The sequence below is a fragment of the Kordiimonas pumila genome (assembly GCF_015240255.1).
Classification (GTDB): domain Bacteria; phylum Pseudomonadota; class Alphaproteobacteria; order Sphingomonadales; family Kordiimonadaceae; genus Kordiimonas; species Kordiimonas pumila.
This window is the reverse complement of record NZ_CP061205.1, coordinates 3,883,922-3,941,592: the sequence shown is the minus strand read 5'-3', so window position 1 is coordinate 3,941,592 and position 57,671 is coordinate 3,883,922. Positions and strand designations below refer to the sequence as shown.

The window sequence follows — 57,671 nt, the reverse complement described above, 5'->3', positions numbered from 1 at the left end:
GACCTTAGAGATCAGGTGAAGGTTCATGCTTTCATGGCTCAAGAGAAGCCTGATGTAGTGATTCTGGCGGCTGCTAAAGTTGGAGGTATTCATGCTAACAATACGTATCCAGCTGATTTTATTTATGATAATCTGATTATAGAGTGCAATGTCATCCACGCGGCATATAAAGCGGGAGTGAAAAAGTTACTTCAGTTGGGCTCTTCTTGTATTTATCCTAAGCAGGCAAGCCAGCCTATGAGTGAAGATGTGCTTCTGACCGGTATCTTGGAACCAACGAATGAACCATATGCAATAGCTAAAATTGCAGGCATTAAACTTGGTGAGAGCTATAATAGGCAACATGGAACAGACTTCCGTTCGGTTATGCCGACCAACCTTTATGGTCCGGGCGACAATTTTCACTCTGAGAACTCACATGTTCTTCCGGCGTTGATCCGGCGTTTTCATGAAGCAGTACAGGAAGGGCGAGATGAGGTAATTATCTGGGGCTCAGGGAAACCAAAGCGAGAGTTTTTACATGTGGACGACATGGCAGCCGCATCACTATTTGTGCTCGACTTGGACTATGAGGCCTATTCAAGAGAAACCAAACCAATGTGTAGCCATATAAATGTGGGTAGTGGAACAGATGTGACTATTCGGGAACTCGCTGAAACTGTGGCTCGTGTTACCAACTTTAAAGGTAATTTGAAGTTTGATACATCTAAGCCAGATGGTACGATGCGAAAGCTGATGGATGTCAGTCGATTAGCGCGGTTGGGCTGGGCGGCATCTATTGAGTTGGAGGAGGGCATTAAAAGTGTCTACAATTGGTTTCTTTCTCAAAAGCTTTCTAGTTTAAGAGATTATTAACATACTGATAATGGCCTGATTTTTGTGTATATAGATGTAAATTGCATAAAGTTTAGAGATATTCTATGAGCCTGATTATAGCTTACTCGGTATTATGACGGTACTAGCCATTGCGCTAAATGCTCGTTATTTCGGTGAACTTCTTGGCGTTATGGACGACCCTGATAAAGAGGGTCATAAAATCCATAAGTTACCAGCGCCGCTCGTTGGGGCGCTCATGCTTGGTGTCCTTTCTGTATTCATGCTCCTGAATCACTATTTATTTGATGCCAGTTCACGCATGGTTGGGGTGAGTGTCTGTACCATCATGGCAGCCATGCTTGGTCTTGTAGATGATAAATTGCAGCTTAGCTGGCAGGTTTGCCTTGTTGCGATAGCGGCTTGTTGCGCGGTGGGTGCCCGATTGCGTCTTGATGGTCTGGTAATACCCCCATTTATAGAGGGTTTCAAAAGTAGTGCCGTTTATAGTGGGCGTTTAGAGCGTTCCCGAGCCAGTATAAATGCGCAGGCTGCCAGTATGCTGGTGAAGAAGTAGGAAATAGCTGGCATTTGGAGAGGAAAATCCACAAGGGAGTGAAGGCCCATCTGAATCGATACTGTACCCCCAAGGAATAGGAAAATTTTATGCTCTACACTTTTAAAGGCACTGTAAAACATCCATATCGTAATGAATAGGAAAGACAGGATAAAAAGTCCTCCTGCAAAAAGTCCTGCGGTCATGATAATTTCAAGAACATCATTATGGCCCTTATTGAAATACCGAGGCATCTCTTCGGGCCGGTATTGAGAGAAATACTCAACAAAAGTGCCGATGCCAATGCCTTTTATGGGGTTTTCTGCAATGGTGTCCATCATAATAGGATACGCTAGGAACCGCATATCATTATAATTCAATGTGTTCATTCTGTTACTGAAAAGTTCGCCGCTTAGATTAAAAGTGAGGAGCGCAAGGGCTGTCAGGCTAGCTATAAAAAAGTAATGCTTATTGCGTTTTGTGACATCGGAGGGGTTAGGTGTGGCTTTTAAGGTTGAAAGCATAATTAAGAGTAAAGAACCAGCCAGACTGGTCATAATTCCTGCACGCGAGGCTGTCAGAAAAAGGCCAGACAGAAGTATAATGAGCGAAAGTGCAATCATAACATTTTTTGTTAGGTCTTGGGTGAGAAACTGAATGATTTTGTCTTTTATAGTTACATGCATTTCTGTCTTGTGTGTGTATGTCCAGAGCATATAGGCCAGCATGCATTGAACACCAATACCGGCATATGCGGCAAAACTGTTTCTGTTTACAAAAGTAGATGTTAATGCTCCAAAAGATGCCTGCCTCTCGTACCATAACACATAGCCATTCCCCGAAAAATACACAATGAGGCCATACACACAGTAAGCTGTTACAATCAAACTAATCATCAGTATGAACTTTGGCACATCGGATTGCCGTTTGAAGTTTTTGAAAATTAGGAAAAACCACACTAAGTGTGAGGAGAAATAAAGTATTGTTGTGATTGTATGTTGAGGTGTTACTGACCACCTAAGTTGAACTTGTAGAATACCCCAAGAAATAAGGAATAGTGTTGCGCCGACCGGAAAGTAAAAAACTTTGGGAAGCTTGACGCCATTCAGTGACTTCCAGCGTATCGCATAGATAATTCCAGAAAACCCGATAAAGACAACCCAGAAATATTGCCACACAGGACGAGCACTTGCAAAGGGCAGGGGTGATATTAAAAGTAGTAAATAGATAAATCGCACGGCACCAGACCCTTCAAAGTAGCTCCCAAAAATATGATAGCGCAATGCTAGGCATAAAACAATGTGCGGATTGATCCAGTACATCTCTCGGGGGCTAGCAATTATGCCTGTAGTTGGGCGAATCATTGAGATGGTGCGTAGCGAGGCTTACAGTGCGTTTTACTTTAAAGTGTGAAAGCTCTAAGTGTACACATTTTTATACACATACACAGAATTATTTTAAGAATATATTTTTATTTCAATAAGTTATAATCTTGATTATCATACTACGAATCTGGGGGCCGAGGGTTCGAATCCTTCCCGGTGCACCACTTTTCCTCCTTTATATATTTATAAGGCATTGATTTACAAGGGTTATGTGAAATCGTGGCTTTGCCTCTTCTTGACTTTTCTCAAAATTGGTACACAATATGGGACACATTTGGGACACAAATGAGAGTGATACCATGGCTAAGCCAGATAGGTATTTGATGCTTCGAGGTGACCGCTGGTACTATAAAAGAAGGGTGCCAGAGAAATACCGCGCTTATGATGAGCGGGATATCATCAAGCAGTCCTTAGGCACAGATTCGCGTGAGATTGCTCGCTTGCGAAGGGATGCCCTGGAGCAGGCGGACAATGATTATTGGGCCGCGGTGGCTTTTAATAACGATGAGACTGCGAGTGCCGAGCAGTTAGCACAGGTCAGAGGGGTGCTGGATCGGAAATATCAGGCGGCATGCTCGCGTGCCCTCGCACACGGGTTTATCTATAGCCCTGCTATGCAACTGGTTCAGACGGCTGATGTGGGTGAACTGGTGGACCGTGTGAAGGTGGTGACGCAGGCGAGTGGTATCCAGCCTGGTCGGGTCCATCAGGCGGAAGCGGATGCGCTCTTGGGCGGTATTGATGAACCTACGCTAACAGTGCTGGAGGCCTTTGATCTATACTGTGATACCATTGCTGTTGGTGATCTTCTGAACAAATCTCCCAAGCAGAAGAAAAGTTGGAAAAAAAGCAAGCAGCGAGCGATTAATTATTTTGTGGGTCTATGTGGTAACAAGCCAATTCTGGAAATTACTAGAAGTGATGCACAAGCCTATTATAATTGGTGGGCAGAAAGATTGCTACCCACAGACGGACAAAAGCCCTTAAAGGCGAACACAGCTAACCGTGATCTTGGGAATATGAGAACCCTGTGTCGGGAATATTTTAACTATATTGGCCAGGAAACACGGGACAACCCTTTCCGTCTTCTATCCTTCAAGAACACAAGCCCGACAGAGGTTCCCCCTTTTGAAGATGATTGGGTGCGCAGCAAAATACTTAAGCGTGGTGCACTTGGTGACCTCAATAAGGAAGCGCTTTATATTGTCTATACACTCATAGAGACAGGGTGCCGCCCTTCTGAGGTAGCAAACCTATTACCTGAAAATATTATCCTGGATGCAGAGGTCCCATACCTTGATATCCGTCCGCGTGCTGGTGTGGAGATCAAAACACAGTCCTCTACCCGTAAAATCCCGCTGGTGGGGGTTTCCCTTGAGGCCATGAAGCGGGCACCTCATGGCTTCCCCAGATACAGAGACAAGGGAGATGCCTTGTCACAGTTGCTTATGAAAGAGTTTCGTATCCATAAGCTCTTTCCGACAGATAGCCATATTATCTATTCCTTCAGGCATTCGTTTGAAAAGCGGATGCTGGAGGCGGGGTTAGATTATGACTTCCGGTGTTTGATGATGGGGCATAAGAACACGCGGCCCAAGTATGGTGATGGCGGCTCCATGAAGTTCAGGCAGGAGCAACTGTTGAAGATTGTTCACCCATATCCAAAGGATATTTTTGGTTGAGGGGTAAATCATTGTATGTCACCAAATTGCTCAGTTTGTTAGAGCAGTGGAATCATAATCCATGTGCCGGGGGTTCGAATCCCTCCTCCGCTACCAAAGATTCAACAAAATTAATACCTTACGTGCTCTCTACTTTACTGGCGACGCTCTACTGCTTAGTCAGGCGAAGCGCAATATGCCCCTTAGATGCGTAGATTTTTTAATGTCCCATATTGGGACGTTAACCACTCAAGACATCTATTAAGACATCAAAACAGTAGAATCATTTAAAATTACAAGCTCAAGATGCGGTTCTTCAGTGACTGGTGCTAGCTCGACCTTGTTCTGCGTCTCTGTGTGGTATGGCTTGCCACGGGTGTGCTCAATGTCGTACTCTTCCAGTAAGCCTGCAAAGCTGGAGGATACATAACTCGAACCATTGTCGCTGGGCAGCCTTGGTCTCTACTTCAGCCTGATCCAGCCCTGTATTTTCTGCAGTGTATCGGCAGCGTCCTTTGAGGATATGTTGATGCAAAGCTTCCAGCAAACGATATAGCGACTGTAGTCATCCGTCACAGTCGATAGATAGAACCAGTCCCACCCAATCACCTTCTGGTAAGTAAAGTCTGCCCGTGATAGTTCCAGTTTTATACGCCTCCTGAGGATATGTTCCCCAATTGTCGTGGGGCGTATAGGATAAAGCTCTGCTGCTGTTGCGCGCCGGATTCAGGTCTCGCGGAAGAGGCAAGGCGCACGGTCGGCAGCCAAACCAAAATGCTAGCACGCTGAATGCACAAGCGGTGGGTCATTACCGGTTGTCAGCACCATCGCAGACCTTGCAGGCAGCGACACCGTTGACACACCCGAAGCCCTCGCTTACAGGCGCATGGGACCGCAAGTGGGTGTAAGGGCGGTGGGATAGGGTTTGTCGGTACTATATTGGGGCCGAAGCCTGATATCCGCCATTAAACTGGCCATTCTTATATGTAGCAAATAGTACTTATAACCGAGCAACACCAATCGTAGGGGTGTCTGATAAGGGTTGATACGTCCTTCCGGGCGCGATTGAGGCTACGTCTATGCCAAAATCTAGCAGTTCAGAATCAAGCGGGTTACCTTGTGCAAGCGATGCGGCAACTTTACTGAGTGCGGGTGCTGTTTGAACCCCAAAGCCACCAAGTGCTGCCAGCCAAAAGAAGCCGGGCTGGATAGGGTCAAACCCAACCACTGGCGATGAATCAGCAACAAATGAACGTAAACCAGCCCATTTATGCGCGATCCGCCGTATTTGTAGGGTGGTTACTTGCTCAATCCGATCAATAGCGATTGCAATATCTAATTCATCTGGTTGTGCATCACATGGTTTGGTTAAGGTTTCATCGGAAGGTGAAATCAACAACATACCTGCGTCAGGCTTAATGTAGAATTCTTCTTCTACGTCCGCTACCATGGGCCATGCATTTATGTCGAACCCGGTTGGGGCGTTCACAAGACATGCACTGCGCTTTAATGGGTGAAGGCCAATATCAAAAGCGCCCACCTTCATGCCAAGCTCGCCAGCCCACGCACCCGCCGCATTAATGACCATGCTCGTGCGGATAACCTCATTGGTGGGCATGGTTATAGCCCATCCACCTTGATCACGCTGAATATCCAAAATGTGGCTTTGCAGTGAGATAACCCCGTCATTTTTTTTCAATATTCGCAGATAAGCTTGCTGCAGTTCATGCACTTCTATATCCGCAGGTGTGCTGTTTAAGAGGGCCCCTGCAAATTTTTCAGCTTTTAGGATAGGGCAAAGAGCAGCGGCTTCTTCAGGTGATTTATATTCGACTATATCATCTGCTTCTAATGTCTCTTTAAACGTGTCTAATAATTCTGCTTTTCCCGGACTGGCGGTGATTAAAATTTGACGCGGTTTTACCAACTGAACGGCAGTAAAGTTTTCCGGTGGATTATAAAAAGCCTTACGGCTGGCTCTTGTCAGGGCCCGCACCATGTTGTTGCCATAGGATTCAATAAAGAGAGCGGCAGAGCGCCCTGTTGAATGGTATCCGGGTTGATCTTCCATCTCTAGTAACCTGACTGAGCTTTTCTCAGACAGCTGTGCTGCAACAGAAACACCGGCAATTCCACCACCGATAACCACAAAATCATACTCAGAAATCATAACGCATCCTAATAAATCACAAAATTCAAACCATAGACTGTCAACATCACACCTAGCGGGGGCATTGCAGGCTTTGGAGCTTTTCATTTAACTTGATCAAGAGAGCTTCTGCATGTGGCTTTTTCACATGACCAAACCCTCTCACATTCATTGGCGCGCGCGCCATATCAAGTGCATCTTCCGGTTTTTCGTTTGCAAGGCTTGGCAACAGGGCTTCGATCGTACGGATATAAGTATCACGTAGCGCACGCTCTAGGCGTCGTTCACTTGAAAGCGAGAAAATATCAAAGGGCCCTTCACGCAGGCCGCGTAATTTTGCCAAACATCGAAATACAGGTAAAATCCATCCGCCCACAGCAATTTTGCGGGGGTGCCCAGTTGCTGGGTTAATGCGGGCCAAGAGCGGCGGGGAAAGGTGGAGCTTGATGCTTTTTATAGTGTCAAACTGTTGATTTAAATCAGCCAAAAACCGCTTATCAGTATATAGCCGCGCAACTTCATACTCGTCTTTGTAAGCCATTAATTTATAGGCTGAGCGGGCGACTGCCCATCTAAAGTCACCACCTTCGGCACCCTCGGTCGCGCTAAGGACGGTTGCCATTAAGGAGGCGTAGCGCTCGGCATAGGCTTCATTCCAAAAGGCAGTGAGATCATTAACCCTGTTGGCAATGAATTCATTCAGTGCCAGGGGAAGCGGCTCATCGGTTACTACTGCGTTAAAGGCCCCTCGTCCTGCATTGAATGCTCTTTGATTAGCTTCGACTGACCGGCCGTTTAATTTGATTGCTTCATTGATTGATGCCAGGGAAAGCGGGATTTTTCCTGACTGCCAAGCAACCCCAAGGGCAACAATATTTGCAAAAATTGTATCGCCACATGCATCTAGAGCGATTTTGTTTGCAGGGATCATGAATGGTTTTGTACCCGCCGCCTGAGAAAGGTTTTCTTCAAGCATTGTAGGTGAGACACTTTGATCCCGATTTTGCTGAAAATTGGCTGTTGCTGCTATATTGTTATTCCCAACAACCAGTGTTTTCTTTGAAACTGTAGATAGAACTTCTGGGTGCACGGCAGCGACCATGTCACACGCAAGGATCATGTCCGCATCACCCGCACCCACACGGGCTGGTACTAGGGCGCCGCCTTTTGGCCTTAGCCGTAGGTGGCTAAAGACAGCGCCGCCTTTTTGGCTTAGCCCTGTCATGTCAAAGACATGTGCATCAAGGCCCTCTATGCGAGCCGCCATAGCAAGAATTGCCCCAATGGTTACGACGCCCGTGCCGCCGATACCGGCGAGAACCATATCAAAACCGTTTCCTAAGTCCCGAAGTGCTGGGGGGGTGACGTCGGCAGCATTTTTTTTGCCAGCAGACTTGCGAATGCGGGCACCCTCTAGGGCGACAAAGGACGGGCAAAACCCCTTGATGCATGAGAAATCTTTGTTGCAAGCGGACTGGTCAATTTTCCTTTTTCGGCCAATCTCGGTTTCTAGTGGCTGGATGGCCAAGCAGTTAGACTGCAAGGAACAGTCGCCGCACCCTTCGCAGACATGCGAATTGATATAAATTCGTTTATCAGGGTCATCAAACAGGCCAGTCTTGCGTCGTCGCCGTTTTTCAGCAGCGCAGACCTGATCATATATTAAAATGCTAACGCCGATTTGTTGGCGCAGTGCCTTTTGCACCAGATCCAGATCGTCCCTATGTCTGAGCGTCGTTCCTGTGGGCAGTGGTTCCTTGCTGAAGCGGTCAGGATTTTCAGATAAAACAGTTACCGAGGTAACACCTTCAGCCTGAACCTGTTGCACAATCTGTGACACGGTTAGGCCGCCCTCAACGGGCTGGCCCCCTGTCATGGCGACAGCATCATTATATAAAATTTTATAAGTGATATTTGTTGATGCCTGCACTGCGGCCCGAATGGCTAATGATCCGGAATGATTATAGGTACCATCCCCTAAGTTTTGGAAAATATGCTTGGTTTCGGTAAAGTTCGAAAGGCCAATCCAGTTGGCCCCTTCCGCCCCCATGTGCCCCATTATCATAGGACTGCGCTCAGGTTGGAACATAACCATGCCGTGGCATCCGATACCAGTTGATCCAACGGACCCCGCGGGCACCTTGGTGGATGTATTGTGCGGGCAGCCCGGGCAAAAAGCTGGGCGCCTTACTGCTGGGGGAATTTTTACATTTTTTGAAGCAAGTAACGAGCGGAGCTCGATAACTCGGCCCTTAAAACCAGGATGTAGCGCTTCGATGTCCGGCATGGCCGCGCTTAAACGTGCTGCAATGGCAACAGCAACAGTGATAGGGTCAAGGCCGAAGTCTGCAGGTAGCAAAGGAAGGCCAGCAGCATCTGCTTTGCCCGTGATACGGGGTCTTTTTTCTTGATTGAATAAGAGCGTTTTTGCCTGAGTTTCTGCATGAGCCCGCTTCTCCTCGACAAAGAAGATTTCCTCTGCCGCGCGGGAGGCTTCAGCCAGCCCCGCAGGGTCCAACGGGAAAATCAGGGCAATCTTGTAAACCCCAATGCCCAAACTTTTGGCAGTGGGCTCATCAATGCTCAGTTGCGAGATCGCCTCGAGGACATCTGTGTATGCCTTGCCTGTTGTCGCTATCAGGAAGCGGGGGCTCTCTGCCCCAAAAGTGATGCGATCGAGGTTATTTGCATGAGAAAAAGCCTGAGCCATGGGCAATTTGGAACGGGTAATCCGGGCATCTTGCTGTTGCAATGCCTGAACTTCCTGCCGGATATTTACGCCGTCTTCTGGCAAAGGATAATCTGGTACAATTGGGTCTTCAGGTAAGGAAAGATCCAGCACAGAGGTGGTTTCAACCGTTTCATTAACTAACTTCAAGCCAACCAGAAGTCCGGTATAGCGGGACATGGCAACCGCAGCTAACCCCATTTCTAGTATCTCATCGACGGATGATGGATACAGCGTCGGTACGCCCCAGCTTGCTAAAGTTAAATCGCTTTGGTGCGCTGTCGTAGATGATTTTCCAGTATGATCATCACCGTACAAGAGAACAACGCCCCCACGGGAAGAGGTGCCGTGCAAATTAGCGTGTTTGATAGCGTCACCGGAACGATCAACGCCCGGCCCTTTACCGTACCAGAAGGAAAATACGCCATCGACAGTTTTGTCGGGAATGAAATCTAGTTGTTGGGTCCCAAACACTGCAGTAAGGGCAAGGTCTTCATTCACGGCGGGTTGAAAAATGATATTGTTCTGTTCAAGCTCAGCGGAGGCTTTCCATAGTTCAACATCATATCCCCCAAGCGGTGACCCTCTGTAGCCGCTAATGTAACCTGCTGTATTGAGGCCTTTACGCTGGTCCAGCGCACGCTGAAGTAGGGGTAAGCGAACGAGGGCTTGGCACCCGTTCAGTAACGCACGGTCACCTTCCAAGCGATATTTGTCATTCAGTGATATGGGGAAAATCTCTGTCATATTTTCTCTGTAATATTTTTTAAGTGTTGGTCATGATCTATCATGATTGTGGTCTGCAATAAAGAAAATATTCCATATTAGAAAATTATTCAATTTAAGAAATATATTTTGCTATCAATGCTGGCCTGTGTAAATGATATGGGAAAATATAAGGGCGACCCTCATTTCGCGTCTTTTCGATAACACCGAGTATTAAGCATTGATCAAATTATGAAAACAGAATCAGATTGGTTCCGGCGCATCATATTGCCGGGCCTTGCTTTTAAAGCCGTCGTTATTGGAGGGGGATATGCGACAGGCCGCGAGCTTGTAACATTCTTTCTTGGCAGTGGCCCTTTGGGTGGACTTTATGGTCTCGTGCTTGCCATGTTAATCTGGAGCTGTATCTGCGCGGTGACTTTTTCATTCGCGCACCAAACAAATAGTTATGATTATCGCTCGTTTTTTAAAAAGCTCCTTGGGCCCTTATGGCCCTTATTTGAGGCGGCATACTTTCTCGCTCTGATGGTCACGCTTGCTGTGTTTGCCGCTGCGGCAGGGGAAATTGGTAGCGCCTTATTTAATTGGCCGACCCTTTTGGGCGCGCTGCTGCTTATGGGCTCAATCACAATGTTTGCCATGTTTGGGAATGACTCGGTCGAGCATCTTTTCAAATATGTCTCATATTTTCTGTATGTGACGTATGCGGTTTTTATTGTGCTTTCGGTCAGCAGTTTCGGGCACCAGATTGCAATGGCTTTTGAGGGTCAGCCAAGCACAGACGGCTGGGCCTTGGGTGGCATGACATACGCCGGGTATAATGTTGTTGGCGCAGTAACAATATTGCCGATCATTCGGCATATGCGCAGTAAGAAGGACGCTGTACAAGCAGGGCTGATTGCAGGGCCGCTCGCTATGGTGCCCGCCATCCTGTTTTTTATTGCTATGGTCGCTTTCTATCCTGAAATCGGTAACGAACGGCTCCCTTCCGACTTTTTGCTGGACCGCCTGAATATGCCTGTATTTAGGTATATATTTCAGGCGATGATTTTTGCGGCTCTTCTTGAAAGTGGGGTTGGCGGCGTGCATGCAATTAACGAACGTATTGCTAAGTCGTATCATGAAAAAACGACCCGAGATCTTTCAAAGTTTGCACGCCTTGGCATAACGCTCACGGTCTTGGTTTTGTCCATTTTTGTTGCCGGACATTTTGGCTTGGTTGCCCTGATTGCTCAGGGTTACAGCTTCCTTGCTTATGTATTTTTGGCTATTTTCCTAGCGCCCCTCGTGACGGTTGGGCTTTGGCGGGTGCTTCATCCAGAGGCGGATTGACCGGACCACCCACTGTAGCCAGCCTCTTTTCTGCTTATTTGACGATAGATTATTCCGAGTACCAATGTCATAAAAGGGTTGAAGTTTTACTATATTTGAAATTTATGGGTGCGATGTGTGCTATCAGGCGGCATTTGAATTTGCAGTTTGGAACCAGATAACAGGGGGAAAATATGACTGAAAACAATAGAAAAGGCCGCATGCTTACTAGGCCTGGCGCTACCCTCAAAGCGCTCAGAAAAAAAAAAGGCATGACAATTGCGGATGTCAGTCTGAAAACGGGCCTGCCTCTGTCCAGTATTTCCAAACTAGAAAATGACAAAATAGCATTGACCTTTGACAAGCTTATTCTTGTAAGTGAGGCCCTTGATGTGGATATTTCGGAGCTATTCGCGGCGCCAAATGATCTGATGCCACGCGTGGACGGCGCCACGCGCCGGAGTATTACTCGGGCGAGCGAGGGGCGTGCCATTGAAACCGCACAGGGCAATTATCTGTATCTGGCGAGTGAGTTACTGTATAAAAAGCTCGCGCCAATCTTTGGCGAAGTATTTCAAAAAGATATTACAAAATATGGTGAATTTTTCAGCCACCCGGGTGAGGAATTTGTTTATGTTCTTCAGGGAACGCTGGAGCTCCATACTGAAATCTATACACCCGCAAAACTTGAAGTGGGCGATTCAATTTATTTTGATAGCAGCATGCGCCACGCTTATATTGCCGTGGGTGATGAGCCGTGCCGTATCCTCTCCATTTGCACGACCACGGGTTCTGACGGGGGTAATTTTTTTGGCAACAAAACCCTGCAGGTAGATACGGCCGAAGCGGGCAAAACCAAGCGACGCACCAAAACGTCATCATAAATTTAATAGGTACCTATAAGCGACATTTTTAATGCCTTCGCAAATGTGAAGGCCGCATGTCCGTACCCAGCCATGCGTGTGGCCCTGTCTGTGCATCTGCTCTTGTTGCCCCTCTCCGCCCTGCACCCCGGTAATTGCCTTGCAACTGCTTCTGGAAGGCATGGCGGATGGAAGATGAGTGTTTTTAATGAAGGCCAAGCTGGTGCCTTAATATTCATCCCTCACTATTTTATTCTCATGACGCTAATAATTTTTCTAAAAAGAAAAACTTGCACATAAAGAAATATTTTATATTATAAGATTTCTGACCCAATCGCGTCGGCGGCGGATCAGGGACATTCATTTCCACATGCAAGGTTGGGCCTCATGAATAGAAATCGACTGGCGAGAAAATTTACAGGTTTAGTTCTTTTGGGTGTGGGCTGTTTCAGTTCTTCGGGCTGGGCAGAGGAAACTCAAAAACTAGACTTGCTTATCTCAGGCGGTGCTGTTTTCACAGGTGACCTTGAGCCATCAAAAATTACAGATATAGGCATAGTGGATGATAAAATAGTTTTTATCGGAAATGCGTCGGCAGCTCATTTGAAAGCAGTAAAAACGCTTGATGCAACAGGTATGATGGTCGCACCGGGTTTTGTTGATCCCCATACACATATTGACCCTGAGATTGCGTCCGATTCCCCTCAGGATAGGTTAGTCCTGAGGCAACTTAAGCAGGGTGTTACTACAAGCATCATCGGTGTTGATGGCTCAGGGAGCCTTGCTATCAAAGAGCAAAGGGCCACAGCCGAACGTCAAGGTGTTGGCCAGAATTTTGCCAGTTATGTTGGGTTTGGCCCTGTTAGAATGAGTGTCTTGGGGGAGTATGATAAATCCCCAACCCCGGATGAATTACAGAAAATGAAAGAACTGGTGGCTAACGGCATGTGTGACGGAGCACTGGGTTTTTCTACAGGCCTTTTCTATGCACCCCAAAGCTATGCATCAATTAACGAGGTGATCGCATTAGCGAAAGAGGCAGGAAAACGTGGCGGTATTTACGATACTCACCAAAGGGATGAAGGGAATAGCTCAGTCGGTGTCTATAAATCTTTGAAAGAAGCCATTCGGATTGGTGAAGAAAGTGGCGCCCCTCTTCATATCGCACATATCAAGGTAACCGGGCTGTCTGACCCAAGCGGCGAAACTATTGGCCAGCTTATTAGCCTTATTGAAGAGGCACGCGCAAATGGCCAAGCCGTAACCGCGGATCAATATCCTTGGTCTGCCGCAAATACCGGGCTTGTCTCGGTTGCAATGCCGCGGTGGGTTCAGGACGGTGGCCGAAATGCGATGTTGAAGCGCTTTGAAAACGCTGCGGATGTCGCAAAAATTAAGGCAGATAGCGCGCTGGTATACAGGCTGGCTGATAAAATCATGATTAGTGACGTGCCCGCACAGCCTGAAATTGTGGGCATGTTTCTTTCGGATATAGCCGCCATGTGGGCCGTGGATGCAGTTGATGCCAGTATTCGTATCCTAAAGCATAGCGCAGAGGTCTCTATTGCGGTGTTTGTGATGGAGGAAACAGATATTAAAAAAGTTATGCCAGAGCCTTGGGTCATGACGTCAAGTGATGGGGGCGCAGACGGTGGGCACCCACGTGGATATGCCAGTTATCCGAGACTGTGGACCAACTATGTTGTAGGTGAAAAAACCCTTACACCAGAGCAATTTGTTCATAGATCAAGCGGGTTCGTTGCAGATACTTTAGGCCTTAAGGGCCGTGGCTATCTTAAGCCAGGATACTTTGCAGACATTGTCGTTATCGACACAAAATCATATCAGCCGATCGCTACCTATAAGGAATCCACATTACTTTCCACAGGCGTTCAGCATGTGATTGTTAATGGGAAAATTGAACTAGAAAATGGGGAACCGACAGGAATTCTTTCTGGTAGAGGCCTTGTGAAAAACCCACCTGCAAACGATTGCCCGTGACTATCAATATTACACCAACTGAAAACCACATGAGGGAGGAAATAATGTCAAAGAACATTATGCGTAAATACGCACTGCTAGGGGCAGTGTCATCAATAGCCATAACCAGTGCACCAGCGCTTTATGCACAAAGCACTGGTTCAGGTAATGACTTTGTGTTTGAAGAAATTGTCGTAACGGCAGGTCGCCGTGAACAAAACCTGCAGGATGTTCCCGCAGCGGTAACAGCTATAGACCCAAGTGACTTTACGGTTAAGGGCTTTAAGGGTGTTGGCGCTATTTTTGATTATACGGCAGGCGTTTCATACTCGGATCAAGGTGTTATTGGTCAAGGCAGTGTTACGGCTCGTGGTGTGTCGCAATCACAGGAAACTCCTGTTTTTGGTGTTTATCTTGATGACACGCCAGTGTCCACAAGTACTGGCTTTGCAAAGGGCAGCAGTGTTTTCTTTGATGCCATGCTGATGGATATCGAACGGATCGAGATTATTAAGGGCCCGCAAGGCACGCTTTACGGCGCGACGTCTGTTGGCGGGATGATGCGTTATATATCCCGTGATCCTGCATTGGAGGAGTTCAGGGCGTCTGCTGGTGCTGATGCCTCTACGACAAAGGATGGTGAATGGAGCCAGACCTATAACGGGCGTGTGAGCATGCCAATAGTTGAAGGCAAGCTGGGTTTGACACTGTCTAGCTTCTACCGTGACATTGGTGGGTATGTTGATTATGCCGACCTTGGCACAGGTGATGTGACAGAAGATGTAGATGGTGCTGAGGTTTATGGTTACGCCGCGGATGTGATCTTTAAGCCAACCGAAGCATTAGAGATCCGGTTAAAGTATCTTAAGCAGAAAACGGACTACCCATTGTTGGGCGCTGTTTATCTTGCTGGCCCAACGACGGATGAAGGGCTGGTTGGTGACTATGCAACCATTGATGCGGTTGGTGATAATTCTATCGATTATGAAATTGCAACCGGCTCAATTAGTTATGATTTGGGATGGGGGGAGGCTTCTTCCACAACAAGTTATGTGAAATATGAAGTCGCCGGCGTTAATGACTATACGGCTCTTTTTGCTGATTTGGCAGACCTGCTTGACGGACGGGCACCTGGGACCACAACAGCGGTTGATTTTACCAGTGCGGCCAGTTCAAAAAAATATGTCCAGGAAGTGCGTTTGACATCTGAGCGTATGGGGGCATTTGAATGGATTGCAGGTCTTTATTACACTAATGAAGATACTGAGAATTTCCAATCGCTTCAAGCGACACCTGCCTTGAATCTTGCTAATGTTGGCTTTCCGTCTAAGTACGAGGAATATGCGGCTTTCGCTGATGTAACTTATTATATCTCCGATAATTTTGATGTGACTGCAGGGATGCGACTAAGTCACAACAGTGTAGATCTTGTTGCGGGTGGATCGGGCGTTTTGGTGGGGGAATCAAATGAGATACTTCCCTCTTCTAACAGTACCGTGGATACTTATTTGTTTTCAGCGCGGTATCGCCCCGCAGAGGAAATATCAATTTATACACGTGTTGCGAGCGGATACCGCCCTCGTTCAAGTTCCTTGCCGGCAGTTGATCCTATTACAGGGGATAATCTTGCCCCACCCTTCATGGAATCAGATTCTGTTTGGAGTTATGAGATTGGTGCAAAAGGGTCATTGGCCGATAATATGTTCAGCTACGACTTGGCATTATGGAAAATTGATTGGTCAAAATTTCAAACCGCAGTTAGCATAAACGGTGTTTCCGTCGGTGGTAACGCGGCGGACGGTGTGAGCGGTCACGGATTTGAAGGTGCCTTCATTATCCGGCCTGTTGCCAACTTTACAATGAGCACCAATTTCGCTTATTCGAAAAGCACCTTGAACGCTGATGAGCCACTGTTTGGTGGTGCAGAAGGTGACTTGGTTCCGAATGTGCCAAAATGGACATGGTCTGTTCAGGCGGATTATGGCTTTGATGTCGCATCCGAGTGGATGGCCAATATTGGCGGTGGCCTTCGGTATGTGGGTGAATTTGAAACAGCCTTTTCTAACCCAGCGGGAGAAGAGTATTTTTCTCGTCCATCCCAAAATGACAGTCGACTTGTTGCGGATATGAACTTTTCAATTTCGAAAGATAATCTGTCAATTGGTCTCTATGCAAATAACCTCTTTAATACCCGTTCGCTTATTGGCCGTACGGACTATGCTGTTTCTGTAGGCGGAACATCAACGGGGGTCTTTGAACGGCCCCGTACAATCGGCGTGAATTTCAACGTCGACTTCTAGTTAAAGGACCATGCCCTGAAGGTTTTCCTTTGGGGCATGGTGCTCTCTGAAACGCTGCTGTGCCGGGGTTAATGTCGGCACCTTGATTGTCAGGCCCGTCCTTGGGCTGGAACCTGCACTTGTATGCGGGCACCAAAATATAAACGGCACACAAAATAACAGTCATCCTGAGGGTTGGTTTCCTTGAATGCTGAATAAAATGAGTTTTGATACATGAAGATTAAGATAGAGAGAATCCCGTTTCCTTTCAGGTTTGCGTTCACTATCACCGGCTATACTTTTACAGTAGCGGATACTGTGCGTGTAACGCTTTGTGATGGTGTGTTTCAGGGGCGCGGCGAGGGCGTTGGTGTTTATTATACTGACGATATGCCGGACGGCATGACTGCGCAGCTGGCTAATATTGCTGATAAAATTGGTCCAAAGACGACCCGCGCTGATATCCAAGATTTTCTACCAGCAGGAGGTGCGCGAAATGCGCTTGATTGTGCCATGTGGGATTTGGAAGCAAAGCGTGCGGGCAAATCTATCTGGGGGCTTTTGGGGGTAACCCCTCATATTCTAACGTCAGTGGCAACGCTGGGTATTGATGGGCCAAAAGAAATGGCAGCAGCAGCTGTGGGGCTCGCAAAATACCCAAATCTTAAGGTTAAATTGAGTGGGGATGATCCGGTTACGCGTCTTGCGGCTGTCCGAGCCGCCCGGCCAGAGGCCAAGCTTATTATCGACGTTAATCAGGGCTGGAGCTTTGATGAACTGAAAGAATATGCCCCTGTTATGAAAAAGCTGGGTGTTGCCATGATTGAGCAACCTCTGCCTAGGGGCGCTGATGAAGACCTTGAAGATTATATATCAGATGTACCGCTTGGCGCTGACGAATCCTGTTTGAGCCTTGCGGAATATGAAACCGCGGCAAGGCGCTATGATGTCATTAATATCAAGCTGGATAAGTGTGGAGGCCTGACGGAAGGGCTTGAGCTTGTGAAGCTGGCAAAACGGGATGGCAAGGGTTTGATGGTGGGTAATATGTCTGGGTCGTCGCTGTCGATGGCGCCAGCTTATGTGCTGGGTCAATACTGTCAATTTGTCGATATCGATGGGCCGGTATTTCTGACTAAGGACATTGATAATGCGCTGGAATATGGGGACGGCGGCGTCGTTGGCCTGCCAACAAAAGATTTGTGGGGATAGGCATTTCGCTCAAATAAAGTAGCCATTTTAGGGTGTCGGCAAAAGGCTGGACGGCCTCAAATGACATCTCATTATACAGATAAGAGGGTTTTACTATGAGTGATCATGCGCTGATTGCGCAGGATGCAGACTTTATGTTGCTGGGCGCCCTGTGTTTGATCGCAGCTGCAGGGTTCTGGATTGAAAAAACACGGGTTGGGCGCAATATTTCTGGCGCAGCCAGTATTCTTTTGTTTTCCATGGCTCTGTCAAACCTTGGTGTCCTGCCTAAAAGCGCGCCGGTCTATAATGTTGTTTGGGCTTATCTTGTGCCGCTTGCCATTCCGCTTTTGCTTTTGAAGGCGGATTTGCGCCGTATTGTTGAGGAAACAAAAGGCATGGGGGTGGCGTTTTTGATTGGTGCTGTCGGCACGATTGTCGGCGCTGTCATTGGGTATGCATTATTGCCCCTTGGACCGGACGGGCCCAAATTGGCTGGGGTATTTACCGCGACCTATATTGGCGGGTCGATGAATATGGCTGCGGTGATCCAGTCTTTGCAGCTACAGCCATCATTGGCTGTCGCCAGCATTGCGGCCGATAATGTGGCAGGGGTGCTCTATCTGTCTTTTCTGGCTGCTGTGCCCTCAATCATGGTGTTTCAGAAACTTTTTGGTGTTTCGGCAATAGTGGAAAAACGCCCCTCGTCTGGAATGCCTGTAGATGGCACTGAAATGGGAGGGGTAGTCCTGAACTTGCAGCATATTGCTTTTGCGCTTGGGCTGGCATTGGTTATTTGCTTCTTTAGTAATGTTACGGCGAACTGGTTTGGGCTTGGTAATTTTACAATTATGTTTTCAACGGCATTTACAATCGCTGTCGCAAACTTTTTCCCCAAACAGCTCAAAGCCCTGAAAGGCGATTATGAAATTGGGTTACTTTTTATGTATCTCTTTTTCGCGGCCATTGGCATCAGCGCCGATATCACGGCACTCGTTGATAAAGCCTTTGTGGTGCTGATGTATGCGGCCTGTATCCTGATCTGTCATGCAGGGATGATATTTGTAGGTAGTCGGCTCTTGAAAATACCACTGATGGAAGTGGTTATTGCGTCCAATGCGTGCGCGGCGGGCCCTGCAAGTGCGGCTGCTTTAGCGGCGGGGAAGGGGCGATCAGACCTTGTTGCGCCGGCCGTTCTTTTGGGGGTTTGCGGGTATGCTATTGCCAACTTCATTGGTGTCACACTTTTCGCCGCTCTCGGATAATTGCTCGGCACAAGCTCTAGCTCTTCGCGGCAGCTTAACCAACAGGCGCAGAATGGCTGGCCGTGACATTGAATTTGATCGGATAGGGCTTTAGATATATATTTTCTTCAATAGAAAATTATTCCCTTTTAGAACTTTTTATCATATACTCCTGAAAATACGAGGCCCGAAAGGGAAATAACAATAAGGACAGCGCATTTTGGCATTAGGCGGATACAGGTTTGTGTGTCTCTTGCCCGATCAAGCTGTCTTAGATGCGAGCTGTGCAGTATCGGCACAAAATGACCGATATGCCTGTTCCGACAACAGACGGAGGTTAGAGTGCGCAATTTTATAGTAATGGTTTGTCTTGGTCTATTGGTTATGGGCGGTGCTTCTGCGGCCATGCAGGATACACAACCCCTGCCGCTGGCGGCGCTTGAGCAGCCCTTGGCCCCTAAAGTTGAAGCCGCTTTGCAAGGTGCACACGCGTTAACAAAAACGGACGCAGATGCTTGGCTTGACGGCTTTATTCCTTATGCGATCAAGCAAGGCGATGTCGCCGGTGCTGTTGTTGTTGTCACCAAGGACGGTGAAATATTGACGCAGCGTGGGTATGGTTATGCCGATATGGCCGCACGCCAGAAAGTCGACCCAGAAAAAACCTTGTTCCGTGTGGGATCAACATCGAAGCTCTTTACTTGGACAGCAGTGATGCAGCTCGTTGAACAGGGTAAGCTGGATCTGGACACTGACGTTAACAAGTATCTTGATTTCAAGATTCCCGCCTTTCACGACAAGCCGCTTACGCTGCGCCACATCTTGACACATACGCCGGGTTTTGAAGATGCATTTAAGGGCGGGTTCAGTTTTAGCGGAGATGTTGAACCGTTGGGCGATGTTGTAAAAAAATTGTTGCCGCAACGGGTTTTTGAGCCAGGCACAACCCCTGCTTATTCCAATTATGCGACAGCCTTGGCGGGGTATATTGTGGAACGAGTGTCGGGCCTGTCCTTTGATGCTTATATCGAGCAGAAAATATTCCAACCCCTTGGTATGGACCATTCGAGTTTCCGGCAGCCCTTGCCTGCAGAGCTCCAGCCGTTGATGGCAAAGGGGTATCCGAAGGCTTCAGTTGATCCGATGCCCTTCGAACTGATCTCCGTTCCACCAGCAGGCTCGCTGTCGATGACAGGCAGTGACGGCGCTAAATTCATGATTGCTCATTTGAACAAAGGAGCAGGTTTGCTGGCGCCTGAAACGGCAAAGACCATGCATGCACCAGCTTATGGTGCAATCCCGGGTCTTAACCACATGGCACTCGGTTTTTATGAACAACAGATCAACGGTGTTACCGCAATCGCACATGGCGGAGACCTTATCAATTTCCATGGTTACATGTGGTTGTTCCCCGAGAAGAATCTCGGGTTGATGATCGAAATGAATAGTGCTGGCGCAGATGGGGCGGTGGCCCTTATTCGTCAAGCGCTCTTTGAGCAGTTTGCTGACCGCTATTTCCCGAAAGAAAGCGCGCAGCCACTTGTGGAGCTCCCCACAGCGAAGGAACATGCAAAAATGCTGGCGGGTAACTATTTTAGCAGCCGCAGCCAATTTACCACCTTCATGGATATCGCCAACTTTCTGGACCAATATCAGGTTGGCCTCGATCAGGACGGGCGCCCCGTGCTACCGGCAATTTTTTCAGGGCCGCCTAAGAAATGGATCGAAGTCGCTCCGTTTGTTTGGCAGGATGCCTATGGCCATGAGCGTTTGGCTGCTCTTGTTGAGGACGGTAAGGTTGTTCGTTGGAGCATTAACGAGATATCACCGTTTATAGTATTAGACCGTATGCCTTGGTACCGAGATGCATCATGGCTTATGCCTTTGTTCCTGACGGCGCTATTTGTTGTTGCTGTTGCAGCCTTGTATTGGCCAGTGTCTGCGCTTGTCCGGCGCCGGTTCGGTGCGTCCCTTGGCCTCGTGGGTAGGGACCACAGTGCTTACCGTGCTGTTCTCGCTCTGTCTGGGCTTACGGTCGTTACATTCCTGACATGGGCACTGGTATTTACAGTGGAGGTCGCAGCAATGGGTACTGCTGATTGGCCTATCTGGCTGTGCCGTTTTCTCAGTAATATCACCTTTATCGGGCTACCGATTGCGGCAATTTGGAATCTGATCAGAACGTGGAAGCGCCCTACGACTTGGGTCCCAAAACTGTCTTCTACCCTACTGGTTATCGCTGCACTGGTTATTCTCTGGGTTACACTCAACTTTCACCTTATCGGTGTCGGCACCAAATTTTGAAGATGCTTAATCATTGGAATAGGCGAGAGCCAATATTGCTCAGAGAAAGGACAATCATGAAGCATATCCATACACTGTTTTCGACCGCCACGGTCTTTGCGCTCGCGCTTTGTTCAGGAATTTCACCTGTCTGGGCGCAGGCCGTGCCGACAGGCCCGGCCGAGACGACACCTGTGATGCCGATTACAGTTGATAAAATCGATAACACGGTGGCCCGAGCGATGGCAGCTTTCCAGGTTCCGGGTATGGCGGTCGGTATCGTTAAGGATGGTAAATTGGTCTTCGCGAAGGGCTACGGTGTCCGTGAAGATGGAAAATCAGATCAAGTAAATGCCGATACGATTTTCCAGATTGGCTCTAATACAAAAGCATTCACAGCGGCGGCACTCGCCATTCTCGTGGATGAAGGAAAACTGCGTTGGGATGACAAGGTTATTGACCATCTTCCACAATTTAAGATGTATGATTCTTATGTGACACAGGAATTTACTGTTCGGGACCTATTAACGCACCGCAGTGGCCTAGGTAAGGGTGCTGGCGACCTGATGTTTTTTCCAGCCACAGACATGAGCCGTGATGAGATTATGCATGGTTTGAGATACTTGAAGCCGGTCTCTAGTTTTCGTGACAAATATGATTATGACAATCTGCTTTATATGGTCGCGGGGCAAATTATTCCGGCGGTGACGGGGCAATCTTGGGAAGACTTTATAACAGAGCGTATTTTCAAGCCCCTACAGATGTCTGATTGTTCGGCCCGTTATGATCTCATTACAAACAAGGGCAATGTTGCGGCTCCGCATGTCGTGATTGACAGCAAAGTGCATGTGGTTCCGGTGATGGACATGAGAGCAATCGGCCCGGCAGGGACAATAAACTGCAATATTACCGGCATGTCTAAATGGCTGGAAGCCCAAATTGGGCACGGAGAAACATTAAACGGTAAGCAACTTTTCAGCGCGGCGCGCAGTGCAGAAATGTGGGATGTTGTTACGCCTACGCCGAAAACCCCTTTGCTTGAAACCATGTACGGAACACATTTTTCTGGTTACGGGCTCGGTTGGAATTTGAGTGATGCGCATGGCCAGATGCGTGTGCATCATACCGGCGGTGTTCTTGGTACAGTAACATGGGTCAGTATAGTGCCCGACCTTGGCCTGGGTGTGCTTGTTTTCACCAATCAGCAAAATGGTGCGGCGATGGAATCTGTGGGCGGACAGATCCTTGATGCTTATCTCGGCCAAGAGGGACGAGATTGGGTAGGGATTGCTCAGGCCATGATGGCTCAGCGTGCGGCAAATGCCGCAGAGGTCGAAACTGAAGCCGCCAAGGTAACAGAAAGGGCAGGCCTGCCAACGCTGCCGCTCAGTTCCTATGCAGGGACATACACCGATGCATGGCGCGGTGATGCGACTGTCAAATTGCAGGGCGATAAACTCATCTTGAAATTCAGCCGGACCAAAAATCTTGAAGGCCCTCTTACGCCGTATAGCGGGAATATTTTTATCGTACGTTGGAAAGACCGGAGTCTGGATGCAGATGCCTATGTACGATTTGAGCAAGGCTTCGATGGTAAGGCGGTGGGCATGACCATGCGCGCGGTGTCGCCCGCCACCGATTTCAGCTTTGATTTTCAGGATCTAGACTTCAGGAAAGTAGAATAAACCGAGTGTTGTCACTTTGGGTGGTGTCAGGGGGCGGGGCTTGGAAAGCTGCCTTGCACCATTCCTGCTTAGTCGTCTGGCATCAGCTCTTTAACCTTGGCATTCGTCATGTCTATATCAAGGCACGGACGCCTCAGCTTAATGGCAAGGTCGAACGATCACACCGGTCCGATCAGCAAGAGTTTTACCAGCTAATGAGTTACAAAGATGACGTGGACCTGGAGACAAAACTGGCGGAATGGGAGGCCTTCTATAACTTCGCCAGGCCTCACGGGGCACATGGCGGGAAAACACCCTATGAATCTTTGAGGGAAAAGCTACAATAAATCCACGAGATGTCCCACGAGGTCGTACATTCCTACAATGTACAGCAGACGTATCATGATGTGACGCCTTATGTGGCCACCGCGATGCGTGACAACTCTGGAATGCGTCTGTTTTTCGGATCAGGACACTATGACCTGATGGCCGCACCTCTTTCTGTAAAACGAAATTATACGCATGGCGGCCTGCCATTAGAGCGGATTACCGCACACGATTATCCCGCAGGCCATATGATATTTGTAAGTAAAAAAGCGCTCTCGACATTGTCGTCAGACCTGCGCGCATTCATCAGTGGAGACCAATGATGTCAGATAATAAAGCAAAGCTACGCCAAGACCTCGGATTGGCTGATATCTGTGCTATTGGTTTAAGCGCTGCTATTGGCGTTTCAATATTTTCGGTTGTTGCGCCTGCTGCCGGCGTGGCGGGGCCGGCAATGCTCATCGCGCTTGGCTGCGCGGCGGTGCCGATGGTCTTATTTGCTATTGTATATGCATTCATGACAATAGCTGTACCTCGGACTGGTGCCTCTTATGTATGGCCGACGCTTTTTATCCATCCTCTCGTTGGTTTCCTCATAGGGTGGCTTCGTATCATCGGATGTGCTGGTGGTCTTTACATCATGGCAACTGTATTTACGGGTTACCTCCAGCGACTGGTAGATGTCCCGTATTTGCCTGTCGTACTTATCATGCTGACGTTGCCATTGATCCTTAATTTTTTTGGTGGTGGTTTTGTCGGGCGTGTGGCGCGGGTACTTGTCGTGTTGAAGCTGATAGCACTTACTTGCTTTATCGCGTATGGCCTGCCTCAGATCGAGAGCGCGAATTTAGTGCCCTTTGCGCCTGCTGGCCTCCTTGGTATAGGGGCTGCTATTCCTTTGCTTGTTGGTCTTTTTACTGGCATCGAGAGTGCGGCAGAAGCTGGGGAAGAGATACGAAACAGAGGAAAAGTGATTGCCAAAGGGCTTGCCATAGCGTCGACAATTGCGTTCTTAATTTATCTTGGCACATTTTTAGTAACAGTGGGTGTTCTTGGTGCACCTGTGACTGCAGTTAGTTATGCTCCAGTTGGGGATGCAGGCCAAGCTCTCGGGAATTGGACCGGGCCACTCATTCTCATGACAGCCTTACTGTCAATTACTGCGGCGATGAATGCTCTGATGATGATCTTTGCGCGGTTCCTTTTTGCAATGGGGCGGGATGGGGCTCTGCCCCAATCACTTGGGAAATTAAATGCCCGGTTCGGGACACCTCATATTGCGCTTCTTGTTGCGTACCTTTTTTCCATTGCTTGCTTGTTACTCCCCGATGAACTGTTGTTTCTCTTTCTCGCTGCTAATTTGCCGACAATGCTCAAATATGGCGCAAATTGCTTTGCTTCAATCCTCTTGTTACGTCGCCAGCCCGAACTACATTTAAGTTCTGGTTTTGGCATGAAGCGACGCCCTTTGATCTATGTAAGTGCTGCCGGCGTCTTTTGTTCGGTGCTGATGATGGGCCTCGGCGCTACCGCGGACTGGCGCCCTTATGCCCTTTTGGGCGCTTGGGCAATATTAGGTGTCGTCTATTGGTGGTTTGTAGGGCGGCGGGCAACGTGAAGCTGTAGGCCGACTAGAGCCTGTGGTGGCATAGTAGTATAAGGGTTCAGCTTCATTTCTTCGGCTTTTGCCTCAGCTTCTGCTATCGCCAGAGTATTGCGAGCCTGAGTACCCACAAGCTTCTGCCTCCGAGTGTCCAACTCTACATCAGTGGACTTGTATAAAAAAAGTGGACACGGCCTTCAACAGATTTAGGAATACTGATTGTCGGAATATATGGTCCACAAGAGACATTCAGCAGACTTCATGCGTGAAGCAGTAAAGCTTGCGCTGACCAGCGGTTTACCCAGGGAAGACATGATGCTCTTAGCCCATATCAGGGCCGAGCTTGAAAGGGCCGTCCCCGGATTGGCCGCTTGATCGGGAGAATGGCATCCAGGCTATCCGTAGCCGCAAGAAGCGGTATCAGCGCCGTGGACTCGCACCATCCTTCGGCTATGCACCCAATCTGCTAGAACAGGACTTCACTGCCGACAAGCCCAATGAGAAATGGGTCGTTGACCTATCCTATATCGCCACCATCCGGGGTTGGACTTACCTGGCTGTCGTGATGGACCTCTACAGCCGACGTATTGTGGGTTGGCACATGAATGACCGCATGAAGCAGGACTTGGCGCTTCAGGCCCTGAAGATGGCAATTGCCCTCAGGCAGCCAGAGCCAGGCCTGATCCATCATTCAGACCGTGGCAGCCAATATGTGGCGACAGAATATCAGATGACACTCAAACAACACGGTATCTTGTCGTCAATGTCCGGTAAGGGCAATTGCTATGTTTGCGAAGCTGACGATGCGAAGCGGAGACACAATGCTGTCGTGGAAGCCTTCTTCAAGACCTTGAAGGCGGAACTGGTATGGCGTGTGAAGTTTGAAAGCCGTGAACAGGCAGAAAGGACCATCAATGAGTACATCATGAACTTCTATAACCGGAAACGAAGGCATTCGACCCTTGGCAACATCAGCCCAATGGCGTATGAGAAACTAGCCGCTTAAGAGCATGGTCGTGTCCACTTTTTTAAGACAAGTCCATTATACACCATTCTTGTTAAATGCGGGATTTATGCTTGCTTCTGCGGCTCGCTTAAAAAGCACTGGGAAGAGAGTATGCAGAATCTTAAAATCTGCACATTTAATATAAGCATCGTGGAGCTATTATTATAGAGTTTCAATTTTTTATTGAGGCTTTTGACCTGTGAACACTCTCATTATTTAATAAGGCGTATAATATATTTGCAAAAGAGTAGTGTCATGTCAAAAATGCACGATAGCATTATTAAAACATTCCTGAGTTACAGGGAGGTGTTGGTACGTACTTTATTGAGAATGTCCGTTAAGCCGGAAGATATTGATGATATTTTGCAGGAAACAATCGTGCGTGCGATCGCTGCCCATGAGAAAACGCCATTAGTGTTTCCCAAAAGTTATTTATATACTGTCTCACGTAATATGGTTTTGGAAGAACATCAACGGAGGTCTCGAGAGATTCAGGGTGAGATAGACGAAGCTCTTCAAGAATCCGAGGCTCCTTTAGCAGATGAAGTGATGCAGCATAAGCAAACCTTGGCTGCGTTTTGGGAGGCTATGGAAGGATTGCCCAAAACGCATCAAAGAGCAATTTTACTGCGGCGGGTTTATGGTTTTTCTCATAAGGAAATTGCAAAAAAATTAGGTGTTTCCATTAGTTCGGTTGAGAAGTATTTTGCGCAGGGAATTAAACGGTGTCAAGATGTGATGTCAGGTAAAGGCTACGGCGTGGAAAAAATAATATCTGCTACTTCTGGAAAAAGCGAAATACATTTATCCTCCAGACGCCAGGACGATAAAGGAGGCCCTCATGGCTGATAAAGAAGAGGTTGTTTCCTTTAGAATAAGCAATGAGGGTAAGCTACAAGCTTCAGACTGGTTGGCAAAACTTGATCGTGGTGCCTTGACACATGAGGAGCGCCGAGCGTTTACAAAGTGGTTGGCAGAAAACCCAAAAAATAGTGAAGAAATTAAGTCACTGGCCTCAATGTGGTATAGCTTGGATGAGCCATTAAGCAAGCTTGGATTAGCGTTCCCATCAGAGGCCGGGCTTAGAGGCCAAAGGCTGGGTAGGCTTTTTTCTACATTGGCTCCTGTGGCATATAGGGTGCAATATATTCCTCTCATTTGCATTGCTTTTTTTTGCGCATTTCTGGGTTATTTGTTTTATATGCCAAGCTCTGAAATTGGATATTTTTCAACGAATATTGGGGAAACGAGGCGTGTCGAATTGAGCGATGGCTCGAATTTTATATTGAATACAAATAGTATTATTGAACAGCAATTTTTTGCAGATGAGAGAATAATAAGACTCGTTTCCGGAGAAGCAATCTTTAATGTTGCACATGATAAAAGGAGGCCCTTTTATGTCTATGCTTCAGATGGGGTTATTCGATCTATCGGTACTAAATTTTCTGTTCGTGTAGAAGGCAATAAAGTTAGCGTCACAGTAGCGGAAGGTGCTATTGAACTTCAGGAAAGGCCTGACACTTCTGAGTTAATACATACTACAGAAGACAAAGGCTCTATAAAAAAAGCTACACTGGAACCTGTTGTGATCATGTCTGGGCAGGTGGGTGAAATTACACGTACTTCTGGGGTGGCCAAGCAGTTTATTTCAAGTCAGGAAGTGGCAGAGCGTCTATCATGGGAGCAAGGCCAGCTTATTTTTTATGAGCGGGAACTCCAATCAGTTGTTGATGAAGTAGCACGTTACACAACAGTGGAGATTCAGATTGGTAATGAATCGCTAAAGCATCAGGTAATTACAGGGATTCTTGACATTGGTGACGTTGATATCATGCTTGAAGGAATTGAAGGGGCGCTCGACGTAAAAGCAGATCGCGTGTCTCCAGACCTAGTCTATCTTGTGCCCCGAACAGCGGCTTCTGAGGCGTTGTATTGATGGATATAAAAAAACACACAATATTTCTTTGCGGGTTTTCTCTTTGAGTTCCTCTCTTAAAATAGGTCGTTCGAATAATGAACAGAATTGAGTGGCAATCAGGGAGAGGACAAGGCAAAGGGGTACTGCTCGTAAAATATCTTGTAGTTTTGTGTACTTTATTTTTGTCAGTGAATGTTGATGCTGATGAGGTGAAGAAAGCGACTGCAACATATGAGTTGATTATCCCTTCATCCGATATGGATGTTGCTTTGATGACGCTAGCCCGTATTACGGGCAAGTCTATTATTATCCCTGCCGAAGGTGTTTCGGGTAAGCACACAAACGCTATCCGCGGCACTTTTAGCCTACCCCATGCACTCTCACAAATGCTTGAGGGTACTGGTCTTTCTGGCGGCCTAACACAGAGTGGCGCTATTTTTATAGCCCAAGGCCAAAGCGCAGATGCGCAAAACAGGGAGAGACTTATGAAGAGTAAATCAATTAGGGATCGCAAAAAGGGGCTACTAGCCAGCATATCAGCATTATTTTTTGGTGTTGCTGGTGTTAGTAGTGTTCATGGACAAGAGGCAAATACTGATAACGCAAATGCATTTTCCATGGATGAAATTGTCGTAACAGGCACAAAGCGAGATACCTTGCTGCAAGATACACCAGCGGCTATTTCCGCATTTTCAAATGCCTTTCTAGAGCGTTCAGTCATTAGGAATACAGCTGATCTTGCCGCTTTTACGCCGGGCCTGACAGCTTCCACAAACTTGGGCGGCACATACGCGATCAGAGGTATATCAAGCGATTTATTAAGTATATCGGCTGACGCTTCTGTCGCAACATACGTTGATGGTGTTTATTTATCACGTCAGACCAGCAACCAAATTCCCTTCGCTGATATTGAAAGAGTAGAAGTATTACGTGGGCCTCAGGGAACGGTTTATGGTCGTAATGCTACTGGCGGCGTTATTAGTTTCGTAACTAAGGCACCATCAGAAACATTCACCGGGGTGGTTACTGCCGAGATGGGAAATCTCGACCATATTCAGGGTAGCGCAATGATTAGTGGTCCTTTGGTTGAAGACAAAGTCTTATTCCGAGTGTCGGCATCAGCTTCTAGGCGCGATGGTTATATAACCAATGTAGGTACGGGTGCTGGGGAAGGCGGTGATGAAAATTACCAATCATATCGGGGTAAGTTGCTTTTTAAGGCAAGCGATAACCTAGAGTTAACTTTGGCGGGCGATTACTATCATCAGCGTCAGGGCTTTCCCTTGGACCAAGTTCTATCTTTGGGAGATGGCGGTACCGGAGCAATTTTACCAACTGGAAAGTTTCAAGCTGCCGTTAATAGTGATTTAGTTGACACGTTTGATAATCGTGACTTGTTTGGGGTATCCGCTACTGTAAACTGGTTAGTAAACGGTATCGTTGATGTAACTTCAATCACGGCGTACAGGGACACAAAAACATCCATATTCACAGATGATGATGCAACAACGCTCTTTCAATCACATGTAGCACTTGCTGAAACAGCTCGCACCTTTAGCCAAGAAATTTATGCACGTAACGCTGGCGATTCCAAAGTAAATTACCTGTTTGGTGGGAACTTCCTCTCTGAAAAAACTGGTCAGGATCTTACGGACTCGTCCCCTGGCGTGGATGTATTTCTCCCTGCTAGCGGCAGTTCTAGGGCTTGGGCAGTTTATGGGGAATTAAGTTATGCGCTGACTGATAGGCTCAACATTAACAGTGGTATCCGTTACAGCAACGAACATAGAGAGTTGAGTAACGATATTTTGCTTGATGCGGGTGCGGGTGTCATATCGTTATTTAGCAGCCCTCTGCGGGAAAATTCTTGGAATTCTGTAACACCAAGTTTCTCGATAGATTATAAGGTATCCGAAGACACTTTATTATATGCTCTCGTAGCTAAGGGATTTAAAAGTGGTGGTTTTGCTTCTCTTAGCACTGATCTGGTCGGTTTCAACCCTGAAACTGTTTGGAATTATGAAGCGGGCCTAAAAACGTCACTTTTGGACGGGCGCGCTAACTTCAATGTAACTGCTTTTTATGCAGATTACACCGACCTTCAAAGGCGTGTAGGTTTAAGTATTTCATCGTTGCGTTTGGTAAATGCAGCAGCAGCCAAGATATCTGGCCTAGAACTTGAAGCAACCTTGAAACCACTGGATGCATGGACATTATTTGGTACATATGCTTATTTGAATGCTCAATATAGCGATTATTTGACGGTTCTTCCAGAATCGATCACGCTAGAGAACCCTGACGGTGTGCAAACGAATTTAGACGGCCAACCGCTCGAACGGTCACCAAAACATAAGATTAGCCTGATCAGCAATTATGTTGTTCCCGTTGGTGAAACTGGTTCACTTGAACTGGTTGGCAGTGTAACATACCAAAGTCTTATGACATTTCGGTCGGGCAGAGGGCCTCTTTATGAGCAAAAAGGCTTCGGCCTTGTTAATGCATCAATTACCTATTTCCCAAGTGATGCACACTGGTCTTTGCAGTTTTATGGCAGTAATTTGGCGAATACAGAGCATTTCCTGAATAAAGAAGGTGATCCAACTGCACCGGCTCGAGCCTCTGGGTATTCAGCTTTACCAAGAACCTATGGTGCCCGCTTAACGGTAGATTTTTAAATCCATTATTATAGGTAGACTCTGAGCTGAATTAAAAATGTAGGGCCACGCCACCCGTAGTCGAGTGGCCCTACATTCAGTGTCTTGTTAGACGCGTCAAGGTATAAATTCTACCTGGAGAAAATTGATGACTGAGAAATTTTGCTTCCTAACAAAATTGCGTGACTACACGAAAATGATGGTGACCATAATACTCATCATTTCTTTGCAGCCACAGGTACAAGCAGATACCAGTGAAAGCTATGATGTTAAAGCGCACTACGATAAGGCGGAATATTCTATCCCCATGCGTGATGGCAAAAAGATGTTTACTGCGGTCTACCGGCCAAAGGACCGTTCAAAAGACTATCCTATTCTTTTGTTCAGAACACCCTATTCCATTAAGGCTTACGGTGATGATTTTCCGCCTGTTATGCGCATGGCACCGTCGGTTGATTTCCTGAAGTCGGGGTATATCATTGTTTTGCAGGACCTGCGCGGCACCTATAAGTCAGAAGGCGACTTTAAGGTTATTCGCAGCATTCGTGACAACAAGGATGATCCGGTCGCTATTGATGCCAGTACAGATAACTATGATACCATTGAATGGTTGCTGCATAATATAGAAGGCAATAACGGCAAGGTAGGCCAGTGGGGCATTTCATATCCCGGCTGGACAACCGTAATGGGTATGGTGGATGCGCACCCGGCGCTTGTTGCTTCATCTCCGCAAGCCTCACCGTCTGATATGTTTGTTGGCGATGACTGGCACCATAATGGTGCTTTCCGGCTGATGTATAGCTTTAGCTGGATGAACTTTGCAGCACGCAAGCGTGATGAACTAACCACCGAGCTGGCCAAGCCTTTTGATTATGGAACCCCATGGGGCTATGAGTTCTTTTTGAATGCAGGACCAACATCAGAACTGAATGAAAAATATTTCGGCGGCGCCATTCCTGCATGGAATGATTTTATCGACCATCCTAACTATGACAAGTTCTGGAAAGATCAGGTGGCTTTGCCGCACATGAAAAACATCAACCATTCCATTTTAAATGTGGCAGGCTGGTTTGATGCAGAAGATTTTTACGGCCCGATCTCTATTTATAACGAGATAGAAAAAACCACGCCGGGCAACAAAAGTACACTTGTTGTTGGACCGTGGCGTCATGGCGGCTGGCTTACTATGGATGGTTCATATCTTGGGGATATTCAGTTTGGTTCAAAAACCTCTGAATATTATCAGAAGAACATTGTGTTCCCGTTCTTTGAATATAACCTGAAAGGCAAAGGGGACTGGAACCCGGCTGAGGCAATTGTATTTGAAACCGGTAACAATGAGTGGCACAGGTTTGACCAGTGGCCGCCTAAAGCCAGTAAAGTTAAAAACCTGTATTTTCAGGAAGGCGGCAAGCTGTCGTTCAATAAACCTGCCGATAAAAGCAAAAAAGCATTTGATAAATATGTGAATGACCCGGCAAAGCCTGTACCTTTTTCAACCGAGATTATCACAGCGCCGGGCCATGACTGGATGATAGAAGACCAGCGCCAAGTGTCTACGCGACCTGATGTTCTGACATACCGTACCGATGTTTTAGAGGAGGACATCACCATTGCAGGGCCTATTCTTGCTAGTCTATTTGTATCGACAACAGGGACAGACGCAGACTATTTTGTGAAACTGATTGATGTGTACCCTGGCGATGCGCCCGATGTTGAGATTGAACATCAAAAGGTAAAAATGGGTGATTATCAGATGCTGGTTGGTGTTGAAGTTATGCGCGCTAAATACCGTGAAAGCATGAGTGACCCAAAACCACTTAAGCCGGGCAAAGTGACCCCTATTTCGTTCAATATCTGGGATAAGTTCCATACTTTTAAAAAGGGGCACCGGATTATGGTGCAGGTTCATAGTAGCTGGTTCCCAGCATACGACCGCAACCCGCAGCAATTTATGGATATTTACCGCGCCACGGAAAAAGACTTTAAGACTGCCGAGCATGATATTTATCGCTCCGTCCAGTTTCCGTCTCATCTGGAGCTACCTGTCTTGACCGGTAACCAAGATGTAACCGCCAGATAGATACTTAAGGTGGCGTAAGACACTGCAACTGCCGCAAATTGCCTTAGTCCTTTGGGCTAGGGCACTTTTTATGGGTTATTACATTTGAACATGACCTAGCTGAAAGCAAGTAGGCCTTGGAAATATCGAGCCTCAACCAAGAGGCAAAATTCTCAGAAATGAAATTATATTATTAAATAAGAAAATATATTTCAAAATAGAAAAATTTACGCTACATTTCAAAGCATCATCAATTTAGGTGTTTATACATCAGTCGTTTTGCAGGTGGTATTTATACTTGCCTTGACGGCTATTTTGATAGGGCAGGTAAGGTAATATGTGTAAATTGGTAACTACGGCTATTCTTTGCGGGCTACTTGGGTTTGGCTGTAATGCAGAAACAGCTGAGTTTACAACACCCCCGGCACTTGCCTCTGATCAAGCGATTTTGGGGGCATCAACAGATGAGATACCTACTCATATAGAAAATCCCAAACTGATCAAGATGGATGTGGATGTTTGGCTCGATGGTTTCGTGCCCTCAAGAATTAAACGTAGCGATGTGGCTGGGGCTATTGTGGTTATCGTTAAGGATGGCTTGATTTTGACCCAGCGTGGTTATGGCTATGCCGATATTGCTGCAGGGTTAAAGGTAGATGCTGAAACCACATTGTTTCGCCCAGGTTCGACGTCAAAGCTCATAACATGGACCGCTGTGATGCAACAGGTTGAACGGGGTACTATTGACCTTGACCATGACATCAACACGTATCTGGATTTTAAGATCCCCCCTTTTAACGAAGAACCAATCACAATGCGCAACCTCATGACACATACGCCAGGTTTTCAGGAGCAGCTTAAAGACCTACTTCTATTTGATCCTGCGGGGCGAATGGCGCTTGGTGAATTTCTCAAAAATGAAATGCCTCCACGTGTCTATAAGCCTGGTCAGGTACCATCTTACTCTAATTATGGAGCGGCCCTTGCTGGATACATAGTGCAACGTGTTTCAGGGCAATCGTTTGAAGATTATGTTGAGGATCATGTTTTTCATCCACTTAGTATGAGCCATGCCAGCTTTCGCCAGCCCCTGCCACCTGCACTGCAGATCAGCATGTCGCGTGGATACGGCCTCGCATCATCATCTCCAAAAGCTTATGAAATGTTTCCGGCGCCTGCGGGAAGTGCGGCAATGACGGGGCCGGATATGGCGAAATTCATGATCGCGCATCTTCAGGGTGGAGAATATCGTGGTGTGCGTATTCTGAAGCCTGAAACTGCTCGAATGATGCATGATAGCCCATTTACCACTATAAACTCAAAACTAAACCGTATGCAGCTTGGTTTTTATTCTATGAACCGAAATGGGCACCGCATTATTGGGCATGATGGCGACACACGTTTTTTTCACAGTGCAGTGCAGTTGTTTCTAGACGATAATGTTGGTATTTTTGTATCGTTTAACAGTGTGGGGCGAGATGATGGTAGCCGCGCTATTCGTACTGATCTTTTGAATGGCTTTGCAGACCGTTACTTTCCCGGGTCTATCGGCAGAGATAACGCTGTGCCAGATACAGCGCATCGTGATGGAATGTTGATAGCTGGCCGTTACAGCAGTGCCCAGCGATGGCAGGTTGGGTATGCATCACTGCTTGATCTTGTCACTCAGTCTGTTGTGACAGTTGATGATTCTGGGCGGATTACTGCATCGGCGATAGTGGGTGAAAATGGACAATTAAAGCAGTTCGAAGAAGTTGAACCGTTTCTCTGGAGAGAAGTTGGTGGTACCACCTTGCTTGGTGCTAAAGTCGTTGATGGGAAGGTTACAATGTGGAGTTACGGTGATACTGCACCAATCGGCGCTTTTCTACCGGTTCCCGTATGGCGTAGTGCAGGTTGGATTAACCCCTTGCTGCTACTCTCTATAGGAGTTCTCCTGTTAGCACTGCTGCTTCAACCGATTGGGGCACTTTTACGTCGCTGGTATGCTAGTAAACCCGCAATAAATGACTTAAGACTGCCAAGGCGTTTATGGATGCAGGGCAGCATTGCTGGGGCTGTTTTACTTATGTTGGGATGGCTGGGAACTATCGGTTGGATAGTGAGTGAGTTTTCATTTACATCAGCGCTAGACCCGTGGATACGTGTGCTACAGATCCTCAGTTTTATAGTGTTCCCTTTAGCTGCTCTTATGTCTGTGTGGTATATGTGTGCTGCTTTTGCTGTATTTAAAGGGTGGCGAAAAGGGCTTGTTTGCGCTTGGAATATTATGCGAATGCTGAGCTGTGCTACTCTTTTATATGTGGCAATAGCCTTCGGCCTAATAGGGACAAGTTTGGCTTTATAAAGTGCACACCACTTAATATTAACGTAGAAATGTAATAGCCACTCGCTTGCGGGACTCTTCATTTGTTCATAATAGCTTTTCATAGGGTGCTTTTCCGCCATGAGCACCATGTGGTCTTGCAAAGTTATAAAAGGCTTCCCATTCAGCCAGTTTGGCCTCCAGGTCGACATCATCTTTATAGCAGAGAAGTTGGTAAAACTCTTGTTGGTCTGAGCGATGTGAGCGTTCTACCTTGCCATTGAGTTGCGGTGTTCTGGCTTTAATATAAACGTGTCTGATACCCTTGTCTTCGACATACCAGTGGAATTGAGACTGGAACTCATGCCCCCGGTCTGTCCTAATCTGTTGAATGCGGAATGGGAATTTGTCGATGATATAGTCTACAAAATCGATGGCGCTTTTTTGCGTATGTCGTTTGTATATTTTCAAGGCCCGTACACGTGTTGCATCGTCTATTGCTGTGTATTGATAGCGTTTGATCTTTTTGCCATCTTTTCCTTTGAATATCAGAAACTTAACATCCATTTGAATGTGATGGCCAGGCACCTGCTTTTGATACCGCTTTGTGTGGATTTTACGCCGACCGACATTCCTTGGTAGTCTGCTCACACCGTGCCGCTTTAACACGCGTGAGATTGTAGCATCAGACACCCGCAAATCGTGATATCGGGCCATGTACCACATGATCCGAATTGGCCCCAAGTGATACTTCTGACGCAAGTAAAGTATTTTCTCGACCACTTCATCTGGCGTTTGATTAGGATGCCTTTTAGCAATTTGCTTTTTGTTGATTAAACCCTGCTCACCATGGGCCCGGTAGGCTTTCTTCCATCTGAAGTATGTTGTCTTTGGAATGCCATAATATCTATACGCTTTAGCAGCTGAGCCCACTTCTTCAGTCCGCTTAAGAACCGCAAGCTTTCGCCTGATCTCTTTCTCATCATTGGTCATTGTAAAACCCTCCATGCAACTAGGTTACATGAAGAGACCCACGAGGTCGCACATTCCTACACTTCAGTCGATTATTCTCTTCCTCGAGCTCTCGAAGACGTTTCATCTCACTGGGCATTAACCCGGCGTATTTCTTCTTCCAGTTAAAGTATGTGGCTTGGCTAATACCTGCCTGACGACAAATCTCAGCAACGGGCGTGCCTTCCTCACCCTGCTTGACAATAAATGCCTTCTGAGCATCCGTAAATCGTGACGCTTTCATCTTCTTGCTCCTTTCTCAGCCCTGAAAAAGTATAGCAAAAAACTCTAATTATTTTTGGTCCAATTTGAAGGGAGCACACCACGCGTATGCAATGTTTACTGCTAATAGACTATCAAGAGTATTGTATACACTACCACTTTGTTCCCTGTCATGTCCTATAAGATCAACGTTGGGGATTGCATAAGAGAGGATTTTAAGGAATGAGGGTGATATACGTTTAGTTTGTTTTTTGAGATTTTCTGATTATATCATTTTGGTCAACCGACTTGAGCCTTTTGATAACAGGTATGTTTCCCAGTTACGAACAACCGCATTCACATCTATTTCCAGAGCATCTGCAATAGCAACAAGCTCTTCATCACTCGGAAACACCGATCCTGTCTCAATACGACTGTATCGGTCACAGCTAATGCCAGCAGTGAGGGCAACATATTTCGATTGATAGCCTTTTTCTTCTCTAAGTTCGGCTATAACTTTCCCAAGTGACGTCATTTTGCCCCCTATGAGTAAAGCAAAAATATACAGACTTTTGATCCGCCGATGCCCCGTATTGTTTGAACGGCTTAGCTATTATTGGGCCTAATCTGGCTAAATTCAATATATGCCTATTGGGCTTTGAGGGCATCATTCGAGTCTCTTAAGCCTCAAACTCGTAAATCTGCTTAAATTTCAGGCGTATAGGCTGGGCCTCTTGCCATTGTCAGCTACAACCGAATTATCCCGCAATGGTTTTACTGATGATAGTTCAGCATAAATATCCCACACAAGTCACCCCTATATAAAGCGCCTTAAATTCAGGTGGTTAAGGCCAAAAAGCGATAGTTGGCCAGGGGTGGTTAACCATGCTGACAACAGCTTTTTCTTCCTGTTTTTGCTTAAAGTCATGATCCTGTCCTTCAGAAACACACGGCTTTTTAGCGGCTGTTAAGGCTCCGTTTTGGAGCATTCTGGAGGATATGTATGAGACGTATGAAGAATATAGTTACGGCCATGATGATGAGCACATCCGTGCTGGCTGGCTCTGGTCCTGATCTTGATTTGGAAGCCATGGAGAGGGCGAAGACTGAAGCTGAAGTAAACCTCAAGCAGACGTTCTCGAACTTCGCATTCCAGTCCTTTGAGGCGTCACCCGTTGAGGGAATGTATCAGATCGATACCGGTGAGCAGATGATCTATTATGCACCCGCTGCAAATGTCCTTTTCTTCGGCGAGATGTGGGATGCGGACGGAAACAACCTGACGGACGCAGCCCTGACAGCTGCCACCGAGAAGCGCATGGCGAGCATCGACTTTGCAAGTGCTTTGGAGTTTGGTCCAATTGGTGCACCGCTGATCACCGAATATTCAAACCCTGAGTGTGGTTACTGCCAGCGTCTGCATGCCTTTCTTGAGGAGAAAGTGGAAGGTGGTGCCCGCCCGGTCCGCCGCCGCATCATTTTCGCGGTGGGGCATTCGAAGAGCGCGCAAGGCTTGGCTGAGCATATCCTTTGTTCAGAAAACCCAGAAGAGAGTTTTTCAGAGATTTACGAGCGCCGTAAACCCCAAACGCTTTTGAGCTGTGATGAGGGGCGAACCCGCCTCGAAGAGCATATGAGAATTGCAAAGGCTGCTGGTATCAGGGGAACCCCGACGCTCACCATAGACGGCGAGTATGTGCGTGGTTTTGACCAGGCACGGCTTGAAATATTCCTAGAGACCACATCCGAACAGGGAGACAGATGATGACCAACCAACCAGTAAAAATTACCAAGCCAGGCCGCTATGAGGACAGACGGATTACGGCGATTGCCGGTCTCCTTGTGGCCGCAATTGGGTCGAAGGCATTTGCCTTTACGGCACCTGCGTCCGGGGATCTTGGCTATGAGTTTTATGACATCGTTGTGGAGCAGGGCATCCAGGGGCCGATTGGTTTCGGGGTCGCGACGGTCGCGATCATTTTTGGCCTTTACGGCTTTGCCCAGCGCAACTGGTACATGGGGCTTGGCGGCCTCGCCGGTACCACTGCCATGGTCGCAGGGGATTCCATCGTCACCGGTGTTGGCTTCACCATCTGATCAGCAGCTATCAGGCTAGAGGAAAGTCCCATGGAAGTCAGACTGCCACAATATCCCCACCGTCCGATGCGAATTATTGGTCTTGATGATCAGGAATTCGTTCTGGTGGCGCTCTGCTATGTGCTGTCGCTCCTCCTTCAGGGCTCTTCTTTTCTGTATCTGATTGCCGGCCTGTTTGTCTTCATCCCCTATAAGCGCTCCAAACCACGGGGCTATATCGGGCATCTGTTTTACCGGGCCGGGTTTGGAGGCTTTAAAGGCTATCCGCCGCAGTTTACGGAGACCTTCCATGAGTGAGATAGCGTCCCCTCAGAAACATAAGCCGTTCCTCAGGTATTTTACCGATGAGGGATCGAACATCTGGGCAGAAAACCGCCTTTTGCGCTTTGTCGCGGTCCTGTCGTTTGTCGGGACGCTCGCGGTGGCGGGAACGCTTATCATGTTCTCTGACAGGGAAAAGACAATCCTGGTGCCGTTTGGTCAGTCGCTCGAAGGGCTTTATCTGGTCGGTGATACCCCGAGTGAGACCTATCTGATCGCGATCGCCCGCAACATTGTTCAGCTCACGGGCACCTATACGTCGAGCAGTCTTGAGTTCCAGCTCGATGAGGTGCTGAAGCTCGTACATCCGTCTCGCTACAGCGCGGTCCGGGAAGAGTTTCGTTTGCTTGTCGGTCAGCTCTCTGACTTTCGGGAGATCACCTTTGCGACCCACATTCGCTATGAAGCGCCCTTTGAGATTGGCGAGCGACGCATCCGCGTGCCTGTGAAGCGCCTGAGGTTCATTGGTCGCAGCCGCACTGAGGACACCGGGTTTGTGGAGATGGACTATCTGGTCGAGGAGGGCCGTTTCTGGCTGACCGGCATCGGCTACAGCCGTATCGGGGAGGGAAAGAATGTCCAGACAGAAAACTAGAATTATGGCTCAGCTTACCGGGTTTGCGCCGCTTGCTGTTTATCTGTCTATCCCGGCGGCGGCAGAGATGACCAAGCCTCTCATGGGTGCCCATCATACCGTTCTGCCTGACACAGCGGCGGAGCTTGTGCTCTCTAACAGGGATGTGAACCGGATTGTCTGCCTTGGGGGCAAGATCGGTGGCTATCACTATAGCGAAGAGAAGGGAGCCCTCGTTTCAAACGCTGGCACAGAAGCTTTTATCAAGTTTCAGTATGAAGAGTTTGGCGGTGAGGTATCCTATGTGACGGCTAGGAGCGAGTTTTATATCTTCTGCGGCGGCGTCACCTATACGCTTCTGGTAAGCCCGCAGGATGTGGTGGCCCAGACTGTATTTCTGGTGCCGGGAAGCGGGGACAAGGCTGCTGTCAATATGGCGCTCTTCAGTCCGCTCCCGGAGGAAGAACGCGCTGTCGCCATCTCTCTCGGCATGCTCCGGGACGATATACCCCAGACCTTTTCTGTCAGAGACCAGTTTGACCCCTATACGCCCTTGCAGGAGCCAAAGGTGGATGTGCGGGTGCGTCGGACAGTTACGGTCGAGGGGACGGCTTATAGCGCGCGGGAATTTCTTCTGAGGGCACGCGCTGATGTTGCGCTCCAAGAAGCCATGTTTATGCACACACGTTTTGGCGCGTCCATCTTTGCCATCACCTTAGAACGACAAAGGCTTAAGGCCGGCGAGGTAGGGCGGCTGATCATTGTCTACCGGCGAGAAGACGGGAGGGCATACCCATGAGCGTGTTTGATAGAGGTCGCGCGCGGTTTGAGGCGCTCACAAGCAGGCAGAAACGCTTACTGGTCACGGGCTCTACGGTCCTCAGTGTCGGCTGTCTTCTCTATGTCCTTGTAAATGTGGGGGACAGTCGTGACAAGCGTGAGGACGGAGTGCCGGATACGGCGAGCAGCATCACGCTTGATAGCCGCCTTCTTGAAGATTCTCTCGGGGAGGGCGTGCGCGCAGAACAGCGGGCACAAGCGACTGTCATCGCGGAGCTCGGAGCGACCCTCAAAGAGATCGGCGAGGATATGGTCAGCGTGCGGCAAGCGCTGAAGGCTGTTTCGGACCGTCAGGCAGAAGGGGTAACGCTCTCGGACCTCGCGCCAAAGAATGAACTCGCAAGCATGGAAGCGCGTGCCGCCTATCCGCCGCCGGTTATCCATAGTGAGAAAAGGCCAGAGCTAGCCTCCGACCTAACCCGGAGCCAGATGCAGGCGGGACCAGTGCGTGGCGCTGAGCTTGAACCAGCGGTTCGGCACATCAGGGGTGGTATTGCGGGCATCGCACCCGTGCCCGTCTCGGAACCTCAAAAAAAAACGCTCAAGTCGATCTATTTGCCCGTTGGTTTTATGGACGCTGTTCTCTTGACCGGTGTTGATTCCATGGTGGGCGGTGAGGCGCAGTCTAACCCGGAGCCGGTGCTAGCACGGGTACAGGCGCCAGCGGTGCTACCGAACCATGTGCGCGCCAACCTGCAGGGCTGCTTTGTGGTTGGTAACGCCATGGGGGTGCTGGCGAAAGAACGTGTGGAAGTGCGCGCCGTCTCTCTCAGCTGTATCGACTATAATGAACGCACAGTCATTGACGAAGCGATCAAGGGCTATTTTGTTGATACGGACGGCAAGAAGGGCCTATCGGGCAATGTGGTGACCCGGGACGGTGCCGTTGTTGGCCGGGCCTTTGCGGCGGGTGTCCTTGAGGGCTTCGGGTCTGTTGTTGAGACTGGGGCGGGGACGCAGAGCGTATCGCCGCTCGGAACCACCCAGGTTTTCAGTACGAAGGAAGCTGCGGTCGCAGGGCTCGGAAGCGGTGTGAGCGGCGCTGCAGGTAGTCTCAAGGACTATTATCTTGATCTCGCGAAGACCATTACCCCGGTGATCGAAGTCGGAACCGGCAAGCGGTTTGTGCTCGTCATCCAGGAAGGTGTCACGCTGAACATCAGGGAGGTCGGCGATGTGGAGCAGGGCTAAATATCTCACTCTGACAGGCCTTGTTTGTTTTCTTGGCGCTTGTTCATCCACCTTCTCCTCCTATGACAGCAGCTTCAGCTGCAAAAACAGCGATCATGGGGGCTGCGAGCATCCGGGCACCGCATACCAGAATGCCCTTCAGAATATGGAGGATACAGCTGCCCCACGTGAAAGCGGCGAGAAGGCAGGTGACATAAGCGGACAGGGTGGCTCTTATGAAGGCTATAAGGGGGCTGTCTACAAAGAATTGCAGGCGCTAATCGAGAGTCCCGTTACCCCCATGGTGGCGCCCGCGAAAACTGTACGCACCCTGATCCTGCCGCATACGGACAGACGGGACGGGGACCAGCGTCTCTATATGCCGCGCTATATTTTCTCGGTGGTGGAAGAAGCCCGCTTTGTCCTTGAGGGGACGGTCCATCCCTATCGCAGCTCACCCATGATGGAGGATCTGGTGCGCTTGCCGTCTGAGGGCGACCCTTCGTCAGCCTCCTCCAATAAGAAGAAGAGGGAGTGATCTGATGTTCACGTGGCTATACGGCGATGAGGGCGGCGGAACCCGCTCCGGGTACCGGCAGATGTTGTCGCGGGACCGCCTCTCGGATTATCTCCTCTATAAATCCTATGATGAGGGGGAGGGTCTTTACCATCTGACCGATGGGACCACCGGCTACCTCTGGGAGGTGCAACCGGTCGCTTTTGCGGGCGAGCAGGCGCTCACAGCCATCAGGCGGTTGCTCGGTATGGATTTACCGAAGTCAGCGATCATGCAGTTTATCCTCTATGCCGACCCTTATGTGGGGGATTATTTTGATCACTACCAAAGCATCAAACTCCGGGACAGCCAGGTCGTGAAGGATAACCTTGCGGCAAGTGTCCGCTACTGGAAAGAGAACCAGAGCAGCGTCAAACAGATGCGAGGTATTCCGCTCCGTAACTTCCGTTTCTTCGTGGCGCTCAAGGATAAGGCGCCCATTGACCGCGATGTGATTGCGGGTATCCGGGAATCTCTCAGCAAGTTTGGCTGCGTCCCTTTACCTGCTGGTGGACCTTCCGGGCTCGTCGCCATGCTGCGGCGGCTCTTTAGCGATATGCGGGAGCGCCGGAACGGGACCGTTGATAGCGGGAAGCCGATAAGGAAACAGATACTCTCAGGCGGCGCGGACTATGCCTTTAAGGGCAGTGTGGCCCGGGTTGGGAAGCAGTATGGCCGCTGTTTCACGCCGCTTGCGACCCCTTCAAAAATTACGGCTGAGAAGATCAACCGGCTGTTTGGGGGTATCATGGGGATTACCGATGATAGCCGTCAGATACCGTCACCATTTCTGTTTTCCCTCACGGTGTTTTTCAGGAGCACGCGCTCAGAGATTTACCGCAAGGCCCAGGTGGTGGGGGCGCAGAAGGGCGGTGCCAAATTCTCCCGTGATACAGAAAAACGCACTGAGGAGTTTCAGTGGCTCACGGACGCGCTCGAGTCTGGCGAGAAGATCCTCAGATATGTGCCGGTGATGTGGGTGTTTGGATATTCTGAAGGCGAGGTGCGCGAGAGCGTCAGCCGGGCGAAAGGCATGTGGGAAGACCTGGGGTTCGCCGTGCAGGATGAGAGCTATCTGACCTTGCCACTGTTTCTGATGAGCCTGCCGTTCGGTTTCTATGATGAGGGCAAGAACCTGACCCTTCTTGATAGGGATTTTATGGCGCCGATAAATTCTCTGGCGCTTTTAGTGCCGATCCAGGCGGATTACCGGGGCGCGGGCCAACCGGCCATCATGCTCTTTGGCCGCAAGGGGCAGATGATCACCTATGACCTCTTCCATCCGAACCTCAATAATCAGAACTTTATTGTGGCGGCGGAATCCGGGGCCGGGAAGTCCTTCTTCCTCAATAATCTGACCAATGAATATTATGCGCAAGGCTCGAAGATCCGCATCATCGATATCGGCTATTCGTATCAGAAGAGTTGCTCGCTGATGGGAGGACGGTTTCTTGATGTGGGGGCGGACGCTTCGCTCTGTATCAACCCGTTTGATTTTAAGGGGGCGGACAGGGAAGAGCGGCAACTCGGGATCCAGACCGCGTCTGAGTGTCTGGCGCTTATGTGCTCCAGTGGATCGGGGCGAGACCTTGACGAGGATTCTCTCAATCTGATCAGGCTCGCGAGCCGCTGGGTGGTGGAAAGTGGCCGGGCTCAGGACGGTGTTGATGCCGCACGCGAGTATCTCTCGGTCTTTCCGAACCATATTGAGAGCGGTGACACTGGGTCTCTCGAGTTTCTCGCAGAGAAGGCAAAGGCCCTTGCCTTCAACCTGCAGGCTTTTTGCAGCGAGGGAGAGTATGGCCGCTATTTTAATGGCAGAAGCACCTTCGATATCTCACGGGATGACTATGTGGTTCTGGAGCTTGAACGCCTCCGGCAGTTTCCGCAGCTCTTCAGCGTCATCGTTCTGCAGATTATGAATGCGGTGACGCAGGATCTCTATCTCGGCGACCGCTCTATCCCGAGCTTTATCCTTTTTGAGGAAGCGGCCGCTTTTCTGAAGGATAATCTGGCGGGGGGACGGGCCAGCAACTTCAAGTCGGTGATTGAGGCGGGTTACCGCCGCGCCCGAAAGTATGGCGGATCGTTCGGCGTGGTGGTGCAGTCGGTGATGGACCTTAAAACCTTCGGCGATGTGGGCGGGGTCATTTGGGATAATGCCGCCACCAAGTTTTTATTACAGGGTGAGACCTACGGGAAGGCTACCGCAGAGAAAGTCATCGAGTATGACGGGTTCGCGCTCGATCTCCTGAAGTCGGTGACCAACAATAAACCCAACTATTCTGAAGTGTTTATCAGTTCGGCCTTCGGTGCCGGGGTGGCGCGGATTGTCGTGGATCCGCACTCTTACTGGATGAATACGAGTGCCGCCGAGGATGTGGCCCGCTATTCGAAGCTGATTGCAATCGGCCAGAGCCCGGCGGAAGCGATCGATACGCTCGTGAAAGGGAAGGACCGCGCCGTCCTCGCGCGGCGGCTAGAGGGGCCAAAAGCGAGGGCCGCAGAATGAACATCTCACATGATATAGCGACGAGGTTACCGAACCGGCCGTGGCCCACCCCCCTCCCAGAAGGCGGTCTGTTCGGGTTTGGGGACTGGCTTATGGCCTGCTGCTCTTGTGCCAGGACCGTGGCAGGCCGTTTGGCAGTCCCCATTCTTTTAAGTGCCAGTGTGGGGAGTATCCCGATCGGTGCAGCTGCTGACACTGACACAAAGCAAACCGAAATCATTGGAAGGCTATATCCGGTGATCGAGCGGGATGCGCTTGAGGAGATTGAGGCGGCGGTTGCGGCCACGCCGTTTGACCCTGGCGTGTTTGGGGACGAGGAAGACTGGTCCGCGCTTGCTTCTCCTGAACTTCCGCGCGCTGAGGTCGCTCGCACCCGCACGTTCATCCCCTTCTTCACACTTTCCTTTGAGATAGCAGATGCGGAGGGGAAGGTTCTTTATCCGAAAGGGTACCGGTTTAATCCCCTTGAGTATCTGACCCTCCCGAGCCGCCTGTTTGTGGTTGATGCGCCTCTTCTTGATTGGGCGCTTGAGGAGAGGACTGAGGGCGACATGGTGCTCTTGAGCGGCGGTAACCCGCTTGCGGAGTCACGGCAGCGCAAGACGGCGATCTTCAAGCTTGAGGAGCAGATCCGCACGCGCTTCGAGCTTCAGTATGTGCCGAGCATTATCCGGCAGGAGGGTAAGACCCTGTTCATCGAAGAGGTCACGCCGGAGGCCGCTGCGCGGGCAGAAGAGACTGAGGATGCTAAGGAGAGGCACGATGGGTAGGCGGTCGTGTCTTTGCTTCCTTGTTGGACTGTCGCTGGTTACCTTCTTTGCCAGCATGCGCGTGCAGGCATCCCCTTGTGACCAGGGTTTCATCAATCCGCTCACCAAGGTTCACTGGCCGTGCATCTTTCCGATTCAGATTGCGGGGATCTCTATCGGTAGCAAGACACCGCTCGATGCGGATAACCCCAAGTCGCCCATCTGTTTTTGCCCGGGGAGCTTCGGAATTCCGACACCGGGTATTCGTATCAACTTCTGGGCCCCGAACCGCTGGATTGATACCGTTGAAAACCCCGGCTGCATGATGCCCCTCGGTGTGGACATTCTGCCGGGGACGGGCCAGCTTCATGGTGGCAGCCGTAACACGCACCGGCAGGCCACCACCTTTGCTCAGATGCATTATTATATCGCCCCCGTTTGGGCCATGCTGGGTCTGTTTACAGACATCCCGTGCCTTGATACGAGCGGGTTTGATGTGGCGATGATGTCTGAAGTGTTGCCCACCTACCAGAATGAGATACTCGGCGCCATCATCAACCCTGAAGCCGTGCTGTTTGGGAACCCGGCGGCTTTGCTCGCCTGTGTCGCGGATGCGGGCTTGAGCCATACGGGCGGAACCCTTGATACGCTTTTCTGGTGCATGGGCGGCTGGGGATCCACCTATCCACTCGGGGGGCGGTCTTCGAGTGGTGATATCGTGGAAGCCAATGCGGCGATTGCGGCCAAGCAGATCTTTATGATGGGGCGGCTCGGGCTCCTTAGAAATAGCTTGCGGAGTGGCTGCGGCGAACGGCTTGCGCCCATCTGGCAGAAGTCCCTCTATAAACTCCAGATGATGAAGCCTGTGAAGCAAAGTAGCTGCGTCAATATTGGCCGCACGGGGCTCTTGTGGACGAGCCGGATGCATCCCCCGCACCATGATAATTATGCCTGGCAAGTGTTTGAGAAGGAATATTGCTGTGTCACCGCATTCTGATCATCGACTATATCGCTTGTATGGCACGCTAGTCAGCCTCTGTCTTCTCGGGTCTTCCTCTCTGTGGGCAAAGGACGGGGACGAGCAGTCGACCCTAAAAGATCAGGCGGCGGATACTTATGCGGCCATCCGGGACCGGTTTGCAGGGGCTGATGCGGTGTCTCAGAATCTGTCGTCGCCGCTTCTCTCTGGTACAGCTTTTACGACCCTTGATGGCCGTCAGCGCTTTAACCAGCAGATATCCTGCCCAGGGTCTTCCTACTATCTCGAAGTATTTTTTGCGCTCGGGTCAGGAGGTGACCTGTCACCAGTGAGACTAAAGCAGGATACCGACTTTGACGGGACCTATGATGCGAGCTACAGCGTTCCCGTTCCTGTGTCTGGCGTCTGCGCTAATGGTATTATCAGCTGTGAGCTTGGTACCTTTAATGGCTGTCGCTCTTATGCCTGGAGCAGTTCATCTGCAGGCTTAGTGACGCTCACCGACACGAGCCTTTCCGCGCTTGCGGGCTGTTACTGCCTCAATGCGTCTTGCGGAAACGGGCTCGGCTTTACGAACAGGAGCAGCATCCTCGACGATCTGGCGGGCGGTGTGGCGGGTGCCTTGATGCAGCGTGATCCTCGCTATGCGGTCAGCAGCGTCGAAAAGGAAGATTTTATGATCCGGCTCGCGGGGCAGGATATGGCCGCCTGCGCGGAGCCTGTGAGTAGGCCTGGGCACGCTTACGCGGATAATCCGGCGGAGATTTCAAGTGATGCCTTTGCGGCGGCCGCGAGCGACCCTGTCTTCAGCCTATTAGAGAATATTCCCTCAGAAGGAGTTGATGGCTTCCAGAGAAACATGTGCAGGATTGAGCGGCAGGTGACCCTGAGAGAGATACTGCGCCCGGATATTATAGGGAGTAGCGCCGCGGCCCCCTACGCTGAGGATAGCTGCGCCGGAGAAACTGACTGTTTCACCTTCCGTCTCGGGGACGGCGAAGATGATAATATCCGGGTCTCAGGCGGGTGCCACTATTTCACGCGGGAGGTGACCTGGGCGGTTGGTCATCTTGACCGGATCAGGGAGGCAACACTTCTGGATGCCCTCTACGAAGACCAGATTGCGGTGAGCGTGAACGGGGAGCTTGTCTTCTCTACGGGCGGCTTTGACGGGGTCAACAGGCCTGGGGACTGCCAGATCAATGATCAACACAGCGTCTCTATCATGAAAGATATCACGGGGCATCTCAAGGAAGGGCTCAATCAGATCAAGATGGTGGTAGCGGTTAAAAGTAAGGGCAGCGCGTTACTGAGGGGGCGGGTCCGCTATAGGTCTGGCTGCGATCTTCTGGAAGACATACAAAATACATGTGCACCGTACAGTGAAAACGATGCCTGCGCGTTTCTGGAGGAGACGGTTGACGGCGTCGACACTTTTAAAAACAGGGGACGGACTGGCCTCACACCGCTTCCTGAGACGCGGACCCTGTACGGCGCCGAGTGTTCTCGCTCATTCACCAAACCATGGTTTGTGCGGGAGCGGACCTATGAATGTGAAATTGGAGACGAGGGAGGTCTCACGTTTGATTTTACCCGCGCTTCCCATATCTACAGCGGTTCGACGGTTGATCAGGTTGCGGATATCCAACTGGGGGAGGACGGGTCAAAAGTAGCGCTCACGAGGGGGTATGCCTTTGATAGCGACTACGGTGTGTCTGAGTGTCAGCAGATATGTAAAACACGTGTGTCTGTAACCGATAGTGAGGTGTCATCGTCCGGGGTGGTCGGTGATCTGCTCACAGACCCTGAAGCGGGTCACTTTACCTATCATCACTGTGCGGCGGGTCTTTGTCCTGCCGGTCCTGGCGAAACCATAGTCAGTGAATGTGGATGCTTGAATGAGTTTCCACAGGCACTGGCCCTCATGCAGTCCATGCGGCTCGCAGGTCAGGATTTGATATGTACAACCGGTACCAAACAGCCGCTCTAGGTCTCTGTTTTATTCTAGTCTGGAACAGCCTCGCGGGCGCTGAGAGCATCGTGGAACTCCAGGGCGGCTCTTACTGCGGGATAGACCTCAATAGTGACGGAGACTATGACGGCGAAGGCGAGATTGCCATCTGTGATAAGGGTGTCTGCCCCCTGACAGCTTCTGAGTGTCTTGTGAACCGCGTGCATCAGGTCTGCGAAGCGGATAGCGAGGTTACAAGCTGCGCCCCGGATGAGGTGATCGAGACCTGTGAGCCGGATACAACAACCCGTCAGTGCGATCCCGACATTATCAACCGTATATGCGAGCCGGACACCACGCGGCAGGTGTGTGAACCGGATACGGAGAGAGAGGTCTGTGATCCCGACCGGGATGTGAGGGTCTGCGATCCTGATACCACAAGGCGCGTCTGTGACCCTTCGACGACGCGGCGTATCTGCGAGGCCCAGCCACCAAAAGAAGTGTGCGCACCAGGGAGCTATGAACGCCAGTGCGACACGAGAACCATTTTTATCTGCCCCTTTGACGGTTCAGAATGTACGGCGGCTGGGAGGGTGTGCTCGCGCCGGATACCAGGATGCACGAGGCGCGGCAGAGAGTGCCTGGAGTTTGCGGCCTGCTCCAGTCAGACAAGCGAGGTCAATTGCAGGAACGTCTGGGTGCCGGGGGTGTGCACGAGCGTGCCCCAGCCGGATATTTGCCGGACCGAAGTGGTGCCGGGTCAGTGTCGCACTGAAACCGTACCCGGCGCGTGCCGGACGGTACGAGAGGCGGGGACCTGCCGCACAGAAACAGTGCCTGGTGCCTGCCACACAGAAACCATACCGGGGGCTTGCACCAATGAAGCTGTTCCCGGGGACTGCCGGGATATCGTGATCCCGGGAACCTGTACGAGCCAGACGGTGCCAGGCGAGTGCACGACGGTGACACTGCCGGGTGAATGCCGCGACGAGCCTTTGCCTGACGAATGCCCCCTTGAAGGGGTGGAGGACTGCCGTGTCGGGAGCGACGGCGTGAGCCGCTGCTCGGATACCTTCTGCGTTGATACAAACAGTTTCCCGATTGAGGATACACAGAACCCGCGTGCCGCCTATGGAAATGATGGTCAGAGGGACGCGTCAGGTGCTTGCCTCGACGAGGTGCAGGTCTTCACCGGGCGCGGGATGGACTGCCAGAAGGCCGGGCTTTTAACCCTCTTTAAGGACTGCTGCAAAAACCGGGGCAAGATTATCAGCGACACAGGCGGCGCGCTTCCGGCGGCTGTGCTTGCAGGCACCGCTTCAGTTATTTTTGAAGGGGCGTCCGCAGCCTTCGCGGCTTTCTCTTCTGGGGCCAGTGCCGCCAGTGCAGCAAGTGCTGGCACAGCCGCTATGGCGTCCGCCGCTGGTCCAGCCTTCCTTGCCGTCGGAGCCGCTTATCTGTTTTCTGAACTTTTGGGGCTTGGCTGTGATCAGCAGGATATGGAGACGGGGATGCTCGCGGGGTCAGGCCTCTGTCACTATGTCGGCACCTATTGCAGCGCCAAGCTCCCCTTTATCGGCTGCATCCAGAAGGTGAAGAGCCACTGCTGCTTCAACAGTAAGCTTGGCCGCATCATTCACGAACAGGGCCGCGCGCAGCTTAAAGGGTTTTCTGGCTGGGGAACGCCCAAAGAACCACGCTGCGAAGGGTTTACGCCAGAGCAGTTTCAGGCGCTCAACTTCGCGGATATCGACCTCAGTGAATATTACGGCGAGCTTGCAGTGCTGACAGAAGGCCAGCTTAAAGGCGCGTTTGAGGAGGGGCTCGAGGCCTATATCAATCTCGGGGAGACACCGGATGATTAGATATCCTATAGCGGCGCTCCTCCTCACCGTATCCTGCTGTTCGGTGTTTGCTGACGATCAGGCGCAAGAGAGAGACCTTCTTAAAGAGAGGGCGCAAGAGCTGGCGGCGCAAACGGCGACCGCTTTCAAGAATAGTGAAATTGCATCCAGAGCCCGAGAGGCTGCGAAGACAGTGCGCAGTGAGGGCAGGATTGAGCTTATGCGGATGATGTCCGGACGGGTTCGATCTGCTCTGGGTGTGGGGGAAGACGAGACGGATCATATTTTGAACCCACTGGAGACCCAGCATAGTTCATTTCGAGCACTCGTATTCGTCTCGTCTTCCATCCCCCTGCATATCCTCCGCCGCTACGCTGAACAACTTGATAAAGTGGGCGGCGTGATGGTGTTTCGGGGGGCGCAGGGCGGCCTTACCCGTTTTACGCCCATGGTTTCATTAACGAAGCGCATCATCCTTCAGGATGAGACATGCTCTGAGGCGGACTGCAAGGTCTGGAACGTCGGCGTTCTGATCGACCCGCTTCTTTTCAGGAGTAACCAGATCACGTCAGTCCCGGCCGTCACGGTCACTGAGGATGATCCCTTCTCGGCTTACTGCGAGCGGGCTGGTGCGGAGTCCGCTGATATCTCTGGGCCTTTTATCTCGCTCGGGGACGCGCACCTAAGCGGTCATCTGGAAACCTTATCGCGGCTTGGCGACCCGCGCGCCGATGCGCTTCTGCGAGCCTTATACCAGAAAGAGGAGACGCCCTGATGAGACTGTATAGAAGAACCCTCATACAATTTGTATCTGTGACTATGGGTGCGTGGAAACGCTCGCTCGTCTATCTGATCCTGATGCTCCTCTGCGCATCTGTTGCCTTCCGTGTCGTGCAGGCCTACGCGGTGAATCTGACGCCGTCAGTGGCGGGGACGCTTTACAAGCTAGTTCCAGAGAAGCCGGTTGACCGCCGCACCGTCGTTCTCTTCCCTTATAGGCATCCAGCCTTGCCGGCGGGTGTCCGCCATATGATCAAACGCGTCCTCTGTCTGCCGGGGGATCGGCTGGAGCGGATCGGTAGCGAGTTTTACTGCAACGGGAAGCTGATCGCGCGCGCCAAAGCGAAAGCAAAGTCGGGTGAACAGTTAGAGGCCTTTACCTGGACCTTGGGGCCTGTGCCGGACGGGCAGTTTTTTGCCGGGACCGCACATCCAGACGGCTTCGATAGCCGCTATTTTGGTTTTATCCCGCTCGCAAGCGCGGTTCCTCTGGAGCGGGTGCTATGAGCTGTCTCCGTTTCTGTAACTTTCTGGTGTTTCTGGCCTCCGTTGCGGTCGTCTCTACCGCGCTCTCAAGGATCTATGCGGCAGAGCCTCTGGACGGGGAGAAGAAGAGTAAACGCGGCTGGAACTGGTATGAGGAGCCGCCGCGTCCTGAACCCATCCACCCGGATAGGGCGGTCAAACCAGATATTCCGCCTCTTAAAGTCTTGAAGCAGATGACACCTGAGGCGGTCGGGGAGATTATGGAGGCGCAGCTCGCCTATGCGATTGCAAGCGAGGAAGTGACCGAGGTGGCAGCCTATTATACCCTGATGGATTTTGTGCGTCGGCGGTCCCGCACCTTCACAGCGCTCACCTCAATCGCGCTCCTTGAGAACCCGTCCTTGAATGCCCGCACAGACTATCCGGTCACCAATGCGGGCCGGACTGCGAAAAGCAGAGCGAGAAAAGGGGAGCGGGACAGAAGGCTCGTTGAGAGTAACCGGGACTATGCCCTTATTATGTTCAGCAGCGAAGGCTGTGGTTACTGCGATGTGCAGTGGGCGACGGTGCAGGCCTTCAAGGATAAGGTGGGCTGGGTCATCAGACGACTGGATGTTGCGGCTTACCCTGAACGAGCGGCCCGGTTTGCCGTTGAGGCGACCCCCACCACCATTTTGATCCAGAAAGGCAGCGATACCTGGTTCCCGGTTGCGGTCGGGGTCGAGAGCCTGCCGGTCCTGAGCGATAATATCTACCGGGCCATCCGCCTGATCGCTGGCGAAACCCATCCCGGGCAGTTTTTAAACTCTGAAAGCGATGATGGTGGCTTTTTTGATCCCGGCAAGTCTCTGAGGCTTTCTGCTGGTGATCCAATTCCAGGTGAGAGGAGGAATGAATGACGCCCTTGAGGAACAAGCTATTATCTTTAGTTTTTATCCTCTTTCTTATGCCCGGGCTGCAATCCGCATGGGGGCAGGACTGGACGGAGGCCTGGTTTGATGCCACCACCTCGTCGGGGCCGTCTTCCTTTGAGGGGCAACGCCGGGGATATTTACACGGCGGGCAATTCTCGGGGCGGTTTCGGCTCGCAAATGATAATCTCTTTAGCGTGACCCCGCCCCGGATTAAGGCCGGGTGCGGCGGCATTGATCTCTTTGCGGGCGGTATCAGTTTTCTGGATCCGGAATATCTTGTCGAGAAATTTGAGAATATCCTTCAGGCCGCCCCGGCGCTCGCTTTCAGTATGGCGCTCAAGGCCCACTGTGAAACCTGCGAGGATGTGATGAGCAAGCTAGAGGCGACCTCCTCGTTTCTGAACTCTATCCAGGTCAATGACTGCCGTATGGCCAATCAGGTGGCGCGGGTTATCACAGGCGATAATCCTGATTTTTACTCGAATGTCCTTGAAGAGGCGACAGGCAGCAGAAGTCTCGCGGACGCGGTCGAAAAACATTATCATGGGGCGCAGCAAGCAATCCGGGACAATGATAACAAACCACCAGTTGACCTGCGAGGCGAGGTTGAGAGCTGCCCGGCTCCAGTGAAAGCCCTGTTCGCGGATGGTTCGGTGATCAGTCACGCAGCAGACCGGGTCGGTATGGGGGCTATGGATGAGATCGTTAGAGCCTATATCGGGGATGTGATCATCAGTTGGCCATCGAGTGCGAACGCGCCGACCATACGGGAGATTGAGCGGTGCCCGGCGGTAGACAGGTTTTCTTCGTATGATTTTCTGACGGGGGATGTGCAAGGGCGCGCGGCAAGTGGCGGCGCCTGCCAGTTGGCGACCAGCGTATCGGTGATTGATATGGTCCGCGCGCGTATGCAAGCGATTGGAGCGAAGATCAGGTCAAAGACGGCGCTGACAGCAGATGAGATCGACTTTATCAACCAGTCAGCCCAGCCCGTCTGGGAGATTATCAGAAACGGGGTTGTACGCGGTACGCTCAATGAGGCTATCGACGCCTATGAGTATCCGATTGCTTCCTCGCTTGCCTTCAGAATATTTGACGACCTGCTCACCAACGTGGATTTTCTTGTGAGCAAGGCGCTCACGGACGCAGGCTCTCCGGGCGTCGATGGATCTGTGACGGGAAGCAGTCCCTGTAACCTGGCGATCTATGAGCCTGCTCGCGCCAAGCTGGAGCGCTTACGCCATGATCTTGTTGAAGCGCGCAAGGCGTCGTTTCAGGCGTACCGGGTGACGGTCGGCGAGCAGCATTCTATTTCGGCGCAGGCGGCGCTCTTCACGGAAGACAGAGATACGGCGTCAAGCCGCTATATCCTGTCGCAGTCTGAACGCTGATGCTTGAGCGCCGCTTGCTGATAGCCCTACTATGGCTCATCTTGGCTTTATCGCCTGCGCATGCAGTAGAGCAGGATTATATCACCTACGGCGGCATACATGCCCTCAGTGCCGCGTTTCGCTATGTGGCGCTGTTCTTCTCGAACGGAGACTATGGCGGTCTCGTCTATATTACGGCGGTCATTGGGTTTGTGGTTTCTGCTTTTGTATCAATCCGCCATGGCGGGCGAGACGACAGGACAATTGGCAACTGGCTGCTCACCTTCGCGATGAGCGTGGGGCTGTATACAGCCTTCATTGTCCCGAAAGGCACCATTCATATTTATGATAGAACCCTCAACGCTTATGAGCCGGTCTCGGGTGTGCCGGACGGTATTATTCTGGTGGCGGGTCTAACAAACACGCTTGAGGAGGTGGCCGTTGATATCGCGAACACGGTGAGCCTCACTCCTTATGAAAACACCGCGGGCGGGATCGTGTTCGAGCTTATCCGGTCAACCTTCAAGACGGAGAGGCCGATTGATGATGCGTATCTCTGGGAGAATATAAAGACCTATTATATCGAATGCGGGCAGGTGGCGGCCGCACTTCCCGGATCCGGCTTTACCCTCAACGCCCTCAATAGAACGTCCACCAATCTCTTGTCGACGCTCGGAAACGCTCAGTCTGCGGCTGTCGCGGTCCCCTATAGGACAGAAGCGGATCCGGTCGGAACCATGACCAGTTGCACCGATGCTTACGGTCTGATCCAGAGTGCACTGAATGATCCGGCCACTTATACTTCGGTGGTTGCAGGTCTCTGCCGGTCTGTGGGGTTTGATACAGCGGACGCTGGGCAACTGGGGCAGTGTCACACGATCCTTGATGATATTATCCCGGATATTTTTGGTCAGGTCGGTGACCGGCTCACCTATTTGCAGTCCGCGTCCATTGCTATGGCCATTCAGGATGCGGCGGCGGACTTGAACCCTGAGCGGGCGATCGCGCAGGAGACCAATCGGCGTTTTATCATTCAAGGGGTGGGGCTCTTCAGTTTTGCGCAGGAATACGGCCCGGCTATCCGGGCGGGGTTTCTGGCAGCGGCGCTGACGACGCTGGTGGTCACCACCTTGTTTATCCTCACACCGTGGCGCAACCGGGCCTTCTCGCTTTCGATCGGCTTCTTTGTCTTTGTGGCAGTGTGGGGCATTATCGATATTGGCCTGCAGGTGGTAATTGAGGAGATCGCCCTTGATGCCTTTGAGGAGGTGAAACGCAGTAACCTGGCATTCGACGCCTTCATGCTAACGCCGCCCGCTACTGTCAAAGCCCTCGGCGTGTTCGGAGCCAGCCGCCTTATCTCTATCACGCTCGCCAGCACGATAGTGGTGACAATCTTCAGATTATCTGGTGCGAGCTTTGGGCAACTGACATCCACGCTTGCGCGGCACGGTGAGGATGTTGGCGGCGGCGCGGCGGAAGCCCGGCTTGACCCCGAGCGTCTGGCTAGTGGCACGCAGGCGCGCGCGGAGGCTGTAGGAAGCTTAAGGGGGATGAGTGCAGAAGGCACAGGAGCCTTTAGAGGTATGACAGAAATGGCCGAAGGAAGACTTGTCGGTGAACTCTCTCGCCACGGCGCGTTCGTGTCCGGTGGTCATACCATGGGATTTGGTATGGAGGATATATACCGAAAGAGTGGGTCGATTGAAGGTGGCAGGGCTGCAGGGCAGGTTGAAGGCTTTATGCGCAACATTGACGGCGCGCCGGAAGATATGGCTGTCGTGGCACAAGACCAAGCAGCGACTGCTTCTGAGCGTTCAATCCTGGAGGCGGGTGCGTATGAAAATGCGGCTGCCAATCTTGCGAGCGGAGCGGGTATAGGACTATCTGACGCCAAAAGCCTGATGGCAGGATACGAGCATGCCTTGCTGACAGGTCGGATCACAGGTGCAGAAGGGGACTTGGGCCGGGTCCTCAGCACAGCAACGCTGGAAGAAGGGCAGCGGATCGGGGCTGCGGGCGGGGTCGGTTTGGCTGCCACACACGCAAACATGACCCCGGCTCAGATCGCTGAAGCTGAAGGGTTTTTAAACACGCTCTACGGTGCCGGTGAGACCCTGTTCGCTGAGCGTGCACAGGCAGATGATCTAACACGTGTCAGCAGAGCCGGGGAGGTGCGGCGAGAGCGGCAGGTCGGCGAGGTGGAAGGGCTTGAGAAAGCGGCCGCTTACAGGGGAAGTGACCTAAATGCCATGTCCCGGCAGGCAGCGGGGACAAATGCTGCCGAGCATGTACTCGGGGCTGACCGTCTTACCAGTTTCGCAGGTGACCATGGGATCAGTGCTGAGGATATCCTCTTTGCGCGCGGCAGCAATTATGAACTGGCCGTCAATGCGCGAACGCTGGAAGCTTTTGGTCCTCAGCTGACAGAGGGGCAGTTGGAGGTTGCGCGCCCAGGGAGCAGTATGGCTCTCTCGTTTGATCCTCATACAGGTGAGATTGGCCGCATTGATGTGAGGAGCGGTCAAAGTGGCTCGCTCGACAATACCACGCATATACAGGATGGTTACCGGGTGGATGCACGTCAGGGCACAGAAGGAGGGATGTCCCTGTTCCGGTTCGCAGACCTCAATGACGCCGGAAACATGCAGGGCGCTGCCCAGTTCGCCAGTGCGTATTTGACGGCTGACAGAGAAGGGAGTGACCGCTCGTTCGGAGATAGTGTGGCCCAGCAGGCCTCCAGCTATCTCTCCAATATTGCAGGGAAACAGGTCAGCTATCTGGAATCGAATTCTTCCACTGGTACTGCTGAAACCTATGCCGCTATTAAGGGAAGCGGAGGTTTTAGAGTCTTTGGTGTTGGCATCACGGGAGAGGCTGGAGCAAAGGGGTCACGTGCTTGGTCAGATGTTGACAGCAAACAGTTGGTGAACAGTTTTGATTATTGGAACGATCAAGCCCGAAATGTTTATGATCAAACCCTTGGGAACAGTGAGTTTGATGGAGACCATATCAAAAGGTCATCAGCTTTCCTGAAAGGGATCAGCGATCTTCGTGAGCAGGCGGTAGACATAAAGGCTTGGGTGAAAGACCAGGAGCATGAAGATAGGCAGTCTATGAGCACAGAAGATGTACAGTCTAGTGCTCAGGAGGAGGATGCTAATCGCACTATCAAACCTTCATATCCGAGAGGCTTTAGAGCGCATTGATAGGCTATTTCCTGCTGCCTGAAGGCGTCAAATCTTTCAACTTTTTATGAATGATATTGGCACGCCATGCTCCAAGTGAGCATAAAATACCAAACCCGATAAGAATTGGGCCCAAGGTATAGTTAAGCTCTTGCCCCATTGTTGATTGATTATTGCCTGTTAGGACTAAAAATAGGCCGCCGAAGAACAAGCCAAAAGCAAGAATGCCCAAGAAATATCTATTAACCCCAAAGCTAAATTGGGCTTCTTCTTTTACAATTTCGGCCAGACCTTCATTGATCGATGTGTCATTGCTGGACATTGAAGTTCTCCTTATTGTCTATTCTATCAAATAGGGGACGCTCTTTCAAACACCGTTAGGTAGTATTATGGACCTCACGCGGTACTGTGTCCCAATCAAGTCCCTAGGTTTCCTCACGTTTGCAGATTCTCGCACAGGCGGGAGCTAAATAATCCCAAATTTCCTCTGTGACTCGTTGCAGGCTGACATTCTCAAGATTTACCGATTCAGCGTAGGCAGCCCATTGGCGTTTTTTCTCGGCGTCTTCAGCGAACATGTCCGAGAACCCGGGTGGGCATGTTGTCGGTATAGCATGGCCGCGCCGTTTGAACGTCTCTGCAATCGCCTTATCAAGCATGTCCTCATTGAGGGCTAGAGCTTGTGGTATCGACCAAAGATCATAATAGTCTTTCATCCGGCTGTTGATCAGGCCGAGCGCGACCACTGCATGAAACTTCTCTGCAATGACGGATTCTGGCGGATAAGCCCGCAAGGTTGCAGGCGGCATATCTAATAGGGATGGATAGTCAATACGGTAGTCAGGGTCCACGATGGCATCCCCAAATCCGACATCAATGGTGATCGGTATTTTTGTTTTGTCTAGATAGGCTGTTGTTTTGAGGCGGATGCCACCATAATCTTGCGTATCCCTTATAGGGGTGGCGGCGAGTGTTGCCGTGTCAAAGTTAAGGCCGTCATCTCCATCTAGTTCCATGACTTCGGAGAACACATCTATCAGATGGTCTGCGTCACTGTCTCCGAAGCCCAAAAAGTCCAGGTCTTTTGTTGGCCGTACACTATCGAGTGTCCACTGTGTTACTAACATGCCGCCCTTAAGGATATAATCATTTGCATGCTTTGATACAGATAGGCGGTATATAAGCCTTTGCAGGCCATAGGCGATGAGGACAGTATTGTAGACACGTCCACTGGATCGGGCATGATTATGGAGGCGCTGTTTGATGGACACTGGGCTGACTTTAACCATTGGATGTGATCGCCTCCAGATACGGCCTGATCTTTTTCCAGGCCCCGCAGACACTTGCTGCTTCTGCAATGCCTGACGGGGTGACTTTTCTGGCTTCAAGAGCGTTTTTCATTGCCTCTATAGCTACAGAC

General features: G+C 50.3%; 45 protein-coding genes and 2 pseudogenes (2 of these 47 running past the window's edge). 37 read left to right on the top strand and 10 right to left on the bottom strand.

Annotated elements, in window-relative coordinates; genetic code table 11:
- Both fcl and ICL80_RS17535 read left to right on the top strand, forming a co-directional pair.
- Positions 1-855, top strand: partial view of a GDP-L-fucose synthase gene (fcl, locus tag ICL80_RS17540; protein WP_194214016.1) — the 3' portion only. 120 nt of this gene lie to the left of the window's left edge; only the last 855 of its 975 coding nucleotides appear in the window; its start codon lies beyond the left edge, outside the window; the stop codon is at positions 853-855.
- A gap of 94 nt (positions 856-949) precedes the next feature.
- On the top strand, positions 950-1,390 hold the full coding sequence (locus ICL80_RS17535) for an MraY family glycosyltransferase (RefSeq protein ID WP_194214015.1): 441 nt from the start codon (positions 950-952) through the stop codon (positions 1,388-1,390).
- On the opposite strand, the gene ICL80_RS17530 is transcribed toward ICL80_RS17535, so the two are convergent.
- Positions 1,318-2,265 carry an O-antigen ligase family protein gene (locus ICL80_RS17530; protein ID WP_194214014.1) on the bottom strand — a complete coding sequence of 316 codons (948 nt, stop codon included), beginning with the start codon at positions 2,263-2,265 and terminating at the stop codon, positions 1,318-1,320. The two genes, ICL80_RS17535 and ICL80_RS17530, sit on opposite strands and share 73 nt — an antisense overlap.
- Positions 2,266-3,053: 788 nt before the next feature.
- Here ICL80_RS17530 and ICL80_RS17525 point away from each other — a divergent pair.
- Positions 3,054-4,436, top strand: coding sequence for a DUF6538 domain-containing protein (locus ICL80_RS17525; RefSeq protein ID WP_194214013.1), 1,383 nt, complete (start codon positions 3,054-3,056; stop codon positions 4,434-4,436).
- Between the two features lie 441 nt (positions 4,437-4,877).
- On the opposite strand, the gene ICL80_RS18310 is transcribed toward ICL80_RS17525, so the two are convergent.
- The 3 genes from ICL80_RS18310 to ICL80_RS17510 all read right to left on the bottom strand — a co-directional run bounded on the left by ICL80_RS18310 (position 4,878) and on the right by ICL80_RS17510 (position 10,039).
- Complete coding sequence (locus ICL80_RS18310) at positions 4,878-5,060, bottom strand: DDE-type integrase/transposase/recombinase (RefSeq protein ID WP_392389812.1); 183 nt, start codon at positions 5,058-5,060, stop codon at positions 4,878-4,880.
- Positions 5,061-5,415: 355 nt separating this feature from the next.
- Positions 5,416-6,585, bottom strand: a complete 1,170-nt coding sequence (locus ICL80_RS17515) for an NAD(P)/FAD-dependent oxidoreductase (protein WP_194214012.1) — start codon at positions 6,583-6,585, stop codon at positions 5,416-5,418.
- 52 nt (positions 6,586-6,637) lie between these two features.
- Positions 6,638-10,039: an indolepyruvate ferredoxin oxidoreductase family protein gene (locus tag ICL80_RS17510; RefSeq protein ID WP_194214011.1), complete on the bottom strand. Its 3,402-nt coding sequence runs from the start codon at positions 10,037-10,039 to the stop codon at positions 6,638-6,640.
- Positions 10,040-10,249: 210 nt separating this feature from the next.
- Here ICL80_RS17510 and ICL80_RS17505 point away from each other — a divergent pair, with 210 nt between their 5' ends.
- The 17 genes and pseudogenes from ICL80_RS17505 to ICL80_RS17425 all read left to right on the top strand — a co-directional run bounded on the left by ICL80_RS17505 (position 10,250) and on the right by ICL80_RS17425 (position 34,750).
- Positions 10,250-11,350, top strand: a complete 1,101-nt coding sequence (locus ICL80_RS17505; RefSeq protein ID WP_194214010.1) for a YkvI family membrane protein — start codon at positions 10,250-10,252, stop codon at positions 11,348-11,350.
- A gap of 173 nt (positions 11,351-11,523) precedes the next feature.
- Positions 11,524-12,213, top strand: coding sequence for a helix-turn-helix domain-containing protein (locus ICL80_RS17500; protein WP_194214009.1), 690 nt, complete (start codon positions 11,524-11,526; stop codon positions 12,211-12,213).
- 366 nt (positions 12,214-12,579) lie between these two features.
- Positions 12,580-14,193 (top strand): N-acyl-D-amino-acid deacylase family protein, encoded by a 1,614-nt coding sequence (locus ICL80_RS17495; RefSeq protein ID WP_194214008.1) that lies wholly within the window; start codon positions 12,580-12,582, stop codon positions 14,191-14,193.
- Between the two features lie 44 nt (positions 14,194-14,237).
- Positions 14,238-16,472 carry a TonB-dependent receptor gene (locus ICL80_RS17490; RefSeq protein WP_194214007.1) on the top strand — a complete coding sequence of 745 codons (2,235 nt, stop codon included), beginning with the start codon at positions 14,238-14,240 and terminating at the stop codon, positions 16,470-16,472.
- Positions 16,473-16,685: 213 nt separating this feature from the next.
- A complete protein-coding gene (locus tag ICL80_RS17485) occupies positions 16,686-17,663 on the top strand; it encodes a dipeptide epimerase (RefSeq protein ID WP_194214006.1) in 978 nt (325 codons plus the stop codon).
- Positions 17,664-17,758: 95 nt separating this feature from the next.
- A complete protein-coding gene (locus tag ICL80_RS17480; protein ID WP_194214005.1) occupies positions 17,759-18,907 on the top strand; it encodes a DUF819 family protein in 1,149 nt (382 codons plus the stop codon).
- A gap of 321 nt (positions 18,908-19,228) precedes the next feature.
- A complete protein-coding gene (locus ICL80_RS17475) occupies positions 19,229-21,190 on the top strand; it encodes a serine hydrolase domain-containing protein (protein ID WP_194214004.1) in 1,962 nt (653 codons plus the stop codon).
- 35 nt (positions 21,191-21,225) lie between these two features.
- The gene (locus ICL80_RS17470; RefSeq protein ID WP_194214003.1) at positions 21,226-22,854 is read left to right on the top strand and encodes a serine hydrolase; all 1,629 of its coding nucleotides are present in this window, start codon (positions 21,226-21,228) and stop codon (positions 22,852-22,854) included.
- A 95-nt stretch (positions 22,855-22,949) separates the two neighbouring features.
- Positions 22,950-23,180 (top strand): annotated as a pseudogene (locus tag ICL80_RS17465) (integrase core domain-containing protein); the annotation flags it as partial.
- 84 nt (positions 23,181-23,264) lie between these two features.
- Positions 23,265-23,483 carry a hypothetical protein gene (locus ICL80_RS17460; RefSeq protein ID WP_194214002.1) on the top strand — a complete coding sequence of 73 codons (219 nt, stop codon included), beginning with the start codon at positions 23,265-23,267 and terminating at the stop codon, positions 23,481-23,483.
- Complete coding sequence (locus ICL80_RS17455; protein WP_194214001.1) at positions 23,483-24,778, top strand: APC family permease; 1,296 nt, start codon at positions 23,483-23,485, stop codon at positions 24,776-24,778. The genes ICL80_RS17460 and ICL80_RS17455 overlap by 1 nt, the downstream gene beginning before the upstream one ends.
- Positions 24,779-25,106: 328 nt before the next feature.
- Positions 25,107-25,769 (top strand): IS3 family transposase, encoded by a 663-nt coding sequence (locus tag ICL80_RS17450; protein ID WP_194214000.1) that lies wholly within the window; start codon positions 25,107-25,109, stop codon positions 25,767-25,769.
- Positions 25,770-26,024: 255 nt separating this feature from the next.
- Complete coding sequence (locus tag ICL80_RS17445; protein ID WP_194213999.1) at positions 26,025-26,618, top strand: RNA polymerase sigma factor; 594 nt, start codon at positions 26,025-26,027, stop codon at positions 26,616-26,618.
- Positions 26,611-27,705, top strand: a complete 1,095-nt coding sequence (locus ICL80_RS17440) for a FecR family protein (protein WP_194213998.1) — start codon at positions 26,611-26,613, stop codon at positions 27,703-27,705. Before ICL80_RS17445 ends, ICL80_RS17440 begins: the two co-directional genes overlap by 8 nt.
- A 77-nt stretch (positions 27,706-27,782) precedes the next feature.
- The gene (locus ICL80_RS17435) at positions 27,783-30,362 is read left to right on the top strand and encodes a TonB-dependent receptor domain-containing protein (RefSeq protein WP_194213997.1); all 2,580 of its coding nucleotides are present in this window, start codon (positions 27,783-27,785) and stop codon (positions 30,360-30,362) included.
- 127 nt (positions 30,363-30,489) lie between these two features.
- Positions 30,490-32,424, top strand: a complete 1,935-nt coding sequence (locus ICL80_RS17430; protein WP_194213996.1) for a CocE/NonD family hydrolase — start codon at positions 30,490-30,492, stop codon at positions 32,422-32,424.
- A 316-nt stretch (positions 32,425-32,740) separates the two neighbouring features.
- The gene (locus tag ICL80_RS17425; RefSeq protein WP_194213995.1) at positions 32,741-34,750 is read left to right on the top strand and encodes a serine hydrolase domain-containing protein; all 2,010 of its coding nucleotides are present in this window, start codon (positions 32,741-32,743) and stop codon (positions 34,748-34,750) included.
- A gap of 66 nt (positions 34,751-34,816) precedes the next feature.
- Here ICL80_RS17425 and ICL80_RS17420 read toward each other — a convergent pair whose 3' ends face one another.
- The 3 genes and pseudogenes from ICL80_RS17420 to ICL80_RS17410 form a co-directional block, all read right to left on the bottom strand.
- On the bottom strand, positions 34,817-35,701 hold the full coding sequence (locus ICL80_RS17420; RefSeq protein ID WP_194213994.1) for an IS481 family transposase: 885 nt from the start codon (positions 35,699-35,701) through the stop codon (positions 34,817-34,819).
- 61 nt (positions 35,702-35,762) lie between these two features.
- Positions 35,763-35,963: pseudogene (locus ICL80_RS17415) on the bottom strand (transposase); the annotation flags it as partial.
- 243 nt (positions 35,964-36,206) lie between these two features.
- Entirely contained in the window at positions 36,207-36,455 is a 249-nt protein-coding gene (locus ICL80_RS17410; RefSeq protein WP_194213993.1) for a helix-turn-helix domain-containing protein, read from the bottom strand.
- Positions 36,456-36,923: 468 nt separating this feature from the next.
- Between ICL80_RS17410 and ICL80_RS17405 the strand changes: the two genes are divergently transcribed.
- The 17 genes from ICL80_RS17405 to ICL80_RS17325 all read left to right on the top strand — a co-directional run bounded on the left by ICL80_RS17405 (position 36,924) and on the right by ICL80_RS17325 (position 56,272).
- Positions 36,924-37,685 (top strand): DsbC family protein, encoded by a 762-nt coding sequence (locus tag ICL80_RS17405; RefSeq protein ID WP_194213992.1) that lies wholly within the window; start codon positions 36,924-36,926, stop codon positions 37,683-37,685.
- Entirely contained in the window at positions 37,682-38,017 is a 336-nt protein-coding gene (locus tag ICL80_RS17400) for a hypothetical protein (protein WP_194213991.1), read from the top strand. Before ICL80_RS17405 ends, ICL80_RS17400 begins: the two co-directional genes overlap by 4 nt.
- Positions 38,018-38,047: 30 nt before the next feature.
- Complete coding sequence (gene traL, locus ICL80_RS17395) at positions 38,048-38,314, top strand: type IV conjugative transfer system protein TraL (RefSeq protein WP_194213990.1); 267 nt, start codon at positions 38,048-38,050, stop codon at positions 38,312-38,314.
- Complete coding sequence (locus ICL80_RS17390) at positions 38,307-38,933, top strand: TraE/TraK family type IV conjugative transfer system protein (RefSeq protein WP_194213989.1); 627 nt, start codon at positions 38,307-38,309, stop codon at positions 38,931-38,933. The genes traL and ICL80_RS17390 overlap by 8 nt, the downstream gene beginning before the upstream one ends.
- The gene (locus ICL80_RS17385) at positions 38,914-39,711 is read left to right on the top strand and encodes a TraK domain-containing protein (RefSeq protein ID WP_194213988.1); all 798 of its coding nucleotides are present in this window, start codon (positions 38,914-38,916) and stop codon (positions 39,709-39,711) included. The genes ICL80_RS17390 and ICL80_RS17385 overlap by 20 nt, the downstream gene beginning before the upstream one ends.
- Positions 39,708-40,943, top strand: a complete 1,236-nt coding sequence (locus ICL80_RS17380) for a TraB/VirB10 family protein (protein WP_194213987.1) — start codon at positions 39,708-39,710, stop codon at positions 40,941-40,943. Before ICL80_RS17385 ends, ICL80_RS17380 begins: the two co-directional genes overlap by 4 nt.
- Positions 40,927-41,460: a TraV family lipoprotein gene (locus ICL80_RS17375; protein WP_194213986.1), complete on the top strand. Its 534-nt coding sequence runs from the start codon at positions 40,927-40,929 to the stop codon at positions 41,458-41,460. The genes ICL80_RS17380 and ICL80_RS17375 overlap by 17 nt, the downstream gene beginning before the upstream one ends.
- A 4-nt stretch (positions 41,461-41,464) precedes the next feature.
- Positions 41,465-43,990 carry a TraC family protein gene (locus tag ICL80_RS17370; RefSeq protein WP_194213985.1) on the top strand — a complete coding sequence of 842 codons (2,526 nt, stop codon included), beginning with the start codon at positions 41,465-41,467 and terminating at the stop codon, positions 43,988-43,990.
- A 236-nt stretch (positions 43,991-44,226) separates the two neighbouring features.
- Complete coding sequence (locus tag ICL80_RS17365; protein WP_194213984.1) at positions 44,227-44,760, top strand: conjugal transfer protein TraW; 534 nt, start codon at positions 44,227-44,229, stop codon at positions 44,758-44,760.
- Positions 44,753-45,736: a TraU family protein gene (locus ICL80_RS17360; protein WP_194213983.1), complete on the top strand. Its 984-nt coding sequence runs from the start codon at positions 44,753-44,755 to the stop codon at positions 45,734-45,736. The genes ICL80_RS17365 and ICL80_RS17360 overlap by 8 nt, the downstream gene beginning before the upstream one ends.
- Entirely contained in the window at positions 45,720-47,708 is a 1,989-nt protein-coding gene (locus tag ICL80_RS17355) for a hypothetical protein (RefSeq protein WP_194213982.1), read from the top strand. Before ICL80_RS17360 ends, ICL80_RS17355 begins: the two co-directional genes overlap by 17 nt.
- A gap of 1,163 nt (positions 47,709-48,871) precedes the next feature.
- Positions 48,872-49,534, top strand: coding sequence for a conjugal transfer protein TraN (gene traN / locus ICL80_RS18305; protein ID WP_380082915.1), 663 nt, complete (start codon positions 48,872-48,874; stop codon positions 49,532-49,534).
- Entirely contained in the window at positions 49,527-50,288 is a 762-nt protein-coding gene (locus tag ICL80_RS17345) for a type-F conjugative transfer system pilin assembly protein TrbC (RefSeq protein ID WP_194213980.1), read from the top strand. The genes traN and ICL80_RS17345 overlap by 8 nt, the downstream gene beginning before the upstream one ends.
- Positions 50,288-50,800, top strand: coding sequence for a S26 family signal peptidase (locus ICL80_RS17340; RefSeq protein ID WP_194213979.1), 513 nt, complete (start codon positions 50,288-50,290; stop codon positions 50,798-50,800). Before ICL80_RS17345 ends, ICL80_RS17340 begins: the two co-directional genes overlap by 1 nt.
- Entirely contained in the window at positions 50,797-51,678 is an 882-nt protein-coding gene (locus ICL80_RS17335; RefSeq protein ID WP_194213978.1) for a conjugal transfer protein TraF, read from the top strand. The genes ICL80_RS17340 and ICL80_RS17335 overlap by 4 nt, the downstream gene beginning before the upstream one ends.
- Entirely contained in the window at positions 51,675-53,084 is a 1,410-nt protein-coding gene (locus tag ICL80_RS17330; RefSeq protein WP_194213977.1) for a conjugal transfer protein TraH, read from the top strand. Before ICL80_RS17335 ends, ICL80_RS17330 begins: the two co-directional genes overlap by 4 nt.
- A complete protein-coding gene (locus tag ICL80_RS17325) occupies positions 53,084-56,272 on the top strand; it encodes a conjugal transfer protein TraG N-terminal domain-containing protein (RefSeq protein ID WP_194213976.1) in 3,189 nt (1,062 codons plus the stop codon). Before ICL80_RS17330 ends, ICL80_RS17325 begins: the two co-directional genes overlap by 1 nt.
- A gap of 4 nt (positions 56,273-56,276) precedes the next feature.
- Here ICL80_RS17325 and ICL80_RS17320 read toward each other — a convergent pair whose 3' ends face one another.
- The 3 genes from ICL80_RS17320 to ICL80_RS17310 form a co-directional block, all read right to left on the bottom strand.
- Positions 56,277-56,573 (bottom strand): hypothetical protein, encoded by a 297-nt coding sequence (locus ICL80_RS17320; RefSeq protein WP_194213975.1) that lies wholly within the window; start codon positions 56,571-56,573, stop codon positions 56,277-56,279.
- Between the two features lie 103 nt (positions 56,574-56,676).
- Positions 56,677-57,540 (bottom strand): nucleotidyl transferase AbiEii/AbiGii toxin family protein, encoded by an 864-nt coding sequence (locus ICL80_RS17315; RefSeq protein ID WP_194213974.1) that lies wholly within the window; start codon positions 57,538-57,540, stop codon positions 56,677-56,679.
- On the bottom strand, positions 57,533-57,671 hold the 3' end of the coding sequence (locus ICL80_RS17310; protein ID WP_194213973.1) for a type IV toxin-antitoxin system AbiEi family antitoxin domain-containing protein. It continues 479 nt past the right edge of the window; the window shows 139 of its 618 coding nt (coding positions 480-618); the start codon falls outside the window, past its right edge — the gene reads right to left on this strand; it ends in the stop codon at positions 57,533-57,535. The genes ICL80_RS17315 and ICL80_RS17310 overlap by 8 nt, the downstream gene beginning before the upstream one ends.

Bases quoted from the DNA above. Each gene is read 5' to 3' on its own strand.
- ICL80_RS17535 (WP_194214015.1), top strand. From the start codon at position 950: ATGACGGTACTAGCCATTGCGCTAAATGCTCGTTATTTCGGTGAACTT.
- ICL80_RS17530 (WP_194214014.1), bottom strand. From the start codon at position 2,265: ATGATTAGTTTGATTGTAACAGCTTACTGTGTGTATGGCCTCATTGTG.
- ICL80_RS17525 (WP_194214013.1), top strand. From the start codon at position 3,054: ATGGCTAAGCCAGATAGGTATTTGATGCTTCGAGGTGACCGCTGGTAC.
- ICL80_RS17515 (WP_194214012.1), bottom strand. From the start codon at position 6,585: ATGATTTCTGAGTATGATTTTGTGGTTATCGGTGGTGGAATTGCCGGT.
- ICL80_RS17510 (WP_194214011.1), bottom strand. From the start codon at position 10,039: ATGACAGAGATTTTCCCCATATCACTGAATGACAAATATCGCTTGGAA.
- ICL80_RS17505 (WP_194214010.1), top strand. From the start codon at position 10,250: ATGAAAACAGAATCAGATTGGTTCCGGCGCATCATATTGCCGGGCCTT.
- ICL80_RS17500 (WP_194214009.1), top strand. From the start codon at position 11,524: ATGACTGAAAACAATAGAAAAGGCCGCATGCTTACTAGGCCTGGCGCT.
- ICL80_RS17495 (WP_194214008.1), top strand. From the start codon at position 12,580: ATGAATAGAAATCGACTGGCGAGAAAATTTACAGGTTTAGTTCTTTTG.
- ICL80_RS17490 (WP_194214007.1), top strand. From the start codon at position 14,238: ATGTCAAAGAACATTATGCGTAAATACGCACTGCTAGGGGCAGTGTCA.
- ICL80_RS17485 (WP_194214006.1), top strand. From the start codon at position 16,686: ATGAAGATTAAGATAGAGAGAATCCCGTTTCCTTTCAGGTTTGCGTTC.
- ICL80_RS17480 (WP_194214005.1), top strand. From the start codon at position 17,759: ATGAGTGATCATGCGCTGATTGCGCAGGATGCAGACTTTATGTTGCTG.
- ICL80_RS17460 (WP_194214002.1), top strand. From the start codon at position 23,265: ATGCGTGACAACTCTGGAATGCGTCTGTTTTTCGGATCAGGACACTAT.
- ICL80_RS17455 (WP_194214001.1), top strand. From the start codon at position 23,483: ATGTCAGATAATAAAGCAAAGCTACGCCAAGACCTCGGATTGGCTGAT.
- ICL80_RS17445 (WP_194213999.1), top strand. From the start codon at position 26,025: ATGTCAAAAATGCACGATAGCATTATTAAAACATTCCTGAGTTACAGG.
- ICL80_RS17440 (WP_194213998.1), top strand. From the start codon at position 26,611: ATGGCTGATAAAGAAGAGGTTGTTTCCTTTAGAATAAGCAATGAGGGT.
- ICL80_RS17435 (WP_194213997.1), top strand. From the start codon at position 27,783: ATGAACAGAATTGAGTGGCAATCAGGGAGAGGACAAGGCAAAGGGGTA.
- ICL80_RS17430 (WP_194213996.1), top strand. From the start codon at position 30,490: ATGACTGAGAAATTTTGCTTCCTAACAAAATTGCGTGACTACACGAAA.
- ICL80_RS17425 (WP_194213995.1), top strand. From the start codon at position 32,741: ATGTGTAAATTGGTAACTACGGCTATTCTTTGCGGGCTACTTGGGTTT.
- ICL80_RS17420 (WP_194213994.1), bottom strand. From the start codon at position 35,701: ATGACCAATGATGAGAAAGAGATCAGGCGAAAGCTTGCGGTTCTTAAG.
- ICL80_RS17410 (WP_194213993.1), bottom strand. From the start codon at position 36,455: ATGACGTCACTTGGGAAAGTTATAGCCGAACTTAGAGAAGAAAAAGGC.
- ICL80_RS17405 (WP_194213992.1), top strand. From the start codon at position 36,924: ATGAGACGTATGAAGAATATAGTTACGGCCATGATGATGAGCACATCC.
- ICL80_RS17400 (WP_194213991.1), top strand. From the start codon at position 37,682: ATGATGACCAACCAACCAGTAAAAATTACCAAGCCAGGCCGCTATGAG.
- traL (WP_194213990.1), top strand. From the start codon at position 38,048: ATGGAAGTCAGACTGCCACAATATCCCCACCGTCCGATGCGAATTATT.
- ICL80_RS17390 (WP_194213989.1), top strand. From the start codon at position 38,307: ATGAGTGAGATAGCGTCCCCTCAGAAACATAAGCCGTTCCTCAGGTAT.
- ICL80_RS17385 (WP_194213988.1), top strand. From the start codon at position 38,914: ATGTCCAGACAGAAAACTAGAATTATGGCTCAGCTTACCGGGTTTGCG.
- ICL80_RS17380 (WP_194213987.1), top strand. From the start codon at position 39,708: ATGAGCGTGTTTGATAGAGGTCGCGCGCGGTTTGAGGCGCTCACAAGC.
- ICL80_RS17375 (WP_194213986.1), top strand. From the start codon at position 40,927: ATGTGGAGCAGGGCTAAATATCTCACTCTGACAGGCCTTGTTTGTTTT.
- ICL80_RS17370 (WP_194213985.1), top strand. From the start codon at position 41,465: ATGTTCACGTGGCTATACGGCGATGAGGGCGGCGGAACCCGCTCCGGG.
- ICL80_RS17360 (WP_194213983.1), top strand. From the start codon at position 44,753: ATGGGTAGGCGGTCGTGTCTTTGCTTCCTTGTTGGACTGTCGCTGGTT.
- traN (WP_380082915.1), top strand. From the start codon at position 48,872: ATGGACTGCCAGAAGGCCGGGCTTTTAACCCTCTTTAAGGACTGCTGC.
- ICL80_RS17345 (WP_194213980.1), top strand. From the start codon at position 49,527: ATGATTAGATATCCTATAGCGGCGCTCCTCCTCACCGTATCCTGCTGT.
- ICL80_RS17340 (WP_194213979.1), top strand. From the start codon at position 50,288: ATGAGACTGTATAGAAGAACCCTCATACAATTTGTATCTGTGACTATG.
- ICL80_RS17335 (WP_194213978.1), top strand. From the start codon at position 50,797: ATGAGCTGTCTCCGTTTCTGTAACTTTCTGGTGTTTCTGGCCTCCGTT.
- ICL80_RS17330 (WP_194213977.1), top strand. From the start codon at position 51,675: ATGACGCCCTTGAGGAACAAGCTATTATCTTTAGTTTTTATCCTCTTT.
- ICL80_RS17325 (WP_194213976.1), top strand. From the start codon at position 53,084: ATGCTTGAGCGCCGCTTGCTGATAGCCCTACTATGGCTCATCTTGGCT.
- ICL80_RS17320 (WP_194213975.1), bottom strand. From the start codon at position 56,573: ATGTCCAGCAATGACACATCGATCAATGAAGGTCTGGCCGAAATTGTA.
- ICL80_RS17315 (WP_194213974.1), bottom strand. From the start codon at position 57,540: ATGGTTAAAGTCAGCCCAGTGTCCATCAAACAGCGCCTCCATAATCAT.